The organism is Kitasatospora viridis, assembly GCF_007829815.1.
Classification (GTDB): domain Bacteria; phylum Actinomycetota; class Actinomycetes; order Streptomycetales; family Streptomycetaceae; genus Kitasatospora; species Kitasatospora viridis.
In genome coordinates, this window is the sequence record NZ_VIWT01000003.1 from 288,358 (window position 1) to 344,577 (window position 56,220).

Annotated in this window: 55 protein-coding genes (2 of these 55 cut by a window edge); 24 read left to right on the forward strand and 31 right to left on the reverse strand. The window is 73.9% G+C overall.

Annotated features, from left to right (window positions below; translation table 11 throughout):
- Positions 1-117, forward strand: partial view of a LuxR C-terminal-related transcriptional regulator gene (locus tag FHX73_RS31755; protein ID WP_145909393.1) — the final stretch only. Its footprint begins 846 nt before the window's first position; 117 of the gene's 963 nt are visible here — the last part of the coding sequence; its start codon lies beyond the left edge, outside the window; it ends in the stop codon at positions 115-117.
- A gap of 253 nt (positions 118-370) precedes the next feature.
- A complete protein-coding gene (locus FHX73_RS31760; protein ID WP_145909394.1) occupies positions 371-1,387 on the forward strand; it encodes a GNAT family N-acetyltransferase in 1,017 nt (338 codons plus the stop codon).
- 43 nt (positions 1,388-1,430) lie between these two features.
- On the opposite strand, the gene FHX73_RS31765 is transcribed toward FHX73_RS31760, so the two are convergent.
- Positions 1,431-1,862: a VOC family protein gene (locus tag FHX73_RS31765; protein ID WP_145909395.1), complete on the reverse strand. Its 432-nt coding sequence runs from the start codon at positions 1,860-1,862 to the stop codon at positions 1,431-1,433.
- A 295-nt stretch (positions 1,863-2,157) separates the two neighbouring features.
- Here FHX73_RS31765 and FHX73_RS31770 point away from each other — a divergent pair, with 295 nt between their 5' ends.
- The 13 genes from FHX73_RS31770 to FHX73_RS31830 all read left to right on the forward strand — a co-directional run bounded on the left by FHX73_RS31770 (position 2,158) and on the right by FHX73_RS31830 (position 18,032).
- Positions 2,158-3,681 (forward strand): GMC oxidoreductase, encoded by a 1,524-nt coding sequence (locus FHX73_RS31770; protein WP_170305167.1) that lies wholly within the window; start codon positions 2,158-2,160, stop codon positions 3,679-3,681.
- A complete protein-coding gene (locus FHX73_RS31775; protein WP_145909397.1) occupies positions 3,675-4,784 on the forward strand; it encodes a glycosyltransferase family 9 protein in 1,110 nt (369 codons plus the stop codon). Before FHX73_RS31770 ends, FHX73_RS31775 begins: the two co-directional genes overlap by 7 nt.
- Complete coding sequence (locus FHX73_RS31780; RefSeq protein WP_145909398.1) at positions 4,781-6,673, forward strand: GNAT family N-acetyltransferase; 1,893 nt, start codon at positions 4,781-4,783, stop codon at positions 6,671-6,673. The genes FHX73_RS31775 and FHX73_RS31780 overlap by 4 nt, the downstream gene beginning before the upstream one ends.
- An 18-nt stretch (positions 6,674-6,691) precedes the next feature.
- Positions 6,692-7,408 carry a hypothetical protein gene (locus tag FHX73_RS31785; RefSeq protein WP_145909399.1) on the forward strand — a complete coding sequence of 239 codons (717 nt, stop codon included), beginning with the start codon at positions 6,692-6,694 and terminating at the stop codon, positions 7,406-7,408.
- 79 nt (positions 7,409-7,487) lie between these two features.
- Complete coding sequence (locus FHX73_RS31790; RefSeq protein WP_170305168.1) at positions 7,488-9,923, forward strand: lantibiotic dehydratase; 2,436 nt, start codon at positions 7,488-7,490, stop codon at positions 9,921-9,923.
- The gene (locus tag FHX73_RS31795; protein WP_246214006.1) at positions 9,920-10,171 is read left to right on the forward strand and encodes an acyl carrier protein; all 252 of its coding nucleotides are present in this window, start codon (positions 9,920-9,922) and stop codon (positions 10,169-10,171) included. The genes FHX73_RS31790 and FHX73_RS31795 overlap by 4 nt, the downstream gene beginning before the upstream one ends.
- 30 nt (positions 10,172-10,201) lie before the next feature.
- The gene (locus tag FHX73_RS31800; protein WP_145909401.1) at positions 10,202-11,479 is read left to right on the forward strand and encodes an ATP-grasp domain-containing protein; all 1,278 of its coding nucleotides are present in this window, start codon (positions 10,202-10,204) and stop codon (positions 11,477-11,479) included.
- A gap of 5 nt (positions 11,480-11,484) precedes the next feature.
- Entirely contained in the window at positions 11,485-12,462 is a 978-nt protein-coding gene (locus tag FHX73_RS31805; protein ID WP_246214007.1) for an ABC transporter ATP-binding protein, read from the forward strand.
- Positions 12,459-13,235, forward strand: a complete 777-nt coding sequence (locus FHX73_RS31810) for an ABC transporter permease (protein WP_145909402.1) — start codon at positions 12,459-12,461, stop codon at positions 13,233-13,235. The genes FHX73_RS31805 and FHX73_RS31810 overlap by 4 nt, the downstream gene beginning before the upstream one ends.
- Before the next feature lie 7 nt (positions 13,236-13,242).
- On the forward strand, positions 13,243-14,010 hold the full coding sequence (locus FHX73_RS31815; protein ID WP_170305169.1) for an ABC transporter permease: 768 nt from the start codon (positions 13,243-13,245) through the stop codon (positions 14,008-14,010).
- 2 nt (positions 14,011-14,012) lie between these two features.
- Positions 14,013-15,569, forward strand: coding sequence for an AMP-binding protein (locus FHX73_RS31820; RefSeq protein WP_145909404.1), 1,557 nt, complete (start codon positions 14,013-14,015; stop codon positions 15,567-15,569).
- A 5-nt stretch (positions 15,570-15,574) separates the two neighbouring features.
- Positions 15,575-17,155 (forward strand): condensation domain-containing protein, encoded by a 1,581-nt coding sequence (locus FHX73_RS31825; RefSeq protein WP_170305170.1) that lies wholly within the window; start codon positions 15,575-15,577, stop codon positions 17,153-17,155.
- Positions 17,145-18,032 (forward strand): sugar phosphate isomerase/epimerase family protein, encoded by an 888-nt coding sequence (locus tag FHX73_RS31830; RefSeq protein ID WP_170305171.1) that lies wholly within the window; start codon positions 17,145-17,147, stop codon positions 18,030-18,032. Before FHX73_RS31825 ends, FHX73_RS31830 begins: the two co-directional genes overlap by 11 nt.
- Here FHX73_RS31830 and FHX73_RS31835 read toward each other — a convergent pair.
- The gene (locus FHX73_RS31835; RefSeq protein ID WP_145909407.1) at positions 18,029-18,643 is read right to left on the reverse strand and encodes an HD domain-containing protein; all 615 of its coding nucleotides are present in this window, start codon (positions 18,641-18,643) and stop codon (positions 18,029-18,031) included. The genes FHX73_RS31830 and FHX73_RS31835 overlap by 4 nt on opposite strands.
- Before the next feature lie 210 nt (positions 18,644-18,853).
- Between FHX73_RS31835 and FHX73_RS31840 the strand changes: the two genes are divergently transcribed.
- Positions 18,854-19,441 carry a hypothetical protein gene (locus FHX73_RS31840; protein WP_145909408.1) on the forward strand — a complete coding sequence of 196 codons (588 nt, stop codon included), beginning with the start codon at positions 18,854-18,856 and terminating at the stop codon, positions 19,439-19,441.
- Between the two features lie 20 nt (positions 19,442-19,461).
- Here the strand turns inward: FHX73_RS31840 and FHX73_RS31845 are convergent, their stop codons facing one another.
- The 9 genes from FHX73_RS31845 to FHX73_RS31885 all read right to left on the reverse strand — a co-directional run bounded on the left by FHX73_RS31845 (position 19,462) and on the right by FHX73_RS31885 (position 32,822).
- The gene (locus FHX73_RS31845; protein ID WP_145909409.1) at positions 19,462-20,316 is read right to left on the reverse strand and encodes an acyl-CoA thioester hydrolase/BAAT C-terminal domain-containing protein; all 855 of its coding nucleotides are present in this window, start codon (positions 20,314-20,316) and stop codon (positions 19,462-19,464) included.
- A 40-nt stretch (positions 20,317-20,356) separates the two neighbouring features.
- Positions 20,357-21,961, reverse strand: a complete 1,605-nt coding sequence (locus tag FHX73_RS46700; RefSeq protein ID WP_170305172.1) for an amino acid adenylation domain-containing protein — start codon at positions 21,959-21,961, stop codon at positions 20,357-20,359.
- A gap of 41 nt (positions 21,962-22,002) precedes the next feature.
- Positions 22,003-23,814, reverse strand: coding sequence for an asparagine synthase (glutamine-hydrolyzing) (gene asnB / locus FHX73_RS31855; RefSeq protein ID WP_145909411.1), 1,812 nt, complete (start codon positions 23,812-23,814; stop codon positions 22,003-22,005).
- A 45-nt stretch (positions 23,815-23,859) separates the two neighbouring features.
- Entirely contained in the window at positions 23,860-27,087 is a 3,228-nt protein-coding gene (locus FHX73_RS31860) for a condensation domain-containing protein (protein ID WP_145909412.1), read from the reverse strand.
- Positions 27,088-27,236: 149 nt separating this feature from the next.
- Positions 27,237-27,503, reverse strand: a complete 267-nt coding sequence (locus tag FHX73_RS31865; RefSeq protein WP_145909413.1) for a hypothetical protein — start codon at positions 27,501-27,503, stop codon at positions 27,237-27,239.
- A gap of 74 nt (positions 27,504-27,577) precedes the next feature.
- A complete protein-coding gene (locus FHX73_RS31870; RefSeq protein WP_145909414.1) occupies positions 27,578-28,690 on the reverse strand; it encodes a glycosyltransferase family 2 protein in 1,113 nt (370 codons plus the stop codon).
- Positions 28,691-28,776: 86 nt separating this feature from the next.
- The gene (locus FHX73_RS31875) at positions 28,777-31,080 is read right to left on the reverse strand and encodes an NHL repeat-containing protein (RefSeq protein ID WP_170305173.1); all 2,304 of its coding nucleotides are present in this window, start codon (positions 31,078-31,080) and stop codon (positions 28,777-28,779) included.
- 368 nt (positions 31,081-31,448) lie between these two features.
- Positions 31,449-32,069 carry a hypothetical protein gene (locus tag FHX73_RS31880; RefSeq protein ID WP_145909416.1) on the reverse strand — a complete coding sequence of 207 codons (621 nt, stop codon included), beginning with the start codon at positions 32,067-32,069 and terminating at the stop codon, positions 31,449-31,451.
- Positions 32,070-32,168: 99 nt separating this feature from the next.
- Complete coding sequence (locus tag FHX73_RS31885; protein ID WP_145909417.1) at positions 32,169-32,822, reverse strand: TetR/AcrR family transcriptional regulator; 654 nt, start codon at positions 32,820-32,822, stop codon at positions 32,169-32,171.
- Between the two features lie 101 nt (positions 32,823-32,923).
- Between FHX73_RS31885 and FHX73_RS31890 the strand changes: the two genes are divergently transcribed.
- On the forward strand, positions 32,924-33,655 hold the full coding sequence (locus FHX73_RS31890; protein ID WP_145909418.1) for an SDR family oxidoreductase: 732 nt from the start codon (positions 32,924-32,926) through the stop codon (positions 33,653-33,655).
- Positions 33,656-33,709: 54 nt separating this feature from the next.
- Here the strand turns inward: FHX73_RS31890 and FHX73_RS31895 are convergent, their stop codons facing one another.
- Positions 33,710-34,066, reverse strand: coding sequence for a hypothetical protein (locus FHX73_RS31895; RefSeq protein ID WP_145909419.1), 357 nt, complete (start codon positions 34,064-34,066; stop codon positions 33,710-33,712).
- A gap of 222 nt (positions 34,067-34,288) precedes the next feature.
- On the opposite strand from FHX73_RS31895, the gene FHX73_RS31900 reads away from it, so the two are divergent.
- Positions 34,289-36,175: a flavin monoamine oxidase family protein gene (locus FHX73_RS31900; RefSeq protein WP_145909420.1), complete on the forward strand. Its 1,887-nt coding sequence runs from the start codon at positions 34,289-34,291 to the stop codon at positions 36,173-36,175.
- Positions 36,176-36,238: 63 nt separating this feature from the next.
- Here the strand turns inward: FHX73_RS31900 and pip are convergent, their stop codons facing one another.
- The 5 genes from pip to FHX73_RS31925 all read right to left on the reverse strand — a co-directional run bounded on the left by pip (position 36,239) and on the right by FHX73_RS31925 (position 42,085).
- A complete protein-coding gene (gene pip, locus FHX73_RS31905) occupies positions 36,239-37,198 on the reverse strand; it encodes a prolyl aminopeptidase (protein WP_145909421.1) in 960 nt (319 codons plus the stop codon).
- Positions 37,199-37,252: 54 nt separating this feature from the next.
- Entirely contained in the window at positions 37,253-38,485 is a 1,233-nt protein-coding gene (locus FHX73_RS31910; protein WP_170305174.1) for a vWA domain-containing protein, read from the reverse strand.
- An 8-nt stretch (positions 38,486-38,493) separates the two neighbouring features.
- Entirely contained in the window at positions 38,494-39,708 is a 1,215-nt protein-coding gene (locus FHX73_RS31915; protein ID WP_145909423.1) for an AAA family ATPase, read from the reverse strand.
- A gap of 55 nt (positions 39,709-39,763) precedes the next feature.
- On the reverse strand, positions 39,764-41,017 hold the full coding sequence (locus FHX73_RS31920; protein ID WP_145909424.1) for a hypothetical protein: 1,254 nt from the start codon (positions 41,015-41,017) through the stop codon (positions 39,764-39,766).
- A gap of 132 nt (positions 41,018-41,149) precedes the next feature.
- Positions 41,150-42,085, reverse strand: coding sequence for a DMT family transporter (locus FHX73_RS31925; RefSeq protein WP_246214008.1), 936 nt, complete (start codon positions 42,083-42,085; stop codon positions 41,150-41,152).
- Positions 42,086-42,246: 161 nt separating this feature from the next.
- On the opposite strand from FHX73_RS31925, the gene FHX73_RS31930 reads away from it, so the two are divergent.
- Complete coding sequence (locus FHX73_RS31930; protein ID WP_145909426.1) at positions 42,247-42,699, forward strand: Lrp/AsnC family transcriptional regulator; 453 nt, start codon at positions 42,247-42,249, stop codon at positions 42,697-42,699.
- Here the strand turns inward: FHX73_RS31930 and FHX73_RS31935 are convergent.
- The 9 genes from FHX73_RS31935 to FHX73_RS31975 all read right to left on the reverse strand — a co-directional run bounded on the left by FHX73_RS31935 (position 42,683) and on the right by FHX73_RS31975 (position 49,996).
- Positions 42,683-43,759 (reverse strand): histidinol-phosphate transaminase, encoded by a 1,077-nt coding sequence (locus FHX73_RS31935; RefSeq protein WP_145909427.1) that lies wholly within the window; start codon positions 43,757-43,759, stop codon positions 42,683-42,685. The two genes, FHX73_RS31930 and FHX73_RS31935, sit on opposite strands and share 17 nt — an antisense overlap.
- Before the next feature lie 70 nt (positions 43,760-43,829).
- A complete protein-coding gene (locus FHX73_RS31940; RefSeq protein ID WP_145909428.1) occupies positions 43,830-44,816 on the reverse strand; it encodes an ornithine cyclodeaminase family protein in 987 nt (328 codons plus the stop codon).
- Between the two features lie 22 nt (positions 44,817-44,838).
- A complete protein-coding gene (locus tag FHX73_RS31945) occupies positions 44,839-45,432 on the reverse strand; it encodes a prephenate dehydratase domain-containing protein (RefSeq protein WP_145909429.1) in 594 nt (197 codons plus the stop codon).
- Positions 45,433-45,456: 24 nt separating this feature from the next.
- Complete coding sequence (locus FHX73_RS31950; protein ID WP_211786398.1) at positions 45,457-46,452, reverse strand: branched-chain amino acid transaminase; 996 nt, start codon at positions 46,450-46,452, stop codon at positions 45,457-45,459.
- Complete coding sequence (locus tag FHX73_RS31955; RefSeq protein WP_145909430.1) at positions 46,449-47,873, reverse strand: phenylacetate--CoA ligase family protein; 1,425 nt, start codon at positions 47,871-47,873, stop codon at positions 46,449-46,451. Before FHX73_RS31955 ends, FHX73_RS31950 begins: the two co-directional genes overlap by 4 nt.
- Positions 47,874-47,914: 41 nt before the next feature.
- A complete protein-coding gene (locus FHX73_RS31960; protein WP_145909431.1) occupies positions 47,915-48,331 on the reverse strand; it encodes a DUF2000 domain-containing protein in 417 nt (138 codons plus the stop codon).
- Between the two features lie 126 nt (positions 48,332-48,457).
- Positions 48,458-48,751, reverse strand: a complete 294-nt coding sequence (locus FHX73_RS31965; RefSeq protein ID WP_145909432.1) for a Dabb family protein — start codon at positions 48,749-48,751, stop codon at positions 48,458-48,460.
- Between the two features lie 22 nt (positions 48,752-48,773).
- Positions 48,774-49,655, reverse strand: a complete 882-nt coding sequence (locus tag FHX73_RS31970; protein ID WP_246214009.1) for a menaquinone biosynthesis protein — start codon at positions 49,653-49,655, stop codon at positions 48,774-48,776.
- Positions 49,652-49,996 carry a chorismate mutase gene (locus tag FHX73_RS31975; RefSeq protein ID WP_145909433.1) on the reverse strand — a complete coding sequence of 115 codons (345 nt, stop codon included), beginning with the start codon at positions 49,994-49,996 and terminating at the stop codon, positions 49,652-49,654. Before FHX73_RS31975 ends, FHX73_RS31970 begins: the two co-directional genes overlap by 4 nt.
- A 447-nt stretch (positions 49,997-50,443) precedes the next feature.
- Between FHX73_RS31975 and FHX73_RS31980 the strand changes: the two genes are divergently transcribed.
- Complete coding sequence (locus FHX73_RS31980; protein WP_145909434.1) at positions 50,444-51,565, forward strand: DNA glycosylase AlkZ-like family protein; 1,122 nt, start codon at positions 50,444-50,446, stop codon at positions 51,563-51,565.
- A 54-nt stretch (positions 51,566-51,619) separates the two neighbouring features.
- Here FHX73_RS31980 and FHX73_RS31985 read toward each other — a convergent pair whose 3' ends face one another.
- The 4 genes from FHX73_RS31985 to FHX73_RS32000 form a co-directional block, all read right to left on the reverse strand.
- Entirely contained in the window at positions 51,620-51,946 is a 327-nt protein-coding gene (locus FHX73_RS31985) for an antibiotic biosynthesis monooxygenase family protein (protein WP_145909435.1), read from the reverse strand.
- A gap of 19 nt (positions 51,947-51,965) precedes the next feature.
- On the reverse strand, positions 51,966-52,433 hold the full coding sequence (locus tag FHX73_RS31990) for a hypothetical protein (protein WP_145909436.1): 468 nt from the start codon (positions 52,431-52,433) through the stop codon (positions 51,966-51,968).
- 148 nt (positions 52,434-52,581) lie between these two features.
- A complete protein-coding gene (locus FHX73_RS31995; RefSeq protein ID WP_145909437.1) occupies positions 52,582-52,911 on the reverse strand; it encodes a branched-chain amino acid transporter permease in 330 nt (109 codons plus the stop codon).
- Positions 52,904-53,551 (reverse strand): AzlC family ABC transporter permease, encoded by a 648-nt coding sequence (locus FHX73_RS32000; RefSeq protein WP_246214047.1) that lies wholly within the window; start codon positions 53,549-53,551, stop codon positions 52,904-52,906. Before FHX73_RS32000 ends, FHX73_RS31995 begins: the two co-directional genes overlap by 8 nt.
- 167 nt (positions 53,552-53,718) lie before the next feature.
- Between FHX73_RS32000 and FHX73_RS32005 the strand changes: the two genes are divergently transcribed.
- Both FHX73_RS32005 and FHX73_RS32010 read left to right on the forward strand, forming a co-directional pair.
- Entirely contained in the window at positions 53,719-54,177 is a 459-nt protein-coding gene (locus FHX73_RS32005; RefSeq protein WP_145909439.1) for an Lrp/AsnC family transcriptional regulator, read from the forward strand.
- Between the two features lie 65 nt (positions 54,178-54,242).
- Complete coding sequence (locus tag FHX73_RS32010; RefSeq protein WP_145909440.1) at positions 54,243-55,004, forward strand: hypothetical protein; 762 nt, start codon at positions 54,243-54,245, stop codon at positions 55,002-55,004.
- A gap of 36 nt (positions 55,005-55,040) precedes the next feature.
- On the opposite strand, the gene msrA is transcribed toward FHX73_RS32010, so the two are convergent.
- Positions 55,041-55,550: a peptide-methionine (S)-S-oxide reductase MsrA gene (msrA, locus tag FHX73_RS32015; RefSeq protein ID WP_145909441.1), complete on the reverse strand. Its 510-nt coding sequence runs from the start codon at positions 55,548-55,550 to the stop codon at positions 55,041-55,043.
- Between the two features lie 131 nt (positions 55,551-55,681).
- Between msrA and FHX73_RS32020 the strand changes: the two genes are divergently transcribed.
- Positions 55,682-56,155, forward strand: coding sequence for an NUDIX hydrolase (locus tag FHX73_RS32020; protein WP_145909442.1), 474 nt, complete (start codon positions 55,682-55,684; stop codon positions 56,153-56,155).
- A 27-nt stretch (positions 56,156-56,182) separates the two neighbouring features.
- Positions 56,183-56,220 carry the 5' end (the start) of an HAD hydrolase-like protein gene (locus FHX73_RS32025; RefSeq protein WP_145909443.1) on the forward strand. Its footprint extends 622 nt past the window's final position, so 38 of the gene's 660 nt are visible here — the first part of the coding sequence; its start codon is at positions 56,183-56,185; its stop codon lies off the right edge, out of view.

Consider the following 56,220-nt stretch of genomic DNA (forward strand, 5'->3'; position numbering starts at 1 on the left):
TCGGTGCGCACCTGTCGGCGCCACATCGCCGAAATCATGGAACAGGCCGGCGCGGAGAGCCGCTTCCAGGCCGGTTACCTGGTGGCGGGCCGTCAACTCCTGGACGCCCAGGACTGACGGCGCGCGGCGGACCCGGTCCACTCGCCGGCCTCATCCCATTCGAGCTTGCCGACGGACCTCCGGTTGATGCCATGCACCATCGTGAGGCCGGTGGTTGATGGACACCCCGTCCGGCCCGCTGGCAAGCTCGAATGACGGTCCGACCGGATCGGATCGGGCAATGACTGACGATCCGTCAGGCGATTCGACCGGCGACGCATTGCGAGTGCCGTTCACGACGTGCGGGAGGCTGATGGTGCCGGGGCCCGAGTTGTCCTGTCCAACCGGCGACGGTCCGTCGCCCACCGCCGGGCTGCGGGTGCTGCGCGGGCCCGAGGTGCCGGCGGAGCTCGCCGCACCGCGACCGCGGGCGCCGACGCCCTTCCAGAGCGCCGGCTGGTGCCGGGCCTGGGTGACGGAGGCGGCCGCCGCCGAGGGGGCCGTTCCGCTCCTGGTGCGCGCGGGGACCACCGACGGCCAGACGGTCCGCGTCGGGCTGCAACTGCACGCCGAGGAGGCGGGGCCGGTGCTGCGCCCGCTCTCCTGGCCGTGGGCGGACTACCACGAGGCCTGGACCGAGGGCCCGGCCCCGCACGCCGAGCCGGCCGGCGCCGCACAGGCCCTGGCCGAGGCGCTCGACGAGGTCCAGCGGAGCGAGGGCGCGAGCCTGGACCTGCCGGACGTGGTGGCCGGCGGCCTGCTGCACCGGGCGGGCCTGCTGCTGGGCGCCCGGGAGAGCCCGGCGAGCCCCGTGGTGTCGATCGACCTGACCGACCCCGAGCGGGTCGCCGCCGTGGTGGAGCGCAAGGAGACGGTCCGCAAGCGCCGGCTGCTCGCCCGGCAGGGCGAGGTGAGCCTGGTGCACTGGCGCGACCCCGAACAACTGCGCGCCAGGCTGCCGTCCTTCTTCGCGATGCACGCCGAGCAGTGGCGGGACCGGCCGGACGCGGTGGCGCCGTTCGACGGCGGGGTGGTGGACCGGACCTTCGCCGGTGTGGCCGAGCAGCCGGACAGCGGTGCGGTGCTCACCGAACTGCGGCTGGACGGCGCCCCCGTGGCCGCCTACTACGGCTTCCTGCACCGCGACCGCTACTGGGCCTACCGCACCGCCTTCGACCAGTCCTTCCGGCGCCTGTCGCCGGGGCACCAGCTGGTCGCCGCCATGGTCGAGGACTTCCTCGCCGCCGGGGTGCGGGTCTTCGACCTCATGCGCGGCGACTACCCCTACAAGCTCGACTACGCCAGCAAGGTGGTGAACAACGTGCGGTTGGAGCGAGGGAGAGGGTGAACCCACCTGCCCCGCAAGCCGTTCGGGGCAGGTGTGGTCCGGTTCAGCCGTCGTGCTCGGTCCGCGCGGGCAGCCCGCTCCCGGCCTCGGCGATCCCGCGGCCGCGGAAGTCGTTGAGCTCGATCAGGTGGCCGTCCGGGTCGGTGAGGAAGGCGACCGTCTCCTCGCCGATCCGGTACGGCTCCTCGGTGATCGGGTACCCCAGCGACCGCACGTGCTCGACGAGTCGGGGCACGTCGCTGACCGAGAAGGCCGCGTGCTGGGTGCGGTGCGGGACCGGCGTGAGGCCGGCCTCCTGCCACAGCTCGATGCCGGGCGGCAGCCCCTCCGGGGCCACCTGCAGGATCACCCGCTGGTCGACCGTGTAGCGGACCACTTCGCGCAGCCCCAGGGCGGCGGTGTAGTACTCCGCGGATCGTTCGATGTCACAAACGTCCAGCCGGACGTGGTCGAACTTCATCGCGACGGTTCCCATGGCATCCTCCAGGTATTTACGCGCCACCAACCGTGTGCGGCAGGCGAATTGGCGTCATCGTAGCCCCTGGGAACTCCGGCCCGAAAGGCACCGGGAAACCGTGGCCAGGAATCGAATCACCGTGTTACAGTTCATCAACTTTGGTCGTGCACACCGTGATTGAGGATTCTCACAAGACTCCGGTGACACGATCGGCGCGGTTCGCACGGCGGCATTCGAAGCCCCTGCGTCGAGCGCTCGTCGAATCTCTCGCTGCGAATTCTGCGATTTCTTTGATTTGGGGGACATGGTGGCGGTGACAGCCGCAACACCCGGGAATCCGCCCGGTCGGCAGGCCGGGGCCGCCGACGTGATCGTGGTCGGCGCCGGACTCGCCGGACTTGAGGTCGCCCGGCGGCTGGCAGCGGCCGGCGGGGCCGGCCGGATCCTGGTGGTCGAGGCGGGCCCGGACGCCGGGCGCGAGCACTACCGGTGGGCCGACGAGCCCGCCCGGGCCGACGCCCGATGGCTCGACCCCGCGGCCGATCCGCACCTCTGGCAGCCCTACCGGCGCACCGACGCCGGGTACGGCGGGATCGCCGGCCTGCGCCGGCGGCTCGGCGGGCGCTCGCTCTACTGGGGCGGCGTGGCCCTGCCGATCGAGCCCTGGGCGCTGGCCGGGTCCTGGCCCGACTCGGTGGTGGCCGACCTGACCGGGTCCTGGCGCGGCGGACCGCCGCTGTACGAGTCGGTGGCGGCGCAGCTGCGCCAGTGGGCGGGCAGCCCGGCAGGTGCCGCGCAGCCGTCCCACCCGCTGGTCGGGCGGGAGTTCGCCGAGGCGCCCAAGGCGGTGCGCCAGGCGGACCAGGGTGGTCGCTGGCGGGCGTACTCGCCCCTGGACGACTGGCCCGACTCGGTCGAACTCGCCTGCGACAGCCACGCCGTGGCCGTCCAGGTCGAGGCGGGCCGGGTCACCGGGCTGCTGGTGGAGCGGGCCGGCGAGCGCCAACTGCTCGGCGCCGGGCGGGTCGTGCTCGCGGCGGGGACGGTCGAGAGCAGCCGGCTGGTGCTCCAGGCCCTGCACCAGGTGGACGGGTCGGCGCCGGTGGAGCTGCCCGGACTGGCGGACAAGGTGGCGCAGGGCTTCATGGCGGCCTTCGACCCCGCCCAGGCACCGCCCTCGGTCAAGGCCTTCGCCGAGTCCGGCCGGCTCTTCGTCTCCCGGGCCGATGCCGAGCTGCGATCGAGCGTCTTCCTGCGCTGCTACCTCAACGAGCACGGGCTGCTGATCGTCGACTGCTACTGCATGGGCGAGCAACTGCCCGGCCGGGCCGGGCGGGTGTGGTGCGAGCCCGGGGCGCAGCTGCCCTGGCCGACCTCCGTGGCCGGCGGCCTGAGCCCGGCGGACGAGCAACTCGTTCTCGCCCAGCGGCGCGAACTGCGGCGGATCCACCGGGAGCTGTGCCTGGAGGCCGGCACCGGCGGCGCCGAGCCGGCCTTCGAGAGCGCCTTCGGCTCACCGGACCTGGCCGAGCGGCTCGGCGCCGGAGCGGCGATGACCACAGCGGGGAGCACCGCGACCTACTCGTTCCCGATCGGCTCGGAACAGCACGAGTCCGGGACGCTGCCGCTCGGCGGCGCGCTGCTGGACGAGCACGCGCGGGTCCGGGCCGTGGCCGGGCTGTCCGTGGCCGGCCCCGCCACCTTCCCGCGCAGCGGCGCGGCGAACCCGGCGCTGACCATCCTCGCGCTCGCCGCACGCCTCGCCGCCGACCTGGCTGAGGAGTTGGCCGATGGGGCACCCGACGGGTCGACCGGACGGGGGCCCGGCACGTGCTGACCGCTCACCGCAAGGCCCTGCTGTTCATGAACGGCGGCCTGGGCAACGGAATCATCCTCGGCCCGGTGCTCGCCGACCTCGAACGGGCCCTGCCCGACCTGGAGTACCACTCCCCCGCCAACGCCATGCTGGAGGCCGACTGGGTGCGCTCCGCCCTGGGGATCCGTGGCCCGAGCAGCCAACTGCCCACGCTGTGGCGCAGGTTCCTGCCCGCCGACCGGCCGGCGGTGCTGGAGCACTGCCGGGAGCACGGGGTCACGCTGATCGTCAACCTCCGCAAGGAGGCCGCCGAGCGCGACGATGACTACTTCGCGTTCAAGGAGTGGGCCGCCGCGCACGGCATCGAGTGCTGGGACCTGCACGAACTCGAAGGCGAGCAGCTGCTGTTGCCGATCGCCGCCCAGGCGGCCGCGGTGCTGGAGCGCCACGGCGTGCCGACCGGCGGCACCGGGCCGGCCTGGCTGCGGGCGCGGTACGCGCCGCGGGCGGGCGTGACCGGCATCTGCGTGGGGGCCAGCGTCGAGGTGAAGCGCTGGCCCACCGAGCGGTGGTCGGCCCTGATCGAGCGGTTGGCCGAGCGCGGCGAGCGGCTGGAGGTCTGCGCCGGCCCGGACCCGACGGAGCGGGCCATCGCGCGGGAACTGGCGGACCGTCACCCCGATGCCGTACACGTGCGGTTGCTGAACAGCACCACCGATCTGCGCGACTGGATCGCCACGCTGGCGCGGGTCGTCACCAACGACACGCTGGCCGTCCACCTGGCCGCGGCGCTCGGCTGCCCGGCGGTGGCGCTCTACCTGGCCACCGAGTCACGCATCTGGTCGCCGCTGGCCGAGCACGGATTCGTGCCGGTGCAGAGCCGGGGCGGGCGCTACTGCGTCCTGATGAAGCTCGACGGCACCTGCACCAGGTTCTACGAGTCCTGCGCCGCGCCCTGCCGCACCACCCCGGGCCCGGCCGACGTGCTGGCCGCCCTGGACCGGCTCGCCGATCCGGACCGGGCGCCCGGGGAGTCCGAGCCCGCCGACGCGTTCATCGGCCCCCGGCCGCACGACGCACCGCCATCGCCCACCCCGACCGAGAAAGAGGCCTTGAACCGATGAGGAAGCGCGCGATATCGATCCTGGGAGGCCGGGCCGGCAACGCCGGATCCGGGACCCTGGCCCTGGCCGAGGCGGTCGGCGCCGAACTCGCCCGGCGCGGCTACGGCGTGGTCTCCGGCGGCGACGGCGGAGTCGCCGAGGCGGCCAACCGCGGCTGCCGGGCGGCCGGCGGCGAGACCCTCGCCCTGCTGAAGTGGAACCGGCTCGACGACTGCGGGCCGGAGATCACCTGGTCGCTGCCGACCTCGCTGGACCTGGCCCGCAGCAACGTGCTGAACTGGGCCGGCGACGGCGCCATCGCCTTCGAGGGCCGCTACGGGACGCTGGGCGAGATCGCCCTCGCGCTCGACACCGCACGGCCGTTGATCGTGCTCGGCGAGCAGCCCTTCCTGGACCCGCGGGCGCTGGACGCGCCGAACTGCCGGGCCTTCCCGGACCCGCAGCCCGGGGACGCGGCCGAGATCGTCGACGCGCTCGAAGCCCTGATCGCCGCGGTCACGCCGCCGCCGGTGCGGCCCGGCGCCGCGCTGTTCCACTCCGACCTCGCCGCGGAGCGGGGCGTGGGGCTGCGGCGGGCGGTGCCGGAGGACCTCGCGCTGTTCCGGCAGGCCTTCACCGACCCCGCGGTGCAGGAGTGGTGGGACCTGCCCGCCACCGACGAGGCGCTGGCCCGCTTCCAGCACGAGCGCTGCCTGGTGATCACCGAGGCCGGGCGGCCGGTGGGCTTCCTGGAGTACCGGGCGGACACCGCCCCGGGCGCCGACCACCTCGAACTCGACCTGGTCGTCGCCGCGCCGCAGGACCGGGGCCGGGGCATCGGGTCGGCCGCGCTGACCCGCTTCGCCGCCGCGGCCTTCGCGGCCGGGCACCACCGGATCACCGCCATGTCCGGGCCGTCGGACACGCGGGCCACGCGCTGCTTCGAGCGGTCCGGCTTCCGCCGGGTCGGCGTGCTGCGCTCCTACCGCCACCACCAGGACGCGCTCCTCTTCGAGCTGGTGGCCGATGACCTGACGGTCAGTCAGGTCGACGACGCGTCAGCGCAGCGGAGGTCACCCGAGCGGCTGGCGCTCGACCTGGCCGTGCGCCGCGAGGTGTTCGGTGACGCCGCGTCGATCCAGGTGCCCGACCAGGACGTCGCCGCCTGGCGCGAGTTCGCCGAGTTCCTGCGCTGCGGCCGTCCGATCGAGGTGACCGGCGGCGCGCAGTGGCCGGCCTACCCGAAGCCGGACAAGGGCCCGGCGCTCTGGTACTCCGCCGGCGTGGAGTCCACCTACGTCAAGGCCGTCCTGGAGGAGCAGGGCATCAAGCCCACCCTGCTGGACATCGCGGACTTCGACCTCTTCAAGGGGCCGGACCGCAGGATCGGCCAGGTCCACTTCCTGTGTGCCTCCATCGCGGCCTCGCTCGGCTACGGGCCGATCTACCTCGGCATGGAGCGCGCCGACCTGATGCTGGGCGCCAGCGAGTTCATGCGCGGCTACACCGAGCGGCACCCGTACTTCGCCGACTGGTGGAGCCGGTACCAGCCGGAGCACCAAGTGATCACGCTGGTCGGCGGGATGCACAAGGAGGAGATCATCTCCTGGCTGCACGAGCGCGGGATCGGGGTGACCGGCACCTGTGACAACGCGATCCCCGGCCGGGCCTGGTGCGGTGACTGCTACAAGTGCTTCGAGGCCTTCTACACGGCCAAGCCCGTCGGCATCGACCTGGGCATCCCGCTGACCCGCGCCGCGTTCGACCGCTACCACGTGGAGTACCGGCGGTTCGTCGACTCGGAGTTCACCGACAACTACAACAACGCCTACCAGCACTACGTGCGCCTGCAGATCACCTACGGTCCGATCTTCGACCCGGACGTGGACTGCCAGGACGACGCGTCGTGAAGCGGGGCGGGCGGACACGTGGTTGAGGTCGCAAGGACGCTGGTCGTCCTGGAGTTCCCCGGGGGCGGCACGGCCGGCCGGGTGCGCAGCATGGGGCTGGAGCGGCTGGACCTGCGGGTCCGGTACCTGTTCGACGAGGTCCGTCCGCGCCGGACGGCGATCGACGACTACGCGGGCGAGCTGCTCGCGGCCTCCGGTGCCGAGCAGGTCGCGATGGTCGTCGCCTACTGCGGCGCCGTGCCGATCGCCCGTCAGCTGGCCGAGCACTGCCTGCGAGTGGGCGGCCGGCGGCCGGCGGTGCTGGCGCTCAATCCCGAGGCGACCCTCGCCGAGGGCGTCGCCGGCCTGTTGGGCCGGATGCTCACCAAGGCGGGCGTGCCGCAGGAGCTGGCGGACGGCCTCACCGCCAGCGGCGAGACGGTCCGCGACCGGGTGGCCGACGCGCTGCCCGCCGTGGAGTCCGCGCTCGCCGAGGCGTACGCACGGCCGCCGCTGAACCTGGCCACGGCCGCCGGGCCGCTGGCCGCGATGCAGGCGGACTGGCTGGCGCACCTGGCCGCGGCCTGCGATCCGGCACAACTGCCGCCCGACGAGCGCGAGTTGCACGTCATCGCGGCGGACCACCCGTGCCCGCCGGGCTGTCCGGCGCGACACGAGGGCGTCGACGTCCCGCAGCGCGGCTTCTTCGCCGCCGACGAGACGTTCCGCGCCCTGGCGGATGCGCTGCACGAATGAAGCGGACGAGGCGGACCAGGCCGCCGCGGCGCGCGGCGCGCCGACCACACACCAGAACCGGCGATCGAGGGATTGGCACGTGCTGACGGAAGACCGCGACACCGGCGCAGGACGTCCTGAGCGGGACGGGGCCCCGGCGACGACACGTTTCGACGCCCGGCGTTTCAACACCGGCATCCCCCTGCCGGGGACCCGCTGGCGGATCTGGCCGCAGGCGATGGTGCGCAGCGCGGGCTTCCCCGCCGCGACCGCCCTGGGCCTGTCCGACCCGGCGGTGGCCGAGGCCGCCGACGCGCTCGACGGCGTCTCGCTGGGCGGCCGGCCGGACCTGACGGCGTTCGAGCCGGCCTGGCAGGAGTACTGGCGCGGCGCCGACCGGGTGCTCGCCGAGGTGGCCGGTTCGGACCTGTTCCGGCTCGCGGTGACCTGGCAGAACAGGTCGGTGCTGGCCTCCGGCGTCGACCCCCTGCTGCGGCAGATCGCCGAGGGCGGCCGCCGCGACGCCAAGCGGCGTTCCCGCGACGGGGCGCTGGCCACCTACCTGCAGCGCTACTGCCTGAAGAACGAGACGATCGGCTTCTTCGGCCCGATCGCCTGGGCCGGCATCGACCCCGGCTCGCCCGCCGCCGTGACCGTGCGGCCCGGGCCCGGCCTGGTGTCCGGCGCGGACGTGCACCTGGAGGGCTGGGCGGTGGACGCGCTGGCCGCGCGGTTGTCCCAACGCTTCGACCTGCGGCCCTGGTTGGCGCCGCGGCGGGCCCCGCTGCTGCGGTTGCGCGCGGACGGGGTGGAGCTGCCGTCCGGCAAGCTGAAGCCCGCCGACCCGGTGGCGCTCGCCGTGCTGGCCCGGGCCGACGGCCGGACCCCGGCGGGAGCCATCGCCGAGCAGGTGGCCCGCGCCCACCGGCTCGACCCCGCGCAGGTGACGGCGGTGCTGGCGGACCTGGTGCGGCGGCGCTGGCTGCACTGGGACCTCGAACTGGCCGGCCCGACACACACCGAGCGGGAGTTGGGCGAGCTGGCCGAGCGGGTCACCGACCCCGCCGTCCGCGAGGCGATGCGCACGGACCTGCGGCAGTTGGGGCAGGCCGTCGAGCGGGTCCAGCAGGCCTGGGACGACCTGGCCCGGCTGGGCCCGGCGCTCGGCGCGCTGGACGAGACCTTCGTCATGCTGACCGGCTCGGACGCGACCAGGCGGCACGGGCAGGCCTACAGCGGGCGGACCGTGGCCTACCTGGAGAGCCGGCGCGACGTCGCGGTGGAGCTCGGCGGCCCGTTCCTGGACGGGCTCGCCGTGCTGGCGCCGCTCGCCGACAGCGCGAGGTGGCTCTCCTGGCGGGTCAGGGAGCTGTTCCTGCCCCAGGTCCGGGCCGCCCACCAGCGCCTGCTGGCCAAGGGGACCACCGAGCCGAACGCGATGGCGCTGTGGCTGGAGTGCCTGCCGCTGCTGGCCGTCGCCCTGCCGCGCGCGCTGGACACGGCGCGCCGGGAGTTCCACGAGAAGTGGCGCCGGGTGCTGCCCGCGCCGGCCGGTGCCCGGCTGCTGCACCTCACGTCGGCGGAGCTGTCGGCCGGCGTCGCCAAGGAGTTCGCCGCGCCGCGGGCCGGCTGGAGCGAGGCCCGGCTGTGCTGCCCGGACATGATGATGATCGGCGGTGCGGGCCCGGACGAGCCGCTCCTGGTGCTGGGCGAACTGCACCTGTCCATCAACACCATGGACTACCAGGCCACCGTCGCCCAGCATCCCGACGTGCGCAGCCTGACGACGCTGCTGGACCAGGACTTCCCCGAGCCCCGGCTGCTGATGGCCCTGCCGAAGGACAGCCGGCCGCGCCTGACGCCGCGTTCGCACCCGGCGCTGGTGCGCGAACGCGACTACCGACTGGTCGTCAACGCGAACAACCCGATCCCGACGGCCGGCACGGCGCTGGCCGCCTGCGACGTGGACGTGCGCGAGGAGGACGGCGAGCTGTGGCTCACCACCCCCGGCGGCGACCGGTTCGACGTCATGGACCTGTTCGGCGAGGCGCTGAAGGAGCCGGTCTCGCAGGCCTTCGGCCTGCTCCCCGGGGCCAGGCGCCCGCGGATCGTGGTGGACCGGATGGTCGTGGCCCGGGAGAGCTGGACGCTGCCGGCCCGCAAGGCGGCGTTCGCGACGCTGGCCGACGAGCGCGAGCGGTTCGTCGTCGCGCGGCACTGGGCCCGGCGGCACGGGATCCCGCGGTTCGTGTTCGTCAAGTCCCCGCTGGAGACCAAGCCGTTCTTCGTGGACTTCGACGCGCCGCCCTACGTGGAGGCGCTGGCCCGCACGATCCGGCGGCTCGGCCGCGAGACCGGCACCGGTGACGGCGAACTGGCCTTCACCGTCACCGAGATGCTGCCGGGGCCGGAGCACTGCTGGCTCACCGATGCCGAACAGCGGCACTACACCGCGGAACTGCGGCTGGTCATGGTCGACACCGAGACCGAGACCGGCCCCGAGGCCGCTACCGATGACTGGAGGACGAGGACGTGACCGCGCCAATGTCGAGCGGACCGACGCTGCAGGAGTTCACCGCGCTCTGTGCCGACATCCTGGGAGTGCCGGAGCTGGCCCCCGAGTCGAACTTCTTCGACGAGGGCGGCGACTCGATCAGCGCCGCCCGCCTGGCGGTCGAGCTCGACGAGCGCTGGGAGCTGCAGATCGACATGTTCGAGATCTTCACCGCCGCGAACATCCACGAGCTGCACAGCGGGATGAGCGAGGCCCTGAGTGTCGAATAGCCCCGCCCCGCAGCGCCGGTGGGTGGTCCGGTGAACGCGCCCGTGGTCCTGGTGGACCCGTACTCCTCCGGTGTGGCCCTGGGCCGCGCCCTGCGCCGGGCCGGCTTCGACACCCACGCCGTGCTCAGCTCACCGGCCCCCGCGCCGGAGTACACCAAGACGTTCCAGCCGGCCGACCACGCCGGGGTGGTCTCCGCCGGGGTGACCTCCGCCGGGCCGGGCTTCGACCGGGTCCTCCAACTGGTCCGGGCCATCGGCCCGGTGGCCGTGATCCCGGGGGCCGAGAGCGGGGTGGAGCTGGCCGACGCACTGGCGGCCGAGCTCACCCCCGAGCTGGCCAACGACCCGGCCCGCTCGCACGCCCGCCGGGACAAGGCCGCCATGATGGCCACCCTGCGGGCGGCCGGGATCCCGACGGTCCGCACGCTCGCCGTCACCGAGGCGGAGGGCTGCGCCGCGCGCGCCGCCGAGCAGGGCCTGTCGGCGGCCGGCGACCTGGTCGTCAAGCCGGCCCGCAGCTCGCTGTCGGACGGCCTGACCCTGGTGCCGGCCGGCGGCGACCTCGAAGCCGCGGTCCGCTCGGTGCTGGGCGCGCGCAACCTGCTCGGGTCCGTCAACGAGACGGTCCTGGTCCAGGAACGGATCCACGGCACCGAGTACGTGGTGGACACCTTCACCGAGCACGGCCGACACATCGTCACGAACATCTGCCGCTACACCAAGGTCGCCGTCGGCGACAGCTTCGCGGTGTACGAGAGCACCGACTTCCTGCCCGAGGACGCGCCCGAGACCCCGGTCCTGGTCGCCTACGTGCGGCAGGTGCTGGACGCGCTGGGCGTGCGGTTCGGTCCCTGTCACAGCGAGGTGATGCTGACCGAGGACGGCCCGCGGCTGATGGAGACCGGGGCCCGGCTGGCCGGCGCCGGACTGCCGGGCGCCTGCGAACTGGCGACCGGCTCCAGCGCCATCTCCCGCTACCTGGACCGGCTGCACGGTCAGCCCCAGGACACCCGGGACTACGTGCTCCAGCGGCGGGTGCGCGGCGTCTACCTGGTGTTCCGGACCCCGGGCACGGTGACCAACACGGCCGTCCTGGACCGGATCCGCGTCCTGCCCAGCTGCCGCCACCTGCACCTGGGCCTGAGCGAGGGCGACCCGGTGGCCCCGACCACCGGGCTGATGTCGACCATGACCCGCGGCTGGGCCCTGCTGGCCCACCGCGACCCGGCCCGGGTCGAGCGCGACCACGCCGAGTTCCGCCGGATCGAGGCCGAGCTGAAGGTCGTCGAGCACGGAGCCCTTCAGTGAGCCCGGTGAGCCCCGCGACCCCGGCGATCGAGGTGGCCGGGATCGGCCGGGTCTTCGGGCGCCAGGCGCAGGAGGTCACCGCGCTGCGCGAGGTGACCTTCGAGGTGGCCCAGGGCGAGATCGTGGCCCTGCTCGGCGGCAACGGCGCCGGCAAGACCACCCTGCTCAAGATCCTCTCCACGGTGCTGACCCCGAGCTGGGGCACCGCCCGCGTCCAGGGCTTCGACGCCGTCGAGCAGCCGCGCCGGGTGCGCGAGGCGCTCGGGGTGGTGTTCGGCGGCGACCGCGGGCTCTACGGCCGGCTCAGCGCCCGGGACAACCTGCGCTACTTCGGCATGCTCGGCGAACTCGGCCGGGCGCAGCTGCGGCGCCGGATCCCGGAGGTGCTGGCGCAGGTCCACCTTGAGCAGGCCGCCGACCGCCGGGTGGAGACCTTCTCCAAGGGCATGCGCCAACGGCTCCACCTGGCGATCGGCCTGCTGACCCGGCCCTCGGTGCTGCTGCTCGACGAGCCCACCGTCGGCCTGGACCCGGTCGAGGCGCAGAGCCTGCGCGAGACGGTGCTGGCGCTGCGCGACGAGGGCGTGGCGATCCTGCTGACCAGCCATTACCTGCTGGACGTGGAGCGGCTCGCGCAGCGCGTCGTGCTGCTGCACGAGGGCGTCGTCAAGCAGCAGTGCTCGCTCGCGGAGTTCACCCGGCAGGTCGGGCACGTCGCGACCGTCACGGTGCGCGGCACCGGTGTGCTGCCGGACCTGGCGGCGCGACCGCCGCAGGACCTGTCGACCCTGGCGGTGCGTCAGGAGGGCGACTCCTGGGAGATCGACGTCTGGCCGAAGGAGTGGAGCGCGGACGTCTTCACCGAACTCGGCCGGCTGTTCGGCGGGGTGGCGGTGCGCGACGTGCGGGTGCAGGACATGCGCCTGGAGGAGGCCTTCGCCAGCCAGTCCGGCCCCGGCCGGGCCGAGGAGGCGGCGCCGTGACGGGCGACGGGGGCGTGCTCTCCGCGCTCGCGGTCAGCGCCCGGCACCAGGTGCTGATCTACCTGATGGAGTGGAAGTTCAGCCTGGTCCTCGGGGTCGTCCAGCCGGCGGTGCTGCTGCTGGTGAACCTGAGCTCGGTCACCGACCCCGCCGCGGCGGGGCGGGTGGTGCTGGGCGTGGTGCTGATGTCGTTCTGGACCTCGACGGTGTGGAACGGCGCGGGCATCCTGCGCCTGGAGCGGGCCGAGGGCGTGCTGGCGGCGAGCCTGTACAGCTGCCGGTCGGCACTGGTGGTGCTGGTCGGCAAGTCGTTCGGCTCCAGCCTGCTGGCCGTGGTGTCCGTGCTGCTCACCGTCTCGCTCTCGCTGGCCGCGCTGGGCCAGCCGATCAGCGTGGGCAGCCCGGGCTGGCTGCTGCTGGGCCTGCTGGTGGTGCTGCTGTCCGGCACGGCGCTGGGCGTGCTGCTCTCCTGCGTCTTCCTGGTGAGCCGGTTCGGGGCGCAGATCTCCGGTGCGCTGATGTACCCGGTCTTCCTGCTCGCGGGGCTGCTGATCCCGCTGCGGATGATCCCGCGCGAGCTCGGCGCGCTGTCCTGGATCGTCAGTTTCCGCTGGGCGATGGCGTTCCTGGAGTCCTGCACGGCCGGGCGCCCGGCGCTGGCCGACCTCGGCGTGACGGTGCTGCTGAGCCTCGGTTACGCCGCCCTGGGCCACTACGCCTTCGGCTATGTCTCGCGGCGGGCCCGGGTCGCCGGGACCCTGGACCTGGAGTAGGCCTGCCATGACGTACCTGAAGTACCTGATGGCGGCTCGGCTGTCCTTCACCGAGCACCTCGCGGCGAACCCCTGGCGCATCACGGTCACCGCGCTGTGGCCACGGGCCCTGCTGCAGTGCCTGTTCTGGGTGCTGATCGGCCGGGTCAGCGGGGCCGGGGCCCGGTTCGCCTTCCCCGGGGCGCTGGCCCTGATCATCACGCTGTCCACGGTCATCGGGGTCTCCGACGTGCCGATGCTCGACCGCAGGTCGGGCACCTACTACCGGGTGCGGATGGCCCGGGTGTCGATCGCGGGCCTGTACGCCGCGCGGTGCGCGCCGTGGATCGCGGACGCCGTCGTCACCTTCCTGCTGTGCGTCGCGCTCGTCGGGCCGGCGGCGGGGGTCGGCTCGATGAGCCTGGACCTGCTGCGCTGCCTGCCGGTGTACCTGGTGATGATCCTGTCCAGCACCGCGGCCGGCCTGGCCGTGGCCTCGCTCGGCACCCGCTTCAACAGCAACGTGCTGCTCGGCAATTCGCTGGCCTACCTGATGCTGGCCGCCGGCAGCCTGATCGTCTCCGCCGGGCGGGTCCCGTTCCTGCGCTGGGTGGGCGACGTGCTGCCGATGACCCACGGGGTGGCTGCCGTCCGCGCGTTCGCGGACGGGCGGCCGTGGGCCGGCCAGCTGGGCTGGGAGCTGCTGGTGGGGCTCGGGTGGGCGGCCGCCGCGGCGCTCTCCTACACCGTGCAGGCCGCGCGCGTGCGGCGCACCGGCAACGAGTTCGGGATCTGACGATGGGTGGACGAGTGGAAGAGACGGCGACCGAGCCCCGGTGCCCGGTCCTGGAGCGGGTCCTGACGGCGGTCGAGCTGCACGCCGACCGGCCGGCCGTGGTCGGCGCGGACCGCACGCTCAGCTACGCGCAGGTGGGGGCGACCATCGAACGGGTCGCCGGGGTGCTGCGCGACAGCGCCCCGCCCGGCTCGGTGGTGGCGGTCTCCACCCGCGGCGGCGTCGACCTGCCCGGCGTCTTCCTGGGCGTGCGGGCGGCCGGCCTGGTGCCGTACCTGCTGGACGCCTACCTGCCCCGGGCCCGGGTCGAGGCCCTGCTGGCGGTGGCCCGCCCGGCCGTGGTGATCGAGGAGGCGCCGCCGCACCGGCTGCGGCCCGGCGTGCCGGACCCGCGGGTGCTGCCCCCGGCGGCCGGGTACGTGGTGTTCACCTCGGGGAGCCAGGGCGCGCCGAAGGGGATCGTCGGCAACGCCGCGGGCCTGGACCGCTTCCTCGACTGGGAGGTCCGCGAACTCGCCCTGGAGCCCGGCCGGCCGGCCGCGGTGCTCACCTCCCCGTCGTTCGACGTGGTGCTGCGGGAGATGCTGGTGCCGCTGGTCTGCGGCGGGCGGCTGCACGTCGCGGGCCCGCGGGTGCGCACCGATCCGCGCAGCGTGCTGCCCTGGCTGCGGGAGGAGGGCGTCGAACTCCTGCACCTGGTGCCCAGCCTGAGTGCCCGTTGGCTGGCCGGCCACGACCTCGGGCTGCCGCGGCTGCGCTGGTCGGTCTTCGCCGGCGAGCCGCTGTACGCCCGGCACGTGCGCCAGTGGCGGCAGGCCGCACCGAACTCGCGGATCGGCAACCTCTACGGGCCGTCGGAGACCACCCTGGCCAAGTTCTGGCACCGCGTCGACGGCCCGGTCGAGGGCCTGCTGCCGGTCGGGCGCCCGCTGCCCGGCACGGTGCTGCACCGGCTGCCCGTGCCGGAGCACGCGGCCGCCGCGCCGGGGACGTTCCGGATCGGCATCGAGACCCCGGACGGGTCGCTCGGCTACCTCGACCCCGACCGGATCGGCGAGGTCGCCGGCACGCTGCGGCGCGCCCGGGAGGTGACGCTGTTCGAGACCCAGGACCGGGGGCGGACGGCACCGGACGGCTCGCTGATCGTGGCGGGCCGGCTGGACTCCATCGTCAAGCGGCGCGGCGCGGCAGTTGACACGGCGTCGATCGCGGCGGCCGCGCTGGACGACCCGGGCGTCGAGGCGGCCTGCTGCTTCCAGGTCGACCGGGACGCCGAGGGCGACCTGGTGCTGGCGCTCGCCGTGCGCGGCGAACCGGCCGTCGACCGCGGCGCGCTGGTCACGGCCCTGCGCACGGCACTCGGGCCGGCGATGCCGGACGCCGTGCTGGCCTGCGAGCAACTGCCCCGGCTGCCGAGCGGCAAGGTCGACGCGGGCGCGGTGGCGCGCGGCCTGGCCTCGGGCGAGCTGGCCGCCCGACCGCTCTTCGGCGCGGCACGGTTCGGCAGTACGTCCGTCAATGACAACCCCACGAACGAACGAGAGGCCCAACCCCGATGAACCCGATGCCGAGCCGCCCCACCATGGCGCAGGAGGCGATGGTGGCGGCCGTCTGCGCCGCGGTGACCGAGGTGGTCGGTCCGGACCGGCTCACCCCCGAGTACGACTTCTTCGCGATGGGCCTCGACTCGCTGACCGTCGCCGCCGTCGTCGCGCAGCTGCAGCGGCGGCTGGGACTCGACGTGCCGTTGGCCGCCGCCTTCGAGCACTCGACGATCGGCGCGCTGGCGCTCTACCTGGCGAAGTCCACCCAGCGCGCCGCGGACCAGGTGCCGCCGGCCGCGGCCCCCGGCGAGCCGTTCCCCGCCCCGGCGATGACCAGCCTGCTGGCCCGCCGACTCGGCGCATCCTGGCAGCGGAGCCCCGCACCGGTCTGGGCCGCCCTCGACATGCCCCCCGGAACGGTCTCGGCACAAGCGCTGCGCGCGGCCCTGGACGAGCTGACGCTGCGTCATGAGGCGCTGCGGGTCTCCTTCGAGCGCCCGGCGGGCGGGGACGGCACGGTGTTCGCGACGGTGGGCGCGGCCGGCACGATCCCGCTCGACGTGGTCGACGCCGCCGGCTGGACGGACCAGGAGGTCGACCGGTTGATCCTGGCCCGCCGGGACCGGCCGGTCGACCGCGCACGGGGCCCGCTGGCCGCGGCGACCCTGATCCGCCGGGGCGACCTGGACATCCTGTGCCTGGTGCTGGACCACAACATCTGCGACCCGTGGTCGCTGCGGCTGCTGATCGCCGAGATCGGCCGGCTGTGCCGGGGCGTCGCCCTGGCGGAGCCCGGGGAGCGGGACCTGACCTTCTCCCAGTGGTGCGCGCTGGAGAGCCGGCTGATCGCCCAGGACCGCGGGCAACTGGCAGAGTTCTGGTGCGGGCTGCTCCCGCCGCCCCTGGACCCGGCGGCCGGGCCGCCCGTGCCGAGCGCCTACCCTGGCGCGCTGGTCACCCGGCGGTTCCAGGCCGACGCCGAGCTGCGCGCCGGCCTGCTGGCCCAGGCGGCCACCGAGGGCGTGAGCCTGCTCAGCCTGATGGGCGGTCACCTGCTGCGCGCCGTGCGGACCGTGCTGGGCGTGGACCGGGTGCCGGTGCAGGTCGACTCGATGAACCGGGACCTGCTCGGGACCGCGGGCCTGGTCGCCTCCACCACCAGCGAGCTCTGGATGGCCGTCGACACCTCCGCGAGCTCCTCCCCCACCGCGGCGGCGGCCGCCTTCCAGCAGTCCCTGCTCAAGGCGGTCTCCCAGCAGATGACGCCGCCGTTCCTGGTCCGCGACGCCCTCGCCGAACGGTTCGGCGAGGACTTCCGGCCATGGCTCTTCCTGGCCGTCAACCAGTGGCAGCCGACGCTGGAGTTCGCCGGCGGGTCCGCGCGGCTGCGCCCGGTCCCGGCGGGACGGGACGTGGGCACGCCGATGAGCCTGAACGTGACCGATCGCGGCTCGTGCCTGGACTTCGAGTTGCGGACCTGGGCGAACTTCGTCGAACCGCAGGTCACCGGGCAACTGGCCCGCACCCTGGCCGACTCGGTGGCCGACTCGGCCGGCGACGCCCGGCGGCCGCAGATCGAGGAGGAGACCCGTGAGCACTGAGCCCTTCGCGCCGGTGATCGCGATCAGCGGCACCGAGTTCCGCGGCGCCGCCGTGGAGGAACTCCTCGACACCGCCGACCGGGTCGGCGCGGACGGGGTCGAGGTCTGGTGGCCGGAGAACTTCACCCGGGGCGGCGCCGGCCGCTCGGAGCGCCGGCTCGCCCGGTGGTCCAAGGAGGTGGTGGCGGTGTCGGCCGGCGTCGAGGTGGGCGAGAGCGCCGACGTCGAGGGCACCCGGGCCAGGCTCACCGAGGCCGTCGAGCTGGCCGACCGGCTCGGCGCGCCCCGGGTCAACACCTACTTCGGCGCGCCCGGGTACCGCGACGACCGGCGCTCGGGCGAGGTGTTCCTGCGCAACCTCGCGCCGGTGCTGCGCCACGCGGAGCGACTGGGCGTCACCATCGTGCTGGAGAACGAGTTCGACGCCTTCGGGCGCGACCACCTGGGCGGCGACCCGACCCGCCGCCCCGACGCGCTGCGCGCCCTGCTGCGCCGGGCCGGGAGCGAGCGGCTGCGGCTGAACTTCGACGCGGCGAACTTCTACTGCGCGGGCGTCGAGCCGTTCCCGCACGCCTACGGTGTGCTCGCCCCCGACATCGACTACCTGCACGTCAAGGACATCCGGCTGGCCGATCCGGCACTGCCCCCGGACGACGGCCCGTGGCACCGCTACCGCGACTACGACCGGGCCTACGTGACCGGCTGGTTGGGCTCGGGCGCCGTCAACTGGCCCGGCCTGCTCCGCCAGTTGGCCACCGACGGCTACCGGGGCCCGCTGACCCTGGAGCCGCACGCCAAGCCCGCGCTGCGCGAGGAGGCCTTCGCCCAGGGCGTCCGCTGGCTGCGCGCCGAGCTGGCGCACCTGCGCAACGGTTAGTCGTCGGGGGCGTCCAGGTGGGCGAACTCCCGGGTCCAGGTGGCGTACCAGTCCCGGAACCACGGGTGCGACCCGGCGAGCGGCACGATGGTGCGCAGCGTCTCGCGGTAGTACGAGCGGCGCTTCTCGGGTCGTGGGTGAGTGTCCAGGCGCTGCACGTTGCTGAGGCGGTCGGCGAGCTTGACCAGCAGCGCGTCCTCGGGGGCCAGCCGCAGCCGGTCCAGGTAGGCCGCCCGGGCTTCGGCCCGGGACTGGCCGTCGGCGGGCTCGGGCTTGGTCACCCAGTCGACCAACTCGGCGACGCGCGGCCCGAACCGCGCGCGCACCTCGTCCGCCGAGCAGCCGGTGTCCTCCACCACGTCGTGCAGCACCGCCGCCCGCAGCAGGTCCGGGTCGGTCACGCCGAGGCCGTCGACCAGGACCCGGACCACCTCCAACAGGTGCTCCAGGTAGGGCTCGCCGGCCGGCCGCCGCTGGTCGCCGTGCCAGCGCACGGCGAACTCGACCGCCTCGTCGAGCTGTTCGAGCTCTGCCGCCGGCAGCCGCTCGGCCAGCGGGCCGCGCAGCCCCGGCCACCCGTCGGCCGCCTCGAAGACTCGCACCGCACTCATGCCGTCCCCCGTCCCCTGTTGCCCGGTTGACCCGGGCCGTGATCCGAAAGGCCACCCTAAAGCCTCCGGTCGGGCGGCCCGGTTCCCAGGTACCGGTCATCTCTGTCACCATTAGCTGAGACGGATGAGAATCTCATCGACATTCACATCTGCTGACGACTGACTGACGACTCATGGCGCGCTGGAGCGCGCCCGGACCTGGAGGCTCACTTGAGGACGTTCCGGAACCACGTCGTACGGCTGCTGGCGGGCGCGGCCCTGCTGCTCGGCGGGCTGATCGCCGCCTCGGCCCCCGCCCAGGCCGCCGCCCCGCTCTACACCGGCCCGCTCACCGTCTGCGGCAACTCCCCCATCCCGGCCGGGTACGTCGTCACCGACGAGGAGAGCTCCAACAGCTGCGGCGGCTACCGGCTGTACTACCTCACCCAGGTCACCACCCAGACCAACATGATGGTCTGCGGCAACTCCCCCATCCCGAGCGGCTGGGTGATCACCGACGAGGAGTCCTGGAACACCTGCGGCGGCTACCTGCGCTACGACATCCAGAAGGTCACCGGCCAGGCCGACCTGATGGCCTGCGGCAACTCCACCGTCCCGGCCGGTTACGTGGTCAACGACGAGGAGTCCTGGAACACCTGCGGCGGCTACCTGCGCTACAACCTCGAACTGGTCACCGGCCAGAGCTCGCTGCAGGTCTGCGGCAACTCCCCGATCCCCAGCGGCTACGTGATCTCCAGCTCGGAGGGCTGGAACACCTGCGGCGGCTACCAGCTGCTCTTCCTCACCAAGGTCGGCTGACCCCAGCCCGCGGCGAGCGGTCAGCCCGCGCCCAGCAGGGCGAGCAGCGGCTCCCAGGCCGCCTCGCCCAGCAGGGCGTCGGCCCGGTCCGAGCCGCCGTAGCGGAAGACGGGCGAGGCCGGGCGGGGCTCCTCGCCGGGCAGCACCAGCTGGTGGCCGGCGTCCGCGCGGGTCACCAGCCGGACCGGCCGGCCGGCCTCGCGCCGGCGGGCGGCCAACTGCTCGGCGTAGCGCAGCGAGGGCCACATCTCGTCGTCGCCGCCGGCGATCAGCAGCAGGTCGGCGGCGGCCCGCTCCGCCGGGATCGCGGCGGCGGCCAGCCGGTCGGCGAAGGTGCGCTCGCTGAGCTCGTAGCCGCCGCGGACCGCCACCGGGCCGGGCTCGCGCTCCTCGGCGAACCAGGAGTCGTCGATCGGCACGAAGGGCAGCGGCTTGCCCTGCCAGGTCCAGCCGGAGCGGTACGGCCGGTCCTGCCCGTCGAGCCCGGGGCCGAGGTTCGCCCAGGCCAGCGCGGACGGGGAGATGGCCACCACCGCGTCGACGCGCGGCTCGTGAACGGCAGTCAGCAGTGCGGCCTCGGCGCCCTTGGAGTTGCCCACCAGGCCGATCCGCCGTGCGCCGCGTTCCCGCAGCAGGTCGACGGCCGCGACGAAGCCCTCCAGCGGCACCTCGCAGATCCCGGCCGGCTGCCCCGGCCCGCCGAAATACCGCACGGCCAGCACCAGCAGCCCCTGCTCGGCGAGCACCCGGGCCCGCCGCCGGTCCACCCGGCCGCTGGAGCCGGTCAGCAGCACGACGCCCGCGCCGCTGCGCCGGGCCGGCTCCACCAGCACGGCCTCCCAAGGAACCGTCAGCTCGTGCTCGACGACCTGCACCGTGTCACCCTCCCCTGCTCCAAATCCCTGTGCGGCGAGCCTACCGGTGCCCGGAACTGACGGCGGGTCGGGCCGAGGAGCCCTGCTCGGCCAGCGCCCGGCGGTCGGTCTTGCCGGAGGGGTTGACCGGCAGCTCGGGCAGCACGACGAACCGGATCGGCACCATGTGCGCAGGAAGCACCGAGCGTGCATGCTCGGCCAGTTGACCGTCCAACAGCTGCACCGCGGAGTCCGGGCTGACGGTGTAGAAGGCGGTCAGCTGCGGCTCGCCGAGCCGGCTGATGGTGCGCACCACCGCCAGGTCGCGCAGGCCCGGGGCCTCCCGCAGCCGTGCCTCGACCTCGCCGAGCTCGATCCGGTAGCCGTTGATCTTCACCTGGTCGTCGGCCCGGCCCGCGTAGCAGAGCGTGCCGTCGGGCAGCCGCCTGGCCAGGTCGCCGCTGCGGTAGTGGCGCCGCACCGTGCCGTCGGCACCCGGCAGTTGGGGGAATCGCTCGGCAGTCAGCTCGGGCCGGTCGAGGTAGCCGGCGGCGACGCCCGCGCCGGAGACCAGGATCTCGCCGGTCCCGCCGGGCGCCACGTCCGCGCCGTCCTCGTCGACGACCCGCAGCTGCCAGCCGTCCAGCGGCTCGCCGAGGTCGGTGGCGAAGGCGCCGGGGCCCGCCGCGTCCGGCTCCCGGTCGAGTTCCTCGTCGGTGAGCGGGCGGGAGGTGACGAAGACGGTGGCCTCGGTGATGCCGTAGGTGTTGACGAACCGGGTGGTCCGGCCGAAGACGGCCCGCCAGGCCCGCACGTCGCGGACGTCGATCGACTCGCCGCCGAAGATCACGTAGCGCAGCGCGGGCGGGACGGGCAGGCTGCGGCGGGGGGCGGCCCGCGCCAGGTGGCGGAAGACCGAGGGGACCACGTTGAAGACCGTGACGCCCTCCCGGGCCAGCAGGTCCAGGGTCGCCTGGGGCGAGGCGGCCACCTCGGGCGGCACCACCACCAGGCAGGCCCCGCTGAGCAGGGCGCCCCAGATCTCCCAGACCGAGAAGTCGAACGAGTAGGAGTGGAACAGCGTCCAGACGTCCTGCGGGCCGGTCGCGTAGCGCTGCTCGCAGGCCCGCACCAGGGCGGCCACGTTGCGGTGCGGGACCGGAACTCCCTTGGGGCGCCCGGTCGAACCGGAGGTGTAGATCACGTAGGCGGGCGTGTCGGGGTCCACCGGCAGGCCGAGCACCGGCAGCGCGGGCGCCGCCGGGGCCGGCGCGTCCAGCCGCAGCACGGGCAGTTCGGCGAGCCGGTCCGGCAGCGGCTGGTCGGAGAGCACCAGGGACAGGCCCGCGTCCTCGGCGGTGAGGAGCAGCCGCTGCGCCGGGTAGGACGGGTCGAGCGGCACGTAGGTGTGCCCGCTGCGCAGCACCGCCAGCATGGCGACGATCACCTGCGCGCCGCGCCGCAGGTGCAGGCCGATCCGCTGGCCGGGCTGCGGGCGGTGGCGGCGCAGCAGCGCGGCCAGCTGGGCGGCCTGCCGGTCCAGCTGGGCGTAGGTCAGCTCGCCGTCCGCGTCGCGCAGCGCGACCCGGTCGGGGTGGCGCCGGGCCTGCCGGTCGAAGAGGCGGTGGACCAGCTGGTCCTCGGCGGGAACGGATCCGATCAGCACGCGGGCGGCCTCTCCTTGTAGTGGGCGGGTGCGGTGCGGGGTCACAGGGCCGGGCGGATCCGGCGGGCGCGCAGCCAGCCGTCGAGTTGCAGCACCATCTCGGTGTCGGCCCGGCCCAGCCAGCCGCCGCGGTCCAGCCGGCGCGGGTCGTCGACCACCTGCCAGGCCTTGGCCAGGTCGAGCAGCGGCCGCACGGGTGCGTCCTGGTCGGTCAGCACCTCGCGCAGCCGCTCGGCCAGCGACTGCTTGTAGCCGGCGTGGTAGGTGATCGGGAACGGCACCTTGGGCCGGTCGAGCACGGCGGCGGGCAGCAGGTCGGCGGCGATGGTGCGCAGCAGGCTCTTGTCCCGGCCGTCGAAGGACTTCATCCGCCACGGGACGTTGTAGAGGTAGTCGAAGAGGCGGTGGTCGGAGAACGGGAAGCGGACCTGGAGCCCGGCTGCGGCGGCCAGCCGCTCGGAGTGGTTGACCGCCTGCTCGTAGAGCCGGGTCATGTGCAGGTGGTCGATCTCCCGGGCCCGCCGGTCGTCGGCGGGGGCGCCGGGCAGGTGCGGCACCTCCTCGCGGGCCTCCTGGTAGCGCTCGGCGCAGAAGCCGGTGAAGCCGATCGAGCGCAGCAGCTCCGGGTCGAACAGGTCGTTGCCGATCCCGTTCGCCAGGCCGAAGGCCCGGGCCCGCTCGATCCACGGGAAGGTCCGGTGCTCGGTCGCGGCCCGTTCCTGATCGCTGATCAGGCCGCCGAAGACCGCGTCGGCGGCCTCGCCGCTGAGCGCCACCGGCGTGTGCGCGGCGACCTGACGGTAGAACAGGTAGGGCGTCAGGTTCTTGTCCCCGAAGGGTGACGGGAAGTCCTTGGCGGCCAGCACGGCGGCCAGGGTGGCCGGCTCGGTCAGCGTGGCCGGGTCGACCAGCACCTCCTGGTGCGCGCAGCCCACGTGGTCCACCACCGCCTGGGCGAACGGCCGGTCGGGCACGCCGGCGGCGCTCTCCCCGAAGGAGACGGTGAAGGTGCGCGGCCCCGCCGCGACGCCCTGGGCTACCAGGGCGGTGAGGGCGCTGGAGTCCAGGCCGCCGGAGAGCAGCACGGCGGGCGAGCCGCCGGGGGCCTCGCGGGCGATCGCCTCCTCCAGCAGGCCCCGGGTGGTGGCGATGGTCGAGGCCAGGTCCTCGGTGTGCGGGCGGGCCCGCAGCTGCCAGTACCGGTGCTCGCGCACGCCCTCCGGGCCGAGCCGCACCAGGTGCGCGGGGCGCACCTCGCGCACCCGGCGCAGCACCGAGTGGCCCGGGCGGCGCACCTGGGCGAGCAGGGCGCACAGGCCCTCGGCGTCGAGCTCGTTGCCGGCCAGTGGGTGGGCGCCGAGCGCCGCCGCCTCGGAGGCGAACAGCGCGCCGTGCGGCAGCGGCAGGTAGCTCAGCGGCTTGACGCCGAACCGGTCGCGGCAGAGCACGAGTTCGCTGCTCCGGGCGTCCCAGATCGCGAAGGCGAACAGGCCGTCCAGGTGCTCGGCCACGGCGCAGCCCCAGCGCAGGTAGCCGTGCAGAACCAGTTGCGCGTCGGTGTCGAGCGCTCCGCTCGGGCCGGCCGGGCCGAGCTCGGCGCGCAGCCGGGCGGAGTTGTCGAGCACGCCGTCGAAGGTGATCGCGGCGAGCGGGCGGCCGTCCTGCTCGGCCACGGCGGGCTGGGCGGCCGGGGCCTCCAGCGCGTCGGCGGCGTGGCCGAGCAAGGCGTGCGGGCTGTGCCAGTGCCGGTCGCCGTGGGCGCCGCGGACGAGGCCGGCCGTCATCGCGGCCACGGCCCCGCCCTCGTGGGTCAGGTCGCGCTGGCGGTCGACCCAGCCGGTGATGCCGGACATGGTTCTCCGTGAGGTGTCGGGCGGCCCGGGAGGGCCGGCGGTGGGTCAGTGCGCGGGCTGGTCCGGGTCCGGGAGCTCCTCCAGCGGTGTGCCAAGGTGGTCCGCGAAGCCGCTCAGCAGCGTGTCCAGCCAGCGGCCCAGGCGCCGCACGTCGGCCGCGTCGAACCGGTCGCCGCGGTGCGAGAGCCCGGCGCGCAGCCGCCCGCGGTCCTCGACCAGGGTCAGGGTGAGCCCGAACTTGGCCTCGTAGCCGAAGCGTTCGTCGCTGGCCAGCGGTGTCATCAGGGCCTCGCCGACGGCCACCGGCTCGGCCGACCTGAGGTTGAGGTTGAGCATGACGTCCGCGAACGGGGTGGCGGTGGAGCTGCGGGGCGGGGCCAGGCGGGCGATCACCTCGCCGAGCGGCGCGCCCGGGTGCTCGGCCAGCAGCAGCACCGACTCGCGGGTCGCGTCGAGCAGCTGGCCGAGGGTGCGGCCCTCCTCGTGCCGCGAGCGCAGGATCGCGGTGCCCAGGCGCGGGCCTAGCAGGCCGGGCAGGCTGCCGCCGGCGCCGTCCACCACCGGCACCGCGAAGGTGACGTCGTGGTGGCCGGTCAGCCGGTGCAGGGCGGCGGCGAGGGCGGTCGCGGCGATCATGAACCAGGAGCTCGTCCGCTGGGTGCCCACCGTGCGCAGCCGGGGCAGCAGGTCGTCCGGCAGCTCCAGGACGAGCGCGCCGTCCGGCTGGGGCGTGCTGGGCGGGGCGAGCGGCAGGCTCGCCGGGGCACCGGCCAGGCGCTCGACCCAGAAGTCGGCGGACGCACCGGCGACGGCCCGCGCACGCGGCTCCTGAGCGGCCGTCACGTAGTCCCGGTACTGCGCCGGGGGCGGCGACTGCGGCTCGCCGCCGTCCGCGGCCGCCGCGTAGCCCAGGGCCAGCTCGGCGGCCAGCGCCTGGACCGACTCCCCGTCCAGCACCAGGTGGTGGGCGCAGACCAGCAGCGCCTGGGCGTCCCGGTCCAGCTCGGCCAGCGCGAACCTGACCAGCCGTCCGGTGCCGGGGTCGAACGGGGCGCGGGCCGCCCGGCGCAGCCAGTCCTCGACCGCCGGTGCGCGCTGCGGCTCGGGCAGCCCGGTGAGGTCGAGGTGTTCGAGCTCGGGGTTCCAGGGGCCCTCGATCCGCTGGACCAGCCGCCCGTCCTCGTCCAGGAACCGGGTCCGCAGGATCTCGTGCCGGGCCACCAGGCCCGCCAGCGACTTCTCCAGGGTGCCCGGGTCCAGCCGTCCGTCCAACCGCCAGGCCAGCACGATGTTGTAGACCGCGCGGGCCGGGTCCAGCCGCTCGGCGAGCCAGATCCGCTCCTGGAACCCGGAGGCGGGCAGCTGCACCGCCTCGGTCACCGGGCCGGCCAGCGCCTCGGCGGGCCGGTCCGTACCGAGCCGCTCGTCGATCAGCGCGGCCAGCTCGCCCAGCCGGGGGTGGTCGAACACGTCGCGCAGCGAGATCGCCGCGCCGAGGTCCTCCTCGACCTGGGTGACCAGCTGTCCGACGAGCAGGGAGTGGCCGCCGAGTTCGAAGAAGGACTCCTCGGGGCCCGGCGGGTCCATCATCAGGACCTCTCCCCAGACCTCGGCCAGCGCGGCCAGGCAGCCGGCGGCGGACGGGGCGGCGGGGACGGCGCGGACGGCGGGGGTGGCCTCGGTCGCGGGGGCGCCGACCGGGCCGAGCAGTTCCAACCGGGCGCCGGGCAGGGTCCTGGCCCGCAGCGCGGGGGCGCCGTCCGCACCCGCCTGCCGGAGCAGTCCGGGCACGCCCAGCGGTGCGCGGTTGCCGTCCTGGTCGGCGACGAAGACGGGCACGCCCGCCGGTGCGGCGACCAGCGTGCGGGCCGGGTTCGGGGCGCCTTGCGCGGCGGCCAGCTCGGCCGGGTCGAAGAGCGGCTCGGCGGATCCGGGCGCCGGCTCCAGCACGGCGGCCAGCTCGCTGATCCGCCGCCCGGGGTGGCGGCAGAGGTCGGCCAGCACCGCCAGGTAGTCCTCGGACAGCGCGCCGAGCAGGGTGGGGCCGACGGTGGCGCCCGGGTCCTTCCAGAGCATCGACAGGCCGCCCTTGTCGCCGCGCAGCATCAGGGTCGCCCGGAAGTCCGCGGTGCTCTCCAGCTGACGCAGGCTCAGCACGGCGGAGGCGCCCTGCGGGTCGGTGAGCCGCAGCGCGCGCACGTCGACGTGCTCGTGCCGCCCGGCGTCCCACCACTGGAAGACCACCTGGTGGGTGCGCGCGTGGGCGTCGGGGCCGGTCAGGCCGGCGGCGCGCAGGACGGCCGGCAGCGGGAGCTCGCCGTGGCGCAGGCAGTCGCCCATGTCCCGGTGCAGCCGGGCGACCAGCTCGGCGTAGCTGTCGGACCCGCTGACCGTCTGCACCACGGGCAGCACGTTGGCGAAGTAGCCGACCAGCTCACGGGTTCCCGGCACCGACCGGCCGTGGAAGGGCACGCAGGCCAGCACCCGGTCCTGGCCGCTGTAGCGGCGCAGCAGCACGAAGAAGGCGGCGAACATCACCGTGAATCGGCTGACCTCCAGCTGGTCGGCGACGTCCGCGACGCGGGCCAGCAGGTCGTGCTCCAGCGGGCCGCCCAGCACCTGGTAGCGCGGCGGCTCCAGGGGCGCGGGCAGTTCGAAGGCGGGCGGGTCCGCGCCGAGGTAGCCGCGCCAGAACTCCCGGTGCGGCTCGCCCTCCGGGTCCTCGGCCAGCGCGTGCGAGCGAGCGGCCGAGGCCGCCCAGAGCGCCGGGTCGTCGGGCTCGCCGAGCTCCTCGCCGGCCCAGGCCCGGGTCAGCGCGTGCAGCAGGGTGAGCACCGACGCACCGTCACACACCAGGTGGTGGACGGCGATCAGCAGCAGGGTGCCCTCGGGGTGGTGGATCACGTCCGCGCGCACCAGCGGTCCGCCGCGCAGGTCGAAGGGGTGCTGCCAGGCGGTCCGCGCCGCCTGCTCGGCCGGCTCGGTGGTGTGCCGCTCGCGCACCGGGACCTCGGGCGCCGCCGACCAGTCGAGCACGGCGGTGCCGGCCCGCTCCACGACTCGGCCGAGCAGGTGCGGGTACCTGCGGGTGACGGCGGCCAGCGCGGTGCGCAGCTGCGCCGGGTCGGGCTCGCCCCGCACGTCGAAGGCCAGCGGGATGATGTGGGTCCACTGCTCCGGGTCGATCTGCCACCCGACGAACATGGCCTGCTGTCCCACGGACAGGGGGGCGGTCCGGGCGCCGCCGGCGGCGCTGTGCTGACTGTCTGTCATGTTTCCTCTCCTGCCTGGCGGTCCGCTGATGAGACGGTTCACCAGTGGGGCGGGGTTCACCGCCGGGACAGGAGCTCACTTCTGTGACGACGCGTCATGCGGGCGGCCACGTCCCCCACCTGCGGCGCAACCGACGGCATGACACGTCGTCAGGACACCGCGATCCAGCTCTCCTCGCTCCGCCGCTCGCCGGGGCGGCCCGCGCGCAGCGGGTGCGGGGCGGTGAGCACCCGGACCACCCGGCGCCGGGGCGGCAGCAGCTTGCCGAGCGCGGCCCCCGCCATCACCAGCGTCGTCGCCGCCACCACGGTGGCCAGCGCCTCGAACCCGGACCCGGGCCGCGCGAGGCCCCGCACCGAGAGCGCCGACGCCCCGCCGACGCCCAGCGCCCCCGCCGCCGGCAGTGCTCCGTACACGCGATCCCCGCCCCTCGACGCCGCTGCCGAACGATGAACCCTGCCGAACCGTGCGCACTGCGGCAGGCCGCCGCTCAAGTGGTGCGCCAGTACTGCTCCCGGCGGCGCAGCGTGTCCCACAGCGCGCGCAGGTAGACGGCGTGCTGGAACAGGTCGTAGCCCAGCTCCACGACGAGCGTGCCGGCCAGCACCTGCGCCTTCCAGCCGGCCCCGTGCGCCGTGACCACCTTCTCCGCGACGAAGACCAGCCCGACGACGTGCCAGAACGGCGAGGAGCGCGGCCTCCCCCGGGCCAGCATCCAGCCGGTGAAGACCAGGTAGAGGGCGAGCGAGAGGACGGACATGCCCATCAGGGCCTGCCGGCGGATGTACGGGGCGGTGACCGGCGTCCAGCCGTAGTCGCGCAGGTTCTCCAGGGCGCCGCGCTGCCAGCGCAGGCGCTGGTGCCAGAGCCTGGGCAGACTGGTCATCACCTCGGTGACCACGGCGCAGCCCGGCGGGGAGACCGTGCGGTAGCCCAGGGTCCGCACCGCCTTGGTGATCTCGTCGTCCTCGGTGAGCGAGGCCAGCGAGTAGTAGGAGGTGCCGCCGCCGATCAGCCCGGCCAGCCGGGCCTGCCTGACCTCGCGCAGGGTGGCGACCCGGAACAGCGTCGCCGTGCCGGTGAGCACGTCGGCGCGGTACTCCCGGCGGGCGATCTCGCGGGCGTAGCGGTGGAATTCGATGCGCTGGAGCGCGCCGAGCAGGCCGCCGCCCGGCTCGCCGTAGAAGATGCCGCCGACGGCGCCGACCGTGCGGTCCATCGCGGCGACGGCGCTGGCGAGGAAGGTCGGCTGGAGCGTGGTGTCGGCGTCCTGGACGAGCACCAGGTCGGCCGCGTCGAGGTCGTCCAGCAGCCGGCCGAGCGCCTGGTTGAGGGCGCCGGCCTTCTTGTGCCGGTTGCCCCGGGATTCGATGACGGCGGCGCCGGCCGCCCGGGCGGCCGGCGCCGTCCCGTCGGTGCAGTTGTCGGCCACCACCACGACCCGGTCCGGCGGGCGGTGTTGGCGGTGCAGCGCCGCGATGGCGGCGGCGATCCGGTCGGCCTCGTCGTGGGCGGGGATCAGCGCGAGGATGCGGCCGGCCGTGGCCGTGCCGTCGTGGCGGGCCCGGGCGGGCGGGCGTCGTCCGGGGCGGGGCCATCGCATGCGGTGCTCCTCGGGCGGTGGGGTCCTGGCGGGGCGCGGGGCGGCGGGCGCCGCGCCCGGGTGGGCGCGGCACCCGCCTGCCGGGGTCAGGCCCGGTGGATCTCGACGGTGTCCTGCGCGGCCGCGAAGACCGGCGAGCCGAGCTGGATGCCGGCCGGCGCGCGGCCGGCCGGGGCCGACTCCTCGACCTCCAGGGCCGGGTAGATCGACACCCACGGGTCGGTGCCGGCGCCGCGCGGCACCAGGTCCAGCCGCACCGCCGGGCAGGTCAGGGTGCGCTGGTCGGCCGACAGCACCCCGGTGGCGATGAGCTCGTGGCTCTCGTCCTCCCAGCGGGTGAAGGCCACCTGGTCCTCGGTGAACAGCAGCCCCTCGGGTGCGGTGAAGACCACCCGGACCGTGCCGATGGTGAGCCGACCGGTGTTGCGGATCACGAACGGCGGGTAGATCCACCGCTCCTGACCCGCCGTCGCCGTCAGCGCCGTGGTCTTGATGGCGGCCCGCAGCGGGCTGTCGGCGATCCGGCCGGAGAGCTGGACCGGCGCGTGGCGGCCGATGCTCGCCGAGCCGTTGTCGTAGCGGCCGGGCAGGGCGTCGGTGCGGGCCTGCACCGGGATCGTGTAGACGAGTGAACCCGTGTCGCTGGCCGTGGTGTTCAGGTGCGGGTTCGAGCTGATGACCAGGGTCCGCCCGGAGTCGTCGATGCTGTGGTCGAGGTCGCCGCCGACGACGCCGTGGATGGTGTCGTAGTACGCGTAGGTGGGTTGGCCGGTGAAGCCGAAGCCGTCCGGGGCGGTGAAGCGCTGGGAGATCACCCCCGGGTTCACCGGCTGGCCGGTGGCGGAGGTGAACTTGACGGTGAAGACGGTCTGTTGGCCGGGCGCGGCGATGGGCACGGTGTCCTGGACGACCGCGAGGGCGGTCTCGTCGCCGACCGGCGCGGGGACGACGACCGTCACGGGCAGCCGCACGACGCTGTCCTTGAGGTCGACCTCGCCGCTGTACTGGATCTCCAGCGTCGAGGTGTAGAGGCCGGCGGCCGTCTCCTTCGGGACACCGACCCGGAAGACGCCGTCCAACGAGCCCTCGTTGGGCACCAGTTGCTGACCGGCGAAGCTGCGGCTCAGCCGGCGGCCACCGCCCGCCCCGCCCGTCAGCCCCTCGGCGAGGGTCAGCACGACGGTGACGTACTGTCCGTCCACCGGGTTCGGCCCGCGGTTCTTCACCCGCACGCCGAGGTCGAACTGCTGGCCGCGCTGCACCGCGTGCGGGTAGACGCTCTCGCCGTACAGGTCCGCGGCCGGCAGCACCGGCGGCGTCATGTCGGCCACGTTCGTCACGCCGCGGATCCGGTTGTTCGCGGAGTCGGCGATGTACAGGTTGCCCACGGCGTCCAGCGCCACCCCGGACGGATAGTAGAGCCGGGCGGCGACCGCCGGACCGCCGTCGTCGACGTAGCCGCCGATCCCGCTGCCCGCCACGGTGGTGATGGTGCCGTCGGTGGACACCCGGCGCACCCGCTGGTCGTAGTCGTCGGCGATGTACAGGTTCCCGGCGTCGTCCAGCGTCACGTCGGTCGGGTAGTAGAGGCTGGTGGCGACGGCCGGGCCGCCGTCCGACAGGTAGCCGGCCGTCCCGTTGCCGGCGACCGTGGTGATGATCCCGGCCGGGGAGACCTTGCGCACCCGCTGGTTGCCGTAGTCCGCGAAGTACAGGTTCCCGTCGGGGTCGAGCACCAGTCCTGACGGGTTGTTGAGCGGCGTGGCGACGGCCGGGCCGCCATCGGAGACGTAGCCCGCGGTGCCGTTGCCCGCCACCGTGGTGATGATCCCGGCGGTGTCCACCTTGCGGATCCGGTGGCCGTACCACTCACTGAAGTACAGGTTCCCCGCCGCGTCGAGCACCACGCCGTGGGGGTAGTTGATCGGGGTGGCGACGGCCGGGCCGCCGTCCGAGACGTAGCCCGCGGTGCCGTTGCCCGCCACCGTGGTGATGATCCCGGCCGCGTCCACCTTGCGGATCCGCTGGCCCTGGTGCTCGGCGATGTAGACGTTCCCGGCGTCGTCGACGGCCACGGCCACCGGGTCGTAGAGGCTGGTGGCGACGGCCGGGCCGCCGTCGGAGACGTAGCCGGCGGTGCCGTTGCCCGCGACCGTGGTGATCGTCCCGGCGGGGGTCACCTTGCGGACCCGCTGGTTCTGGCGGTCGGCGAGGTAGAGGTTGCCCTGCTTGTCGAGGGCGACGCCGGTGGGGCCGTTGACCTTGGTCACGGCCGCCGGGCCGCCGTCGGACACGTAGCCCGCGGCCCCGTTGCCCGCCACCGTGGCGATGGCACCGTCCGGCAGGCCGCCGGGCTGCGGTCCGCGTCCGGGACTCGATTCGACTGCCACCTGTGCTTCTCCCGTCTTCGGGCACGGCACATCGCACGCGGGCGTGCCGCGCCGATGAGGATGGGATGGCTCCGGAGTACGCCGCAGCCTAACCAGCGGGCTCCGGGGCCCTTCCAGCCCTTTTCCGGCCACCCCCGCCGCCGTCCGGAACACCCACCCCGCCGGGCGACGCCAGGCACCCCTGGGGCGGACGGCCACCGGCGGGACACCGCGCACCGGTCGCCCGGCCCGCCGGATCGCGGTCCGCGGCCGGAACTCGCCACCGCCGTCCACCCCTTGACACACCCTTGTGACACCGGCTGGCCAAAAACGCGGTCTCGGCGGGTCCGTGCCGGCCGCGCGGCCCGGGCGGCCGCGTGGGTGCGCACTCAGCCCAGGAAGTCCGGCAGTTCGACGGTGGGCGGCAGCGGGGCGTGCGCCGGCAGGGGTTGGATCCGGACGAAGGCGTGCTCGAACGGGGCGTAGCAGAGCGGGTCCTGGCCGCGGGCGACGGCCAGCAGGTTGTCGCCGCGGCGCCAGATGCGGTGGCGCCAGCGGCGGCCGCGGGCGGGGCCGCCCGGGTGGTGCACCACGTCGTGGTCGGGCGGGCCGATGAGCGCGCTGAAGGTGGCCGCCACGGCGTCCAGCCGGGCATCGAGGGCGCCGGGCGGCGGGTCCGCCCGGCACTGCCAGCCGGGCCGGCCCGCCCACGGGTCCGTCGCCAACTCGCCTGCCGGGTCGACGAAGTACTCGTAGGCGAAGGGCAGCGAGAAGCAGCCCTCGCCGTGCACCAGGTGTCCGGCCGGGGTGTGGCAGCGCTCGCCCAGCGGGCCCGGCAGGTCGCCGGTCGAGGGCCAGCCGAGGGCGGTGGTCGCCGCCTCGGTGAGGTCGAAGTCCGCCCAGTCGAGCAACGACAAGTCGGCCACCTGGGCAGCCAGTTCGGGATCGACGGGGCAGGCGGCGACGATCCACGGCGGTGTGCCCGCCGCCGCGCCCTCCCGGTCGGCCACCGCCGCCTCCCCCGCCCGTCGCTCTCGTCCAGCCGTCGCCTTGGCAGCCGTCGCCTTGGTCCAGCCGTCGCGGCCCACCCTATCCGCCCGGCCCGCGGCTCAGGCCGGGAGCACCGGCACCGTCGACGGCGATGGCAGCAGGGCGGCGGTGAGGCGCTCGGCCACCCCGACGTCCAACGGGCCGTGCCCGAGCACGAAGCGGTACCAGAACAGGCCGTAGATCTGATCGACCATCAGGTCGAGGTCGGCGCCGGCGGCCAATTCGCCACGGCCGCGCCCGCGTTCGAGGAGTTCGTGCAGGGCGGTGCGGCGGGTGGCGGTGTAGCGCTGGAGCAGCTCGGCGAGGTGGGGGTCGCGGGCGGACTCGCGCAGCAGGGTGCGCAGCACGGCGGCGGTGGAGTCGCGCTGGGCCGCGTCGAAGGTGGTGGCGATGAAGGAGCGCAGTTCCTCGCGCAGCGTGCCGCCGCCGGCCGCGGTGACGTCCTGTCCGGCGCGGTCGATCAGCGCGTCGAGCAGCACGGCGCCCTTGGAGGGCCACCAGCGGTAGACGGTCTGCTTGCCGACGCCGGCCGCCTTGGCGATCGCGTCGATGGTGACGGGCTCGCCGTCACCGGCGCCGGCCAGGCGCAGGGCGGCGTCCAGGATCGCCTGGCGGGCCGCCTCGTTGCGGCGCCGCCCGGTGTGCGGGCGGGGCTCGGCCTGCGTGGGCTGCTCGGGCCCCCCGGTGTCCGGGCGGGGCTCGTTGCCGCTCATCCGTCCGTTCCCTTCTCTTGATCTCCAACTTGACAAGACTATCAGTCTCGACAATCATCATTGTCGAGACAGCAAGTCTCGGCAATACGGAGGGGATGACGATGAGCACTTTCTCGGGTCAGCGTGTGGTCGTACTGGGCGGCAGCTCGGGCATCGGGGAGGCGACCGCCGCCGCGTTCGCGAAGGACGGCGCGGAGGTCGTGATCACCGGCCGCGACCAGCAGCGGCTGGACGCGGCGGTGGCCCGGATCGGCGGCAACACCAAGGGCCACGCGGTGGACGCGGTGGACCAGGCGGCGGTCGCCGCCCTCTTCGCCGAGCTGGGCACCGTGGACCACCTGGTGCTCGGGGTGAGCGGTTCGGCCGGCTCCGGCGCCTTCGCCGAGCTCGACCTGGGCGAGCTGGCGCGCGGCTTCGACGCCAAGTTCTGGCCGCAGGTCCGCTCGCTCCAGGCGGCGCTGCCGCACCTGCGCACGGACGGTTCGGTCACCTTCATCACCGCCGGGTCCTCGCGGGCGGCCTTCCCGGGCACCGCCGGCCTGGCCGCGATCAACGGCGCGCTGGACGCGATGGTCCCGCCGCTGGCCGTCGAGCTCGCGCCGCTGCGGGTGAACGCGGTCTCCCCCGGCGTGATCGACACCCCGTGGTGGGACCGGGTGCCGGAGGAGCAGCGCAAGCAGCTCTTCGAGGGCCTGGCCGCGGTCACCCCGGTCGGGCGGGTCGGGCGGCCGGAGGACGTGGCCCAGGCGATCCAGATGCTGGCGGCCAACACCTTCGTCACCGGCATCGTGCTCGACTGCAACGGCGGGACCACCCTGGCCAGCGGGCGCTGAGCACGCGGGTGGGGCGGGCCGGGCTCCGGGAGCCCGGCCCGCCCCACCACGATGTCAGAGCCGTCGCAACGCCGCCTCGACGCTGTCGCCGCCACTGCTGTTGAACGCGATGGCCGCCTTCGGGGCATGACGCCGCACCAGGTTGACGACCTCCTCGAAGAACGTCAGCAGCGGCTCGGGCTTGCGGATGCCGCCGCCGATCACCACCACGTCCCAGGCGCGCCCGGTCAGCGCGGCGAGCAGCATGCCCTCGGTGGTCGCGTCCAGCGGGACCAGCGTCATCGCGGCGTCCAGGCCGTGCTCGGCGAAGCGGGCGAGCTCCCGGTCGAGGCCGGCGCGCAGCGCGGCGCCGTCCATCCCGGGCACGGGCACGGCGGTGGGGTCGATCCCGAGGATCAGTACGGAAGGCATGTCAGGTCTGACGATCAGTCAGCCACCGTGGTTCCCGCAGCGCATACGCCTCGGCACGCGCCCCACAGATCTCCCGCACGCCCCTGAATCGCGAACGCGCCGTCGAATGCCGCAGTTGCCTGGTCGCCCCACCGGCCCCGGCTCCCCGAAAGGGTGACTGCGGCGCTGTTCGATGACGGTTTCGATACCAACCGACCCGGGCCCGCTGCCACGCTGGTCCGCGTGATTTCTCGACGTGGCTTCTTCACAGCATCCGGTGCGGCCGTCGCGGCCGCCTCCGTCACCGCCCCCGCCCGGGCCGACGCGCCGGGCGGCCAGACCGGCCCAGCGGATCCGACCCGCCAGGTGGATCCGACCCGCTGGGCCGCGGCACAGGCGATGGCCTACCGGATCCTGCTGACCGACGAGTCCCACCGGGACCTGACCCTCGACTACCTGAAACTGCTCACCGGCCGGGCCGCCCTGCCCAAGACCCGCCAGCGCGACGTCCTGGTGGTCGGCGCGGGCGTCGCCGGCATGGTCTGCGCCCGGCTGCTGATCGCCGCCGGCCACCGGGTGCGGATCCTGGAGGCCAACCGCAGCCGGGTCGGCGGCCGGGTCAAGACCTTCCGCGGCGAGGTCTGGCAGGACCCGCGCAACTCGGCCGAGGCCGGCGCCATGCGGATACCCTCCACCCACCTGCTCACCCTCGCGCTCGCCGACCACCTCGGCGTCCAGCGCCGCCCGTTCGACCTGGTCGACGTGCCGCCGCAGCCCGACCTGCGCTCCGCCGATAGCAAGGTGGTCTACCGGTCCTGGACCGGCGAGCAGTTCAGCACCGGCAACGCCCCGGTCTTCACCACCCCCGCCGGCCTCGGCGGCCGGCTGATCAACGTCAACGGACAGACCGTCAGCAAGGCGGCCTACGCCAAGAACCCCGCCCCGGTGAACAAGACCTTCGGCTGGGACAGCAACGAGACCACCACCGCGTCCTTCGCCGACGCGCTCACCACCGCCCGCAAGTACACCCAGATCCAGAACCCGGACGGCAGCTGGACCGACAAGCCGATCGCCGACCGGGTCCAGGGCATGACCCAACTGCTCTACGACCTGGACGGCTACTCACTGCTGCGCTACCTCACCGAGGTCGCGAACTGGCAGGACCCGCAGATCCAGGCCGTCGGCACACTGGAGAACCTGACCAGCCGGCTCTCCTACGGCTTCCTGCACTCGGTCTTCGACGCCACCGACATCAACGCCTCGGTCACCTACTTCGAGTTCAGCGAGGGCATGGACTCCCTGCCGACCGCACTCGCCGAGGACCTGCCGATCGAGCAGGACCGGGTGGTCACCCGGGTGGTCAGCTCGCCCGGCCGGGTCACCGTCCACGCGGAGCCGGAGACCGGCTCGGAGGACGAGGCCTGCGACGGCGCGATCGGCGGACCGGTGCACGAGTACCAGGCGGACGCGGTGGTCTTCGCGGTGCCGTTCGCCGCGCTGCGGCACGTCACCTTCGACCCGATCCTGCCGTACCACAAGCGCCGGGCGATCACCGAGCTGCACCACGACACCGCGCACAAGGTGCTGCTGGAGTTCACCGAGCGCTGGTGGGAGTGGGACGAGGACGCGTGGCGCCGGCGCCTCGGCGACCACTACCAGCCCGGCCCGCACGGCCCCGCGGTGCCGGCCGTCGGCGGCGGCTGCATCTCGGACGAGTCCGCCCGGTTCGTCTACTTCCCCTCGCACCCGAGCGCGGGCGGCTCCCCCGGCGGCGTGGTGCTGGCCGCCTACAACTGGGCCGAGGACGCGCTGCGCTACGACTCGCTCACCCCCGAGGACCGGCACGACGAGGCGCTGGACCAGCTGGCCGAGATGTTCGGCGACCGGATCCGCGGCTACGCCACCGACCGGGCCGTCTCGCAGTCCTGGCTGCGCAACCGCTGGGCGCTCGGCGAGGCCGTGGTCGAGCTGCCCGGCCAGCTCACCAGCCTGGGGCCGCACGTGGCCGAGCCGGTGGGCGACCTGATGTACTTCGCCGGCGACCACTGCCAGCCGCGCTACCACGCCTGGATAGCCGGCGCGGTGGCCTCCGGCGTGGAGGCGGCGATCCAGGTCAGCGACCCGAACTGATCGTCGGTCAGCACGGGGTGTGCGGCCGTGGCCGGCCGCACACCCCGTCGGCGCCACGGACCGTCAGCGGTCCTTGAACTCCTCGATCGCGTCGCGCATCAGCTGCCCGAACTCCTCGCTGCCCGCGTGGCCGGAGTCCTCCACGATGTGCAGCCGGGCGCCCGGCCAGGCCTTGGCCAGCTCCCAGGCCGTCTGCGGCGGGCCGCCCATGTCGTGGCGCCCGTGCACCAGCACCGCCGGGATGCCGGCCAGCTTGCCGGCTCCGCGCAGCAGTTGGTCCTCCGTGAACCAGCCGCCGTTGCTGAAGATGTGCGAACAGATCCGGACGAAGGCGATCTGCTCGTCCTCGGTCCGGTCGCTGTACATGCCCGGCGAGTTGTTGGGCTCGCCGGAGATGACGGCGTCCTCCCAGGCCAGCCAGTCGGCGGCGGCCTTCGCCCGGACGGCCCGGTCCGGGTTCTCCATCAGCCGGGAGTAGGCGGCCAGCAGGTCGCCGTCCCGCTCCTCCTCCGGCACGCCCTCGCGGAACCGGTCCCAGGCCTCGGGCTGGAACCGCCCGGCGCCCCGGTAGAGCCAGTCGAGCTCGCCGGGGCTGGTGCTGGTGATCGCCGCGACCACCACTTCGCTGACCCGCTCGGGGTGCTGCTCGGCGTAGGCCAGGATCAGCGAGACGCCCCAGGAGGCGCCGTTCAGCAGCCAGCGCTCGATGCCCAGGTGCTCGCGCAGCAGCTCCATGTCGTCGATCAGGTGCTGGGTGGTGTTGAGGCTCATGTCGGCGGCCGGGTCGCTGGCGTGCGGGGTGCTGCGGCCGCAGTTGCGCTGGTCGAAGCGGATCAGGCGGTAGCGCTCGGGGTCCCAGGCGCGGGTCGGCCGCGCGCTGCAGCCGGCCCCGGGGCCGCCGTGCACGTGCAGGGCGGGCTTGCCCTCGGGGTTGCCGAGCTGTTCGTAGTAGATGCGGTTGCCGTCTCCGGTGTCGAGGTACCCGTGGTCGTAGGGACTTGTCGGCGGGTAGAAATCAACCATGAGGAGCGATCATAGACGCGATCTCGGTTCGGGTACAGCTAAATTGACGGCCGCTCAGGTGTGCAGCTCGACCACCCTGGCCCAGTCCGGCGGCGTGTCCGGACGGTAGTCGGGGTCGTGCTCGCGCACCCGGCGGCCGAGCCGGGCGAAGAGGCCGATCACGGTGCGGCAGGCCGGCCGGGCGGACGGCCACGGGGTCTGACCGTCGGTGAGCACCACCACCACGTCCGGCCGGGGCCGGGCCCGCAGCGCCGCCGCGAACCCGGTGCGCAGATCCGTCCCGCCGCCGCCGACCAGCGCGATGCCCTCGGCGCGGCACAGCTGCCCGACCGACTGGGCCGCCGCGTCGCAGGAGAGCACCGAGACCAGGTCGCGCCGCCCGCCGACCGCGCGGACGATCGCCGCCACCTCGACCAGTGCGCCGCCGAGTTCGGCGTCGCTGACCGAACCGGAGGTGTCCACCACCACGGTCACCCGGGGCGGCACCCGGCGCAGGCTCGGCAGCACGATCCCGGGCAGCGACACCGAGCGCCGGGCGGGCCGGCCGTAGGTGTAGTCGTCGCCCGCACCGCCCGACGAGACCGCCGCCCGGACGGCCGCGCCCAGCAGTTCGCGCCACGGCTGCGGCGGCTGGAACGCCTCCTCGGCCCAGCGCCGCCAGCCCTGCGGCGTGTCCCCCGGCCGGGCCCGGATCGCCTCGGCGACCCGGAAGCGGACGGCGTCGCGCTGCCGCGCGCTGAGCCCGTCGGCGCCGTCCGGTCCGAGGTCCCACTCGCGCTCCAGGCCGTCCGCGCCGCTGCCGCAGTCCAGCCAGGCGATCCGCTGCAGCTCCGGCCCGAGCCGGAACTGCCGCAGGTACTCCTCCATCAACAGGTCGCTGTCGAGCCGGAACTGGCTCGGCTGGAGCGCGTCCTCGGGCGTCGGCAGCCCGTCCCCGAAGATGTCGTCGTTGATCTCCAGGTCGGCGGCGATGTTCATCCGCAGCCGCTCGGCGGGCCCGGTCAGCCCGAGCTCGCGGGCCACCCGGTCGCTGCGCCCGTGGTGGTCGCGCAGCAGGTGGGAGACCTCGTGCACCCAGACCCCGGCCAGTTCCTCGACCGGCGTCCGGGCGACGAAGGCCGGGGAGACGTAGCAGCGCCAGTGCCGGTCCACCGCCATCGTCGGCACCCGCTCGGACGCCACCGGGTGCAGGGCGAAGAGCGCCGTCGCCAGGTAGGGCCGGGCCCGTGCGGCGAACAGGCGGGCGGCGAACAGCTTCTCCCGGTCGAGCTCCTGACGGTCCGTCATGTCTGTACTCATCGGCTGCCCACCGCGACCCGAGCGGCCGCGCGGTCGGCGCGCTCGGACAGGCCCACCGCCGCGGCGAACCGGTCGATCGCGGCGGGCACGTCCCAGTCCTCGCGGCGCAGCGCGGCGAGCGAGCTGGCCGGCACCACCACCAGGTCGGGCGCCCCGGTCTCCAGGGCCCGCACCAGCAGCGCCCAGGCGGCGTCCCAACGCGCCTTCTCCGGGCGGTTGCGGACAGCGGCCACCACCCCGTCCAGCGCGGCCTGCCGCAGGTCGCCGCGCTCGGGCAGCCGCGCGCCGGCCGGATCGGCCAGCAGCAGTTCCGGGTCCGGCAGGTCCATCCGGTCCAGGAAGGCGAGCAGTTCGAGGCCAGGCCCGTCGCCGACCGTGCCCCGGACCAGCAGCGAGAGCACGTCCCGCGAGGAGCCGGCCGTCCCGGCGAAGGCGATCAGCCGCAGCGCCATCTCCCAGCTGCGCGGCGAGGGCCAGGCACCGCCGCGCCGGGTCTCGCTCTTGGGGATCTGGTGGACCAGCGCCGGGCGCCCGGCGAGCAGCCCGCAGACGGCCCGGCGGGCGTGGTCGACGGAGTCGGCGAGCCGGCCGGGATCCAGGCTGGGCAGGGTGGCCCGGGGCCAGGTGCCGCCGAGGCCGCGGACCACCACCTCGGGGTCGTGCACCCACTGCAGGTGGACGAAGCGGTTGGCCAGCGGCGGGCTGAGCTCCCAGCCGTCGGCGGCCGAGGCGCGCGGGTTGGCGGCGGCCACGATCCTTACCCCGGGCGGGAGTTGCAATGCGCCGACGCGCCGCTCCAGGACCAGCCGGAGCAGTGCGGCCTGCACGGCGGGCGGGGCGGTGGAGAGCTCGTCGAGGAAGAGCAGCCCGCGCCCCTCGCGGACCAGCCGGACCGCCCAGTCCGGCGGGGCCATCGGCACGCCCTGGTTGGCCGGGTCGTCGCCGACGATCGGCAGCCCGGAGAAGTCGGACGGCTCGTGCACGCTCGCGATCACCGTGGTCAGCGGCAGGTCGAGGGTCTCGGCGAGCTGGGTGAGCGCGGCGGTCTTGCCGATGCCCGGCTCGCCCCAGAGCAGCACGGGCAGGTCGGCGGCGACGGCCAGGGTGAGGGCTTCGAGCTGGTCGTCGGCGCGCGGTTCGGTGCGGGTTTCGCCCAGCAGGGCGAGCAGTGCGGCGGCGGTGTCGAGGGTGCTTGCGGAGTACGAGGACATGACGGATCACCTTGGGGCAGTAGGGAGTTGACGAAGGGGGTGGCCGGCCGTGCGATCAGCGCGGCGCGCGGCGGCCGCGCCGCCGGTCGGGGCGTCGGAGGAGTTCGCGGGAGCGCCCGGGCTCGGCCAGCCCGGCCCGGAACATCCCGTAGGCGATCCGGCGTTCGGCGGCCGAGGCCAGTTCCTCGCGCAGCGGCCCGTCCCGCAGCACGGCGGCCGGGCCGAGCAGCGCCTCGACCACGGCCAGCGCGCCGGCGGTGTCGCCGTGCCGCAGCCGTTCGGCGACGCCCTCAAGACAGTCGGGCGCGCGGTGCGCCTGTTCGATCAGCCGCAGGCAGGGCAGTGGCGTGCCGGTGAGCGCCGCGAGCAGTTCCTCGCGGCGGATCTCCACCGGGTCGTGGTCCAGCGGCACCAGTCTCCCGTCGACCAGGCCGATGCGGTGGGTGGCACCCCGGCAGTCGACGAGTTGCGGCTCGTCGGCGCCACGGGTGGCTCGGGGAGCGGAAGTTGGCCGGAAGCCGGGCGCCAGGGCGGCGGCGACCAGCGGGTGCAGCAGGTCGGGGGTGACCAGGCCGGCGTCGAGCAGGTCGCGGTCGGGCGGGGTCCGCACGGCGGCGTCGGGCAGCACCGGCAGGCCCTTGACCGTTCTGCGCTCGGCGATCTGACGACCCATCAGCACGAGGTGCCGCCGGGCGCCGGTCCGGATGGCCACCGGACCGTCCGGCAGACCGTCGGCGCGCAGCAGGATCGCCGCCTCCGCCGCCCAGCGCGGCTCGCCCCCGGCGCGGGTCGCCAACTCGCCCGCCCGGCGGGCGTCCCAGAGGTGCCGGTGCAGGTCGAGCCGGTGGCGGCGGCTGGGTCTCGGGTGCGGGTGCCCGCCGGCCTCCCGCAGTCCGGGGTCCCAGAGCGCCAGGCTCACCCGCTGCCCGGCGTCCGCCCAGGCAGGCGGCGTGCGCACCACCAGCTGCACCGGCGCGCGTGAACTCCCGTACCGGGCAAGGCCGATGGTGAGCCCCGGGCGGATCAGCCCGTCGGGTGCGACCCGTGGCAGGTGCCAGCGGAGCAGGTCGGGCGCCAGGTGCCGCAGGTCGTCCCGGAGTGCGCCGACGAGCTCACCGCCGTAGCGGTGGGCGGCCCCGCGCAGGTCGAGGTCGACCTCGACGTTGGCGGCGGCGCAGGCCCCGGCCCAGTCCCCGGATTCCCGGCGGGCGGTGGCGGTTCGGATCATGGAGGGCGGGACGGCGAACTCGCGCACGCGCCGCCAGCGAAGCAGATGGGTGGTGTCCCCGATCGCGCTGTGAGGTGCCATCAGCACTCACCTTGCGCAGCGATCGAAGCCCCCAATCCGAGAAGAGATCGAGTAGTCATCACGACGGAGCATAGCGACCGCCCCGGCGCCGCGCCACCACCTTCGACGGCCGGGCGCGGACCCCGCCGGGCGTCAGACGTGCTCGTCGACCCGGGCCGGCTCGACCGGCGCGGGCGCGCCCGTCCCCCGCTCGACCAGGCCGAGCGCGACGCCGGCGATGATCACCACCCCGCCGATCACCTGGGGCAGGCGCACCGTCTCGCCGTCGATCACCACCGCGCCCAGCACGCCGAACACCGGGACCAGATTGAGGATGTTCACCGCGACGCTCGAAGTCATCCGGCGCAGGCCGTAGTTGTAGAAGAGGAAGCCGCCGACCGAGCAGGCGACGGCCAGGTAGGCGAGCAGCAGCGAGCTGACGGTGTCCGGCGCGTGCCAGTTCGGCGCCTCCAGCAGCGAGGCGAGCAGGAAGCCGGCCGCGCCCGCCAGGGTCTGGTAGTAGGTCAGGGTCACGGCGTCCTGCCCGCTGCCCGCCTTCTTGCCGAGCGCGTTGTACCCGGCCCACACCAGGCCGCCGAGCAGCAGCAGCACGTCGCCGATCCAGCGCTGACTGCTGCCGACCTGGGCGCCGTTGCGCACCACCAGCGCCGCCCCCACGGTGGCGAGCAGCACGCCGGTCACCCGCAGCAGGGGCATCCGCACCCGCAGCGAGACCCATTCGACGAGCATCGTCATCAGCGGGTAGGTGGCCACGATGAGCGAGGCGTCCGAGGCGGTGGACAGCTTGACGCCGATGTTCTCCAGCACGAAGTAGACGGTGATGCCGAGCAGTCCGCTCAGGTAGATCAGCCGCCGCTGGCGGGCGTCGGGCCGGGCCGCGCGGCCGCGGCGCAGCCGCACCATGACGCCGAGCAGCACGGCGGCGAGGGTGAAGCGGATGGCGCCGATGGTCAGCGGCCCGACGTCGGTCAGCACCCGCTTGGTGACGGCGTACGAGCTGCTCCAGAACAGCGCGGCCGCCACCACCGAGCAGACCGCCCAGGCCTTGGTCCTGCGCTCGTCCGTCACCTGGGGCCTCCTCCGGGGGTTTCCTCCGCCTGCAGCACCGTTCGGCCGACCTGACGGGACGGCGAATTTTGCACGCCGTTTCTGACGCGACGTTAGCAGTAGTTCCGCCCCGAACCGGTAGGCTCCGAACATAATTCGGCTGGTCGAGGGGTTTGGCGGGCATGGACGAACTTGATTCGACGCTGGTGCGGCTTCTCCAGCGCGATGGTCGGCGCAGCAACCGGGACCTGGCGCAGGAGTTGGGGATCGCCCCGTCCACCTGCCTGGAGCGGGTGCGCTCGCTGCGCGAGCGCGGTGTGCTGCTCGGGTTCCACGCGGAGGTGGACCTCCCCTCCCTGGGGCGCGGGCTCCAGGCGATGATCGCGGTGCGGGTGCGGCCGCCGACGCGTGCGGTGATCGAGCGGTTCCAGCGCTTCGTGCTGGCGATGCCGGAGGTGCTCTCGGTCTTCGCGCTGACCGGCACCGACGACTTCCTGCTGCACGTCGCGGTGCGCGACATGGACCACCTGCACGCCGTCGTGCTGGACAAGCTGACCGAGCGTCAGGAACTGGCCGACGTGCGCACCTCGGTGGTCTACCGGCACCTCAGGAACACCGTCATCGAACCGCTGTGAGCCCCTCCAGCACGCCGACCAGCAGGTCGTTGGAGTCGGGGGTGCCGACGGTGATCCGCAGGCCGGCGCCGGGGAAGTCGCGGACCAGCAGGCCGCGCTGCTCCAGTCCGGCGGCGACCGCGCTGGAGCGCGCCCCGAGCGGCAGCCAGAGGAAGTTCGTCGCGCTCGCCGGCACGGGCCAGCCCTGGGCGCGCAGCGCCGTGGCCAGCCGCTCGCGCTCGGCGGTGATCCGGTCCACCCGTTCGAACAGCTCGTCCTCGGCGAGCAGCGCGGCCAGCGCCGCCTCCTCCGCGACCCGGCCGACCCCGCACGGCACGGCGCACTTGCGCAGCGCCTGCGCGACCCGGGGGTGGGCGACGCCGTAGCCGACCCGCAGCCCGGCCAGCCCGTAGGCCTTGGAGAAGGTGCGCAGCACCATCACGTTGGGCCGGTCGCGGTACAGGTCGACGCCGTCCGGGGCGCCCGGGGTCCGGTGGAACTCGACGTAGGCCTCGTCCAGCACGACGAGCACCCGCTCGGGCACCCGGTCCAGGAAGCGCTTGAGCGCGGCGGCCCCGACGGCGGTGCCGGTGGGGTTGTTGGGCTCGCACACCAGCACCGCCGTGGTGCGGGGCGTGATGGCCGCGGCCATCGCGTCCAGGTCGTGGGCCTCCCCGCGCAGCGGGACCTCGACCGGGACGGCGCCGGCCATCTTCACCACGATCGGGAACGCCTCGAACGACGGCCAGGCGTAGACCACCTCGTCCCCCGGCGAGAGCATCGCCTGGCCGATCTGCTGGTAGATGCCCACCGAGCCGGGGCCGGTGACGACGTGGTCGAGCGGCACGTCCAGGCGGCGGGCGAGCGCGTCGACCAGCCGGTCCGGGAGGATCCCCGGGTAGCGGTTGGTCTGCGCGGCGGCCTCGGCGATCGCCGACAGGGCCGAGGGCAGCGGCGGGTAGGGGTTCTCGTTGAGGAACAGCCGGTGGAACTCGCCCACCGCCGGCGGCTGGGGCGGCTTGGGGACGTAGGCGGGTATGTCGTCGAGCGCGGCGCGGGGCGCGGGGGCCGCAGCGGTCACGGGTGCGATCTCCTGTCGTGGTCTGGGTCCTGCCCGGTCCTGCCCGGTCCGGCTTGGTCTGCCGGGTCCGTCAGTCGAGCTCGAAGCTGCGGCCGAGCCCCCGCTCCTTCGCCGCCCGGGCGATGGCGAAGCCCGACATGATGTCCTGCACGCCCAGGCCGAGCGACTTGAAGACGGTGACCGCCTCCCGGTCCGGCCGGCCCGGGTGCTTGCCGAGCAGCACCTCGCCGAGCTCCGCCAGCACGTGGTCCGGGCCGATCAGGCCCTGCGCGAGCGGGGCCCGCAGGTCGCCCGACTCGGCGGCGGCCGACTCCCGGCTGTCCACGAACCAGGCGGCCTTCGCCACCGCCTCGGCGCTGAGCTCGCGGTGGTCGATGAAGGAGGCGCCGACGGCGTTGAGGTGCACCCCGGGTGCGAGGTCCTCGGCCCGCACCAGCGGCTCCCGGGAGGCCGTCGTGGTGCACACCAGGTCGGCGCCGGCCAGGGCCAGGGCCGGGGTGTCCACCACCTCGACCCCGATGCCGAGCTCGGCCCGCGCCCACTCCCGGTAGGCCTCGGCGTTCGCCCTCGTGCGGCTCCACACCCGCACCCTGCGCAGGGTCCTGACGGTGTGCATGGCCTCCAGGTGGCTGCGCGCCTGGACGCCCGAGCCGAGCACCGCCAGGTCCCCGGCGTCCGGGCGGGCCAGCGCCTCGGTGGCGGCGGCCGAGACCGCGGCGGTGCGGATCGCGGTGACGGCGCCGGCGTCCATCAGGGCGAGCGGGGCGCCGGTCTCCGGGTCGAAGACCAGCACCACGCCGATGTGCAGGTCCAGTCCCCGGGCGGGGTTCTCGGGCTTGAGGACCATCGCCTTCAGCCCGTACCCGCCCAGGTCCTCGCCGCCGACGAAGCCCGGCATGGTGCCGAGCAGGCCGGTGTCCTGCGCCGGCCGCAGGATGGTGCGCAGCGGCAGCTCGGCCTGGCCGCCGCTGTACCGGCGCATCGCCTCGGCCATGGTGCGCACGGCCAGTTCCATCGGGTAGACCTCGCGCACGGTCGCGCGGTCGATCAGGAGCATCGCGGGCTGGTCCCTGTCTCTGTCAGGCCGACGTGTCGGCCAGGGCGAAGACCGACCAGAGCATGCGGATCGGCCGGGTGCGGGAGATGAACTCCAGGGCGTGCGCCTTGGCCGCCGGCTGGGTGGTGAGCGCCAGGTCGGTCTCGCCGCGGCGCGCCTGGTCGGCGGCGGCGCTGGTGGAGGTGGCGTAGAGGATCTCGGCCACCGAGTAGTCGGCGGGCAGCAGTTCGTCGACCAGCGCGACGGGCGCCGGGTGGGTGGCGATCCGGGCCCGGCGCGGGATCCGGTGCCCCGGGGAGGCCGCGATGCCGTAGTGCGGGGTGTCGAACAGGAAGGCGCCGACGAACCGCAGGCTGGGGTCCATGTAGAAGCTGTGGATGCCCGCGTAGGCGTTGGCGATGACGACGTGGCTGACGGTCCGTTCGCGCAGCGCCTGGCCGGCCGTCTCGTAGGTGTTGTAGAGGTGGATGGTGGGCGGCCCGGCGGGGCCCCGGTCGGCCCACAGGTACAGCGCCGCCTGCTCGCTGCTGGTGCCGGCCGGTCCGAGCGTGCCGATCCGGTCGACCGCCGGTCCGTCGGAGAGTGCGGTGTCTATCCAGCCCGGTTCCTGAATCATGCGGTCCCCCTGCGACTGTGGTGATCAGGCTTCGGCGGAGCCGACGGCCTGGAGCCAGTGGTGGTAGCGCGAGTGCCGACCGCGCACCACGTCGTGGTAGGCGGTCATCAAGGCGGTGGTCAGCGGTCCGGGGCTGCCGCTCCCGATGGTCCGGCCGGCGATCCCGATCACCGGGACGATCTCGCTGCCGGTCCCGGTGAGGAAGACCTCGTCGGCCTGGAGCAGGTCCTCGCGGCCGAGGTCGCGCTGGTCGGTGCGGGTGTCCAGCAGGTCGGCGGCCAGGGTGATCACGGTGTCCCTGGTGATCCCCTCCAGCAGGTCCGCCGTGACCGGCGGTGTGACGAGCCGTCCGCCGATGACGGCGAAGACATTGGAGGTGCTGGCCTCGGCGACCTGGCCGCGGCTGTTCAGCAGGATCGCGTCCTGGTGGCCGCCGGCCCGCGCCTCGTCCACGGCCAGCGCGTTGTTGACGTAGCCGCCGGTCACCTTCGCCCGGACCGGCAGGGTGTCGGACTGCGGCCGGCGCCAGGAGCTGATCGCGCAGCTGATGCCGCCGCGGTCGGTGTAGGAGCCCATCCGGAAGGCGTTGATCGACAGCGCGTCCGAGACGCCCTGCAGCTGCACCCCGGGCGGCGTGCCGGGCAGCAGCGCCCGCTTGTACGCCAGCGGCCGGATGTACACGTCCCCGGTGGAGCCGGTGCGGCGCAGCAGTTCGGCCGTCAGCCCGGTCAGCTGCGCGGCGTCGTGCCCGACCTCGATGCGCAGCGTCCGGGCGCTGCGCAGCAGCCGCAGGTAGTGGTCGTGGCCGCGGAAGACGGCCAGCCCGCCGTCGTGCTGGGCGTAGGCGCGGATGCCCTCGAAGACGCCGGTGCCGTACTGCAGCGCCTGCGTGGTGACCGGCACCTGGGCCCGCTCCAGCGGCACGAACTCGCCGTCGTGGTAAGCGATCGCGGCGATGGCGGGGGTTGCCGAGGGGGTCGTCCCAGGAGTCGCGGCGGGGGCCGGTGCGGCGCTGGTCACTGGGCCCTCCCGCCGGCCACGGCGAGCGCGGCGGCGCGCTCGGCGTCGGGGGCCGACTGGCGCCGGTCCTCCACCCGGGCCGCCTTCCAGCTGACCATCGCGCCGGTGGTGGTGACACCGCCGATCGGGCCGTACTGGACCCGCAGCGGCACGTCCAGCCGCTCGCGCACCGCGGCGGCGATCGCCTGCTCGTCGATCCGCGCGTCCTCGGCGGTCGGCGGGAGTTCCAGATGGAGCGTCAGTTCGTCCTGCCCGTCCACGGCGTCGATCACCACCTGGTAGTCGAGGTAGCCGCGCGGCTGGGCGAGCAGCAGCTCCTCCAGGTCGTAGCCGCTGATCCGGCGGCCGCCGATCACCAGCACGTCGCGGGTCCGGCCGAGCACCTCCAGCAGCGGCGCGGGCAGGGTGCGGTCGGCGCCGGCCGGGCTGAGCCGGACCATGTCGCCGGTGCGGTAGCGGACCAGGGGCTTGCTGCCCCGGTAGAGGGCGGTGATGACCAGCTCGCCGGTGCGCACGCCGTCCGGGCCGGGCTCGACCGCCAGCCCGGTGTCGGGGTCGATCACCTCGTACAGGTTGAGCAGCGGCGCCGTGTACAGGCCGCCGTCGGCGCCGGCCGCCCCCATCACGGAGGCTTCCTGGGAGGCGTAGAGCGCGTTGTAGGCCCGGGCCCCCCAGACCTCGCCGATGTTCTCCAGCAGGCTGGGCGAGGCGAGTTCGCCGGTGCACATCAGCACGTCGATGCGGAAGTCGCGGCGCGGGTCGAGGCCCGCGGCGTACGCCTTCTTGGCCAGCGACAGGGCCATCCCCGGGGTGCTGAACAGGCCGGTGGCCGGCAGCACCCGCAGGGTCTCCAGCGCCCGCTCGTAGCCGACCATCGGCGAGTGCGGCCACATCTTGGCCACCGCGTGGCCCAGGTTGCGGCAGACCTCGCCGAAGGTGTCGCCGAACGCGTGCAGCTCGGTCGGGCCGGAGACGCCGATCACCTGCTCGTCGCCGTACTGCCGCAGGACGGTGTCGTAGTAGACCGTCAGCGCGGTGTTGTTGTGCAGCGAGTCGGTGTTGTCGCGCGGGCAGGGCGTGCTGCGGCCGGTGGTGCCCGTGGTCTCGTAGAAGATCCAGGCCTTGGACAGCGGGAGCGACAGCACGTCCTCGAACTCGCGCCGCAGGTCGTCCTTGGTGGTGAACGGGATCGCGGCGAGCGCCTCGGGGGCCAGCGACTCGATCGCCGCCGGGTCCACCGAGGCGAGGTGCCGGGCGTAGAACTTGGAGTGCTCGCGCACGTAGGAGATCGTGGCCCGCAGTTCGGTCAGCTGATGGGCCGCCAGATCGGCCTCGCTCCACTCGCCCGCCGCGTAGGAGCGGTGCCGGTCGCGTATCTGCCGGGCGGTCCGGTCGAGTTCCTCGTTGAAGACTGTGAACATGATCCCTCGTGTCGGTGCGTGGGTCGCCTGCGGCGACCGGGTCAGCGGTAGAGCGGCAGGCTCCCGGTGAGCTTGTTGACGGCGGCCTTCGTCCCGCAGACGGCCACCCCGATGTACGGGAGCTCCTCCGTGGGCAGCTCGGCGGTGCGCTGGGTGTACTCGTCGTAGGTCCGCGAGGACTGGGCCACCGCCGTGAAGTCCACGACGAAGACCTCGGGCAGTGCGGCGGCCCGCAGCACCAGGTCCCTGAGGTCCTCCGCGGTGCCCTTGAGGATGGGCAGCGGAATGGCCGTGATTCCCGTGTGGGAACGGCCGTCACCGTCCTTGACCTCGTCCCCGATGATGCCGTCGACGAACCGCCCGACGGAGAGGGAGAGGGCCGCGACGGTATTCATCGCCAGGCCGGTGGCGAGGTCGCGGTCGATGACGATGGCGCACTTGTCGTAGTTCTGGCTCACTTGTTTCTTTTCCTTGTTCCTGAATCACTGTCCGATATTTCGGATCAGCAGTCCGGCATTTCGGGTCGGCGCCGGAAGCCGAATTCCCCCGCGGGTCCACCCGGATTCCCCCAGGGTTTCCCCGATTCACTCCACGACGTCGGCGATGACCCAATCACTGATCTCCCGCCAGAGCCGGATGGCTTTCTGGTGGAACTCGTCGACGAGATAGCGCTCCAACGCGTCCTCGTCGTCCATCAGGCCGACCGCGGCGAAGTCGTAGGCCACCGGGCGGGTGGATATGTTGCGGCCGACCCGCCATTCGCGGAGTTCCGGAACCTCGCCGCCCACCTTGACCGCGATGCGTTCCGCCTCCTGGGCCCGCGGGTCCTCCCAGGAGATTCCGTCCTTGAACTTGAACAGCACGATGTGGCGGATCATCTCACCCTCCGTGGATCGTCACTCACAGTTCGCCGCGGGCCGCGGCGCGGCGCGCGAACTCCCGAACCGCCGTCAGTTGCCGGTCGCCCAGCGAGTAGTCGAGGACCCGGTAGTAGTCCCGCAGCACCCGCTCCTCGACGGCCGGCCCGGGGCCCTGGGCCGACTCGCGGGCCGCGGCGGCCGCGACCTCGGCCGGGTGCGCGCGGGCCAGGCCGACCGCGTCCGTCAGCGCCTCGCCCAGCTCGCGCACCCGGTCGGGGTGCGCCTGCGCGTAGTCGCGGCGCACCGCCCAGACCGCGAACACCATGGGCAGGCCGGTCCAGTCGCGCCACAGGGCGCCGGCGTCGGTGATGGTGAGCCCGGGCCGGGCCTCGGCGTGCAGCCGCAGCGCGTCGTCGCCTATCACCACCGCCGCGTCCGCCGTGCGGAGCATGGCGTCCACGTCCTGGCGCTCGGCGCGGTAGACCGGCCGCACGCCCACCGCGTCCTCCAGCAGCATCCTGGCCAGCAGCGTCGTGGTCCGGCTGGTCTCGGACAGGGCCACGACGCGCCCGTCGAGCAGCTCGACCGGACCGTGCGAGACCACGTGGCAGGAGTGCACGGGGCCGTCACTGCCGATCGCCACACCGGGCAGCAGCTCCAGCTCGTCGGTGTGCCGCAGGTACCGGGCGAGGCTGACCGGACTGACGTCCAGTCGGCCCGCGAGGAGCTCCTCGGCGAGCCGCTCCGGCGGCGCCGACAGCGTGCTGAACCGCGCGGCGGCGCCGCCGGCGGCGAGCCCCCAGCGGAACGGGACGCAGTTGAGGAAGGAGATGTCGCCGAGCCGGAGCCCCGCACCGCGCAGCTCCGGCGCCCCCGGCCCCTGCTCGGTGCGGGCACGGGCGGCGACGCTGGGCACGGTCACGTCCCGCGCCGTTCGCCCTCGGCCGCGGGCGCCGGCTGTGCGGGCACCTCGAAGGCCGCGTGCAGGGCGCCGCGGCACAGGTCCAGGATCCGCGCCGCAACATCGGTGCCGACCGGTCCGAGCCCGGTGCGGTAATGCTCCAGGACGGACATTTCCCGTGAAAGGACGAGCCGCGGCCCGCCCTCTTCCGCGCGCACCTGCTGGATCTTCCGGGAAATCAGTGCTCTGCGCTTGATGCTTTCGATGATCTGGTCGTCAAGGGCGTCGATGGTCGCCCGCTCGTTCTGGATCCGGTCATCGGCACTCGTGCCGAGACTCGCAGCGGAGCCGTTCGTGTTCACGCCACTTCCCCCTCAGGTGGCTCGCGGACCAACTCTGCTATGCGGGATCAACATAACGATACGTCAGCTACCGGGGGCAAGTCCTACCGGGGGCGATCTCGGATGCCGAGACGGGCCGACGGACACCCGAAGAACGATCAAGATCACCCGCAAAGCGCGGGGGCCGATAGCGGGGTGACCGGTCACACTGTCTGAGCATCGGATTTGCCGAAATTTCTCAGGTCACCGGATACCCGAACGTACGGTCGGCATACTCGCACCGGGCGGCCCGGAGGCGGTGGAAAATTCACGAACGGGCTGGTGGGAATTTTATGGAAGCGTTAATTCCGGTATCCGTGTGTAACAAGTGTTCGTCTTCAGTCGAGCGGGATGGAGATGCATATCTGCATGCACCCGTGGCGCCCCGGTGTCAGGGGCGGTGTCGGTGGCCCTAGCTAGGGTCGCCCGATGAGCACCCCCGAGATCGACCGGACCACGGCCCGCCGCCTGGCCGTCCGCGCCCAGTTGCTGGACGCCGACCAGCCGGCCGACGAACTGCTCCCCGTGGTCCGACAGTTGACGCTGCTGCAGCTCGACCCCACCGCCGCCGTCGCCCCCAACGCCGACCTCGTCGCGTGGAGCCGGCTCGGAGCCGCCTACCGGACCGAGCAGCTGCCGCAAGCACTGGAGCGGGACCGCACGCTGTTCGAGTACCGGGCGATGGTGCGCCCGATGGCCGATCTCCCGCTCCTCCTGCCGGAGATGGCCGCCTGGGCCGCGCCCGGCGCCGACCGGCGCGGCAAGTACGCCGAGTGGCTGCACGCCAACGACGGCTTCCGCCGCTACGTGCTAGACCTGCTGCGCGAGCGCGGCCCGCTGCCCTCGCGCGAGATCGAGGACCGCAGCGCCGTCCCCTGGCCGTCCACCGGCTGGACGAACAACCGCAACGTCACCCAGCTGCTCGAATTCCTCGCCGCCCGCGGCGAGATAGCCGTCTCCGGGCGCGTCGGGAAGCAGCGGCGCTGGGACCTGGCGGAGCGGGTGTACCCGGCCGTCCCGGTCCGCCCGGCGAGCCCGGCCGAGCTGACGGCCCATCAGCGGGACGCGGCCGAGGCCCACCGCCTGCGCCAGGAGCGGACGTTGCGCTCGCTCGGCATCGCCCGCGGCCCCGCCGTCGGCGAGGCCGGCCGACCGGTCCGGGTCGCGGGCACCCGGGGCGTCTGGCGGGCCGACCCGGAGCAGCTGGACCAGCTGGCTGAGCGCCCGTTCGCCGGACGGACCGCGCTGCTCTCCCCCTTCGACCGGCTGATCCATGACCGCAAGCGGATGGCCGAGCTGTTCGAGTTCGAGTACAAGCTGGAGATGTACGTCCCCCGGGCGAACCGCCGCTGGGGCTACTTCGCGCTGCCCGTGCTGCACGCCGACCGCCTGGTCGGCAAGGTCGACGCCACCGCGGACCACCGCGCGGGGCTGCTGCGGGTGCACGCCGTGCACGAGGACGAGCCCTTCGGCTCGGCGCTGCGGGCCGCCGTCGACGCCGAACTCGCGGCGCTGGCCCAGTGGCTGGGCCTGGCCGGGGCGGGCGCCTGACCGGGACGGGCGGTCACACGCCGGTCCCGGTCAGGCCGAACGGTTCACACAGGCTCAGGCGTCCTTGGCGCCGGCCTGCTGGATCACCTCGAAGGACCAGAGCGTCGAGCCGGAGGCGGCGGGCTTGGGCTGCTCGCCACCCTGGCCGCCGCCCTGGTGGGCCGCCTTCATCGGGCCCTCCAGCCACGCCTGGAACGACGCCTCGTCGCGCCAGCGGGTGTACACCAGGTAGGTGTCCGTGCCCTCGACGGGACGGAGCAGCTCGAACCACTCGAAGCCGTCGGAGTTCTCCACCGCGTGCGCGCGGGCGGCGAACCGCTTCTCCAGGGTCTCCCGCTGCTCGGCGGGGACCGTGAGTACGTTGATCTTCACAACAGACATGCCCCCATCCTGCCGCACCTCACGCGCTCCGTCGGAATGCACCTCTGAGAACGACACAGGTTCCAGCCAGACCGAGTCCCTGGATGACTGCGATCTCGCTCATCGGGAGCAGGACGGAATCGGAGAACAGGAAGATCATGAGCGCCAGCAACCCCGACGGCACCAACGTGAGCAGGGACCCCGCGACGGCGACCGCATGAGCCGACCGGGCGCCGGCCCGGAGCATCAGGGCCGACACGAGCCACAGCAGAGCGCAGGCTGCAGCGGGCAAAGCAGCTATGAGGACCAAGCTCAGAACCATCCCGCAGGCGCGGTTCTCGGGGTCCTGGTCGCAACTGGCGGAAGCGGCGCTCCAGATCAAGTAGGCCACGTATGCAGCCCACGCGAGCGCGCAGGCCAGCATCAGGCGCCGGCCGGACTTGACTGCCTGGCCGCGAGGTTCGGAGATGAGCGATGCAGTGGGTCGCAGGTCCGGAGCTGACGTCATGTGCCGTGATCGTACGGCTAGACGTGGCGTCTATGTGAGTCGCGTGACACAGTCTTTGATCTTGACTACGCTCATGCCCCCATCATGCTCCAGCCTCGGGTGAGGATCGGACAAGGGGCCCTTGGTCGGCCCGGCCCGGTCAGCTGGGTCAGCCCGGGAAGACCGTGCTCGCCAGCAGCACGCTGGCCGCCGTGCCGCCCAGGATGCTCAGCAGTGCGTTGCGGCGCCACAGGTGGAGGCCGACGGTGACGGCCAGCGCCGCCAGCGGGGCCACCGCCCGGTGGTCGGCGAGCGAGAGGTCGCGCAGGCAGTAGACGCACAGGATCACCATCACCCCGGCCGGCATCCGGGCCCCCAGGTACCGGACCACCGGGCTGGCCCGCAGCGGTGCCAGGACGGTGAACGGCAGGGCGCGCAGCGCCCAGGTGACGGCGGCCGAGACGGCGACGGCCAGGATCAGGTAGCGGGTGTCAGGCATCGCGGTGCGCCCTCCGGTCGGTGGTGAGGTAACGGATCATCAGGGCGGCCGCGAACAGGCCGAACGCGACGGGCAGCAGCTCCCCGGGGCAGACCAGCCGGGCCGTCAGCGCGCAGAGCAGCGCGATCAGCGGGGTCGGCAGGTCGCCCCGGCGCTCCCGCACGGCGTCCAGCGCCAGCACGGTGAACAGGGCGGTGAGCGCGAAGCCCAGCCCGGTGACGCTGTCCGGCACCACCGCGCCGAGCAGCGCGCCGGCCGTGGCCCCGCCGACCCAGTACACCTGCATGAACACCTGCAGCCAGAGCAGCCGCTCGCCCGGCCAGTCCCGGGCCCGGGCACCCGTCGCCAGGGCGTACGACTCGTCGTTCAGCGCGAAGGTGCTGTACGCCTTGCCGAGCCGCCCGCGGACCCGCTCCAGCGGGAAGGAGAGCGCGTAGAAGACGTGCCGCAGGTTGACCAGGAACGCGGTCAGCGCGACGGTGGCCAGCGGTGCGGCCGCGAGCAGCAGGCCGACCAGCAGGAACTCGAACGAGCCGGCGTAGACCACCGCCGTGGACAGGCTCGCGCTCCACCACGGCAGTCCGGCGTGGGTGATCAGCACGCCGAGGGCCAGGCCGAGCGGCACCAGGCCCAAGCCCACGGAGGCCGAGTCCTTCAGGGCCGGCAGGGCCTGGGACGGCGGCCGGACCGAGGGGTTCGGGGCAGCAGGAAGGGTGTCGCTCAGGGCGACCGAAACGGCGGGCATGTCGCAACTTTAGACAATTGTCCGCCTCATATGGTTGCCGAAGATTCCCGTACGATGGGGCTGTGAGCAATGAAGTGAGCCTCGATGCGATCGACCGCGACATTTTGTTCCACCTGCGCCAGGACGGCCGGCTGACCAACGTCGAACTCGCCAAGCGGGTCGGCCTCACGCCGCCCCCGTGCCTGCGCCGGCTCAAGCGCCTGGAGGACACCGGGGTGATCAGCGGCTACCGCGCCGTCATCAACCCCGAGGCGCTCGGCCACGGCCTGGAGGTGATGGTCGACATCGAGGTCTCCGCCAACGACCTCAAGACCATCGAGACCCTGGAGGAGACCCTCACCTCCTACGAGGAGGTGATCGAACTGCGCCGGATGTTCGGCCGCCCCGACTACTTCCTGCGCGTCGTCGTCGCCGACCACGCTGCCTACAGCGCCTTCCTCACCAACCGGCTCACCGGGCTGCCCGGCATCCTGCGGGTCGAGTCGCACCTGACCATGAAGACCGTCAAGTCCGCCGACTGACCGCCGGACCGGCCCGAACCTGCGATCGTGGGAGCCCAGACGGCGACGGAGCGCAGGGGGCGGGAATGGCGGACGTACTCAGGTTCGGGGCGGGGTTGGCCCGGTTCTTGGAGCACCGGGGGCTCGCCGTCCCGCAGTTGGCCGAGCGGGCCGGGCTGGGCGCGGGCCAGCTGCGGGCGGTGCTGGACGGGGCGGAGCCGGGCGATGCGGCGCTGCGGGCACTGGCGGGAGCGCTGGGGCTGCACGCCGTCGACCTGTTCGCGCTCGCGGGCGTGGCGGCCCCGCAAGACCTGGCACCGCTCGACCCCGGGGCGCGGCGCTCCGTGGAGCACCTGGTGGTCGACGCCGTGCGGTGCCCCGAGGCGCAGCGGCTCGAACTGCTCGGCCTCGTCCGGGCGGTGCCGCAGCAGCGGCGGCCCGCCGAGTTCGAGCTCGGACCGCTCGCGCCGGTCTCGGGCGGCCCCGGCGGCGCGGTCATCCGGATGCTGCGGTACCGCAACCTGCACCTGACGGGGATGGCGAAGGTCCTGGCCTTCACCACGCCGACCTACCTGTCGGCGGCGACCTACGGGGTCATCGGCCGCGGAACCGAGGAGCTGACGCCCCGTCGGATCACCGACTTCGCCGCCGTGCTCGGGTTCGACGCCCGCGAGCTCGCCGCCCTGACGGGCGTCGAACTCACCGCGGAGCCCGAGCCGCCGTACCCGGCCGCCGAGTACGCCGCCGGGCTGCTCTGGGCAGCCCGGCGGCTCTCGGCGGCGCAGGCGGAAGAGCTGGCCGGGACGGCCCGGGCGATGGCCCGGGCGCAGCGCAACGGCGGCGGGTGACCGGCCACCTACCCCCGATCACCCGGCGGGCGCGGCTCAGGCCGACTCGCGGGCCGGCAGCTTCCAGTTCGGGCGCGGGAAGTGGCAGGTGTACCCGTCGGGGTAGCGCTGGAGGTAGTCCTGGTGCTCCGGCTCGGCCTCCCAGAAGTCGCCGAGCGGCTCGACCTCGGTGACCGCCTTGCCGGGCCACAGCCCGCTCGCGTCCACGTCGGCGATGGTGTCCACGGCGACCCGGCGCTGCTCCTCATCGGTGTAGAAGATCGCCGAGCGGTAGCTGCTGCCGATGTCGTTGCCCTGACGGTCGCGGGTGCTCGGGTCGTGGATCTGGAAGAAGAACTCCAGCAGCGTGCGGTAGCTGATCCGCTCCGGGTCGTAGCTGACCTCCAACGCCTCCGCGTGGCCCGCGTGGTTGCGGTAGGTGGCGTTGGGCACGCTGCCGCCGGTGTACCCCACCCGGGTGTCCAGGACGCCGTCCTGGCGCCGGAACAGATCCTCCATGCCCCAGAAGCATCCGCCGGCGAGGACGGCCTTGCGCGTGGTGGTCATCTCATACCCTTTCGATCGTTACTACCTCACCGACGCGAACACCGTTGACCACCGTTTTCATCCTTCGCGCTCCACCCCGGTCCGGGCGCCCGCCCGGCCGGGCACCGACCATCCCCAGGAGGCCCGCTCCCATGGGCGGCAGAACCGAGTACTACGGCGATCCGGCCGCACCGGCGGCCAACTCCCTGGTCCCGGCGAGCAACCTGCTCGTCCAGGACCAGGACGGCGCGATCCTGCTGCAACGCCGACGGGACACCGGCCAGTGGGCGCTGCCCGGCGGCAAGCAGGACATCGGCGAGTCCGCCGCCGACTGCGCGGTGCGCGAGTGCGCCGAGGAGACCGGCATCAAGGCGGAGATCACCGGCTTCCTCGGGGTCTACTCCAACCCGGCCCACATCGTCGTCTACAGCAGCAACGGCGAAGCCCGCCAACAGTTCGAGGCCGTCTACCTCGGCCGCCCCCTCGGCGGCACACCCACCGTCAACGACGAGGCCGACGACGTCCGCTGGGTGCTGCCGGCTGACCTGGCCGCGTACGACATCCACCCGAGCATGCGCCAGCAGATCGGCGACTACCTCAGCGGCCGCTACCCCTACCTGGGATGATCGTCCCTCAGTTGGGGGGATGAACACATGATGTCCAGTGCTGCGGCCGATGGCCGCCAGTTGGT

What these genes read in the sequence shown, in the direction of transcription:
- FHX73_RS31765 (WP_145909395.1), bottom strand. Translation starts at nt 1,862, where the DNA reads ATGGGAACCGTCGCGATGAAGTTCGACCACGTCCGGCTGGACGTTTGT.
- FHX73_RS31780 (WP_145909398.1), top strand. Translation starts at nt 4,781, where the DNA reads ATGAGGAAGCGCGCGATATCGATCCTGGGAGGCCGGGCCGGCAACGCC.
- FHX73_RS31815 (WP_170305169.1), top strand. Translation starts at nt 13,243, where the DNA reads ATGACGTACCTGAAGTACCTGATGGCGGCTCGGCTGTCCTTCACCGAG.
- FHX73_RS31820 (WP_145909404.1), top strand. Translation starts at nt 14,013, where the DNA reads ATGGGTGGACGAGTGGAAGAGACGGCGACCGAGCCCCGGTGCCCGGTC.
- FHX73_RS31825 (WP_170305170.1), top strand. Translation starts at nt 15,575, where the DNA reads ATGCCGAGCCGCCCCACCATGGCGCAGGAGGCGATGGTGGCGGCCGTC.
- FHX73_RS31835 (WP_145909407.1), bottom strand. Translation starts at nt 18,643, where the DNA reads ATGAGTGCGGTGCGAGTCTTCGAGGCGGCCGACGGGTGGCCGGGGCTG.
- asnB (WP_145909411.1), bottom strand. Translation starts at nt 23,814, where the DNA reads ATGTCCGGCATCACCGGCTGGGTCGACCGCCAGCGCGACCTGACCCAC.
- FHX73_RS31860 (WP_145909412.1), bottom strand. Translation starts at nt 27,087, where the DNA reads ATGACAGACAGTCAGCACAGCGCCGCCGGCGGCGCCCGGACCGCCCCC.
- FHX73_RS31870 (WP_145909414.1), bottom strand. Translation starts at nt 28,690, where the DNA reads ATGCGATGGCCCCGCCCCGGACGACGCCCGCCCGCCCGGGCCCGCCAC.
- FHX73_RS31885 (WP_145909417.1), bottom strand. Translation starts at nt 32,822, where the DNA reads ATGAGCGGCAACGAGCCCCGCCCGGACACCGGGGGGCCCGAGCAGCCC.
- FHX73_RS31890 (WP_145909418.1), top strand. Translation starts at nt 32,924, where the DNA reads ATGAGCACTTTCTCGGGTCAGCGTGTGGTCGTACTGGGCGGCAGCTCG.
- FHX73_RS31895 (WP_145909419.1), bottom strand. Translation starts at nt 34,066, where the DNA reads ATGCCTTCCGTACTGATCCTCGGGATCGACCCCACCGCCGTGCCCGTG.
- pip (WP_145909421.1), bottom strand. Translation starts at nt 37,198, where the DNA reads ATGGTTGATTTCTACCCGCCGACAAGTCCCTACGACCACGGGTACCTC.
- FHX73_RS31910 (WP_170305174.1), bottom strand. Translation starts at nt 38,485, where the DNA reads ATGACGGACCGTCAGGAGCTCGACCGGGAGAAGCTGTTCGCCGCCCGC.
- FHX73_RS31915 (WP_145909423.1), bottom strand. Translation starts at nt 39,708, where the DNA reads ATGTCCTCGTACTCCGCAAGCACCCTCGACACCGCCGCCGCACTGCTC.
- FHX73_RS31920 (WP_145909424.1), bottom strand. Translation starts at nt 41,017, where the DNA reads ATGGCACCTCACAGCGCGATCGGGGACACCACCCATCTGCTTCGCTGG.
- FHX73_RS31930 (WP_145909426.1), top strand. Translation starts at nt 42,247, where the DNA reads ATGGACGAACTTGATTCGACGCTGGTGCGGCTTCTCCAGCGCGATGGT.
- FHX73_RS31940 (WP_145909428.1), bottom strand. Translation starts at nt 44,816, where the DNA reads ATGCTCCTGATCGACCGCGCGACCGTGCGCGAGGTCTACCCGATGGAA.
- FHX73_RS31945 (WP_145909429.1), bottom strand. Translation starts at nt 45,432, where the DNA reads ATGATTCAGGAACCGGGCTGGATAGACACCGCACTCTCCGACGGACCG.
- FHX73_RS31955 (WP_145909430.1), bottom strand. Translation starts at nt 47,873, where the DNA reads ATGTTCACAGTCTTCAACGAGGAACTCGACCGGACCGCCCGGCAGATA.
- FHX73_RS31965 (WP_145909432.1), bottom strand. Translation starts at nt 48,751, where the DNA reads ATGATCCGCCACATCGTGCTGTTCAAGTTCAAGGACGGAATCTCCTGG.
- FHX73_RS31980 (WP_145909434.1), top strand. Translation starts at nt 50,444, where the DNA reads ATGAGCACCCCCGAGATCGACCGGACCACGGCCCGCCGCCTGGCCGTC.
- FHX73_RS31985 (WP_145909435.1), bottom strand. Translation starts at nt 51,946, where the DNA reads ATGTCTGTTGTGAAGATCAACGTACTCACGGTCCCCGCCGAGCAGCGG.
- FHX73_RS31990 (WP_145909436.1), bottom strand. Translation starts at nt 52,433, where the DNA reads ATGACGTCAGCTCCGGACCTGCGACCCACTGCATCGCTCATCTCCGAA.
- FHX73_RS31995 (WP_145909437.1), bottom strand. Translation starts at nt 52,911, where the DNA reads ATGCCTGACACCCGCTACCTGATCCTGGCCGTCGCCGTCTCGGCCGCC.
- FHX73_RS32010 (WP_145909440.1), top strand. Translation starts at nt 54,243, where the DNA reads ATGGCGGACGTACTCAGGTTCGGGGCGGGGTTGGCCCGGTTCTTGGAG.
- msrA (WP_145909441.1), bottom strand. Translation starts at nt 55,550, where the DNA reads ATGACCACCACGCGCAAGGCCGTCCTCGCCGGCGGATGCTTCTGGGGC.
- FHX73_RS32020 (WP_145909442.1), top strand. Translation starts at nt 55,682, where the DNA reads ATGGGCGGCAGAACCGAGTACTACGGCGATCCGGCCGCACCGGCGGCC.